50 protein-coding genes (1 of these 50 only partly in view) are annotated in these 57,671 nt (G+C 69.2%); 35 read left to right on the top strand and 15 right to left on the bottom strand.

Annotated elements, in window-relative coordinates; genetic code table 11:
• Positions 1 to 102, bottom strand: partial view of a sensor histidine kinase gene (locus ED92_RS12190; RefSeq protein WP_037337042.1) — the 5' portion only. 1,083 nt of this gene lie to the left of the window's left edge; the window shows 102 of its 1,185 coding nt (coding positions 1–102); the start codon lies at positions 100 to 102; its stop codon lies beyond the left edge, outside the window.
• 181 nt (positions 103 to 283) lie between these two features.
• Between ED92_RS12190 and ED92_RS12185 the strand changes: the two genes are divergently transcribed.
• Together ED92_RS12185 and ED92_RS12180 are read left to right on the top strand one after the other, a co-directional pair.
• Positions 284 to 517 carry a hypothetical protein gene (locus ED92_RS12185; RefSeq protein ID WP_037337039.1) on the top strand — a complete coding sequence of 78 codons (234 nt, stop codon included), beginning with the start codon at positions 284 to 286 and terminating at the stop codon, positions 515 to 517.
• Positions 518 to 606: 89 nt separating this feature from the next.
• Positions 607 to 2,919: a LuxR C-terminal-related transcriptional regulator gene (locus tag ED92_RS12180; RefSeq protein ID WP_037337036.1), complete on the top strand. Its 2,313-nt coding sequence runs from the start codon at positions 607 to 609 to the stop codon at positions 2,917 to 2,919.
• Positions 2,920 to 2,922: 3 nt separating this feature from the next.
• Here the strand turns inward: ED92_RS12180 and ED92_RS12175 are convergent, their stop codons facing one another.
• Positions 2,923 to 4,035, bottom strand: a complete 1,113-nt coding sequence (locus ED92_RS12175) for a helix-turn-helix domain-containing protein (RefSeq protein WP_037337033.1) — start codon at positions 4,033 to 4,035, stop codon at positions 2,923 to 2,925.
• A gap of 263 nt (positions 4,036 to 4,298) precedes the next feature.
• On the opposite strand from ED92_RS12175, the gene ED92_RS12170 reads away from it, so the two are divergent.
• Positions 4,299 to 6,107 carry a DUF262 domain-containing protein gene (locus ED92_RS12170; RefSeq protein WP_037337030.1) on the top strand — a complete coding sequence of 603 codons (1,809 nt, stop codon included), beginning with the start codon at positions 4,299 to 4,301 and terminating at the stop codon, positions 6,105 to 6,107.
• Between the two features lie 83 nt (positions 6,108 to 6,190).
• Here ED92_RS12170 and ilvD read toward each other — a convergent pair whose 3' ends face one another.
• The gene (gene ilvD / locus ED92_RS12165) at positions 6,191 to 7,870 is read right to left on the bottom strand and encodes a dihydroxy-acid dehydratase (RefSeq protein ID WP_037337027.1); all 1,680 of its coding nucleotides are present in this window, start codon (positions 7,868 to 7,870) and stop codon (positions 6,191 to 6,193) included.
• Positions 7,871 to 7,934: 64 nt separating this feature from the next.
• Entirely contained in the window at positions 7,935 to 9,215 is a 1,281-nt protein-coding gene (locus tag ED92_RS12160) for a hemolysin family protein (protein WP_037337025.1), read from the bottom strand.
• A gap of 130 nt (positions 9,216 to 9,345) precedes the next feature.
• Between ED92_RS12160 and ED92_RS12155 the strand changes: the two genes are divergently transcribed.
• Positions 9,346 to 10,680 carry a cytochrome P450 gene (locus ED92_RS12155; RefSeq protein ID WP_052120492.1) on the top strand — a complete coding sequence of 445 codons (1,335 nt, stop codon included), beginning with the start codon at positions 9,346 to 9,348 and terminating at the stop codon, positions 10,678 to 10,680.
• Between the two features lie 54 nt (positions 10,681 to 10,734).
• On the opposite strand, the gene ED92_RS12150 is transcribed toward ED92_RS12155, so the two are convergent.
• Positions 10,735 to 11,004, bottom strand: a complete 270-nt coding sequence (locus tag ED92_RS12150) for a lactococcin 972 family bacteriocin (protein WP_200882696.1) — start codon at positions 11,002 to 11,004, stop codon at positions 10,735 to 10,737.
• 412 nt (positions 11,005 to 11,416) lie between these two features.
• Between ED92_RS12150 and ED92_RS12145 the strand changes: the two genes are divergently transcribed.
• The 9 genes from ED92_RS12145 to ED92_RS12105 all read left to right on the top strand — a co-directional run bounded on the left by ED92_RS12145 (position 11,417) and on the right by ED92_RS12105 (position 19,596).
• Complete coding sequence (locus tag ED92_RS12145; RefSeq protein ID WP_161791103.1) at positions 11,417 to 12,328, top strand: winged helix-turn-helix domain-containing protein; 912 nt, start codon at positions 11,417 to 11,419, stop codon at positions 12,326 to 12,328.
• 83 nt (positions 12,329 to 12,411) lie between these two features.
• Entirely contained in the window at positions 12,412 to 12,894 is a 483-nt protein-coding gene (locus ED92_RS12140) for a hypothetical protein (protein ID WP_037337019.1), read from the top strand.
• Positions 12,895 to 12,975: 81 nt separating this feature from the next.
• The gene (locus ED92_RS12135) at positions 12,976 to 13,956 is read left to right on the top strand and encodes a helix-turn-helix domain-containing protein (protein WP_037337016.1); all 981 of its coding nucleotides are present in this window, start codon (positions 12,976 to 12,978) and stop codon (positions 13,954 to 13,956) included.
• Between the two features lie 40 nt (positions 13,957 to 13,996).
• The gene (locus ED92_RS12130) at positions 13,997 to 14,764 is read left to right on the top strand and encodes a MoaF C-terminal domain-containing protein (protein WP_037337013.1); all 768 of its coding nucleotides are present in this window, start codon (positions 13,997 to 13,999) and stop codon (positions 14,762 to 14,764) included.
• A gap of 9 nt (positions 14,765 to 14,773) precedes the next feature.
• Complete coding sequence (locus tag ED92_RS12125; protein WP_037337010.1) at positions 14,774 to 15,166, top strand: nuclear transport factor 2 family protein; 393 nt, start codon at positions 14,774 to 14,776, stop codon at positions 15,164 to 15,166.
• Entirely contained in the window at positions 15,163 to 16,341 is a 1,179-nt protein-coding gene (locus tag ED92_RS12120) for an ABC transporter substrate-binding protein (protein ID WP_016333941.1), read from the top strand. The genes ED92_RS12125 and ED92_RS12120 overlap by 4 nt, the downstream gene beginning before the upstream one ends.
• Positions 16,342 to 16,353: 12 nt before the next feature.
• Positions 16,354 to 17,214, top strand: coding sequence for an inner-membrane translocator (locus ED92_RS12115; RefSeq protein ID WP_037337007.1), 861 nt, complete (start codon positions 16,354 to 16,356; stop codon positions 17,212 to 17,214).
• Positions 17,201 to 18,904 carry an ATP-binding cassette domain-containing protein gene (locus tag ED92_RS12110; RefSeq protein WP_037337005.1) on the top strand — a complete coding sequence of 568 codons (1,704 nt, stop codon included), beginning with the start codon at positions 17,201 to 17,203 and terminating at the stop codon, positions 18,902 to 18,904. Before ED92_RS12115 ends, ED92_RS12110 begins: the two co-directional genes overlap by 14 nt.
• Positions 18,901 to 19,596: an ABC transporter ATP-binding protein gene (locus ED92_RS12105; protein ID WP_037337002.1), complete on the top strand. Its 696-nt coding sequence runs from the start codon at positions 18,901 to 18,903 to the stop codon at positions 19,594 to 19,596. Before ED92_RS12110 ends, ED92_RS12105 begins: the two co-directional genes overlap by 4 nt.
• Positions 19,597 to 19,762: 166 nt before the next feature.
• On the opposite strand, the gene ED92_RS12100 is transcribed toward ED92_RS12105, so the two are convergent.
• On the bottom strand, positions 19,763 to 20,560 hold the full coding sequence (locus ED92_RS12100; protein ID WP_037337000.1) for an SDR family NAD(P)-dependent oxidoreductase: 798 nt from the start codon (positions 20,558 to 20,560) through the stop codon (positions 19,763 to 19,765).
• A gap of 14 nt (positions 20,561 to 20,574) precedes the next feature.
• Positions 20,575 to 21,294 carry an SDR family NAD(P)-dependent oxidoreductase gene (locus tag ED92_RS12095; RefSeq protein WP_037336998.1) on the bottom strand — a complete coding sequence of 240 codons (720 nt, stop codon included), beginning with the start codon at positions 21,292 to 21,294 and terminating at the stop codon, positions 20,575 to 20,577.
• Positions 21,295 to 21,408: 114 nt separating this feature from the next.
• Here ED92_RS12095 and ED92_RS12090 point away from each other — a divergent pair, with 114 nt between their 5' ends.
• Genes ED92_RS12090 through ED92_RS12075 form a run of 4 tightly spaced genes read left to right on the top strand, consistent with a single transcriptional unit; the run spans position 21,409 to position 26,343 of the window.
• Entirely contained in the window at positions 21,409 to 23,274 is a 1,866-nt protein-coding gene (locus tag ED92_RS12090; RefSeq protein WP_037336996.1) for a primary-amine oxidase, read from the top strand.
• Positions 23,275 to 23,284: 10 nt separating this feature from the next.
• The gene (locus ED92_RS12085; protein WP_037336994.1) at positions 23,285 to 24,076 is read left to right on the top strand and encodes a molybdenum cofactor biosynthesis F family protein; all 792 of its coding nucleotides are present in this window, start codon (positions 23,285 to 23,287) and stop codon (positions 24,074 to 24,076) included.
• Positions 24,077 to 24,079: 3 nt separating this feature from the next.
• On the top strand, positions 24,080 to 25,714 hold the full coding sequence (locus ED92_RS12080) for an amidohydrolase (protein ID WP_037336990.1): 1,635 nt from the start codon (positions 24,080 to 24,082) through the stop codon (positions 25,712 to 25,714).
• Positions 25,715 to 25,755: 41 nt separating this feature from the next.
• Positions 25,756 to 26,343 (top strand): TetR/AcrR family transcriptional regulator, encoded by a 588-nt coding sequence (locus tag ED92_RS12075; RefSeq protein ID WP_016333932.1) that lies wholly within the window; start codon positions 25,756 to 25,758, stop codon positions 26,341 to 26,343.
• A 69-nt stretch (positions 26,344 to 26,412) separates the two neighbouring features.
• Here the strand turns inward: ED92_RS12075 and ED92_RS12070 are convergent, their stop codons facing one another.
• Positions 26,413 to 27,348: an alpha/beta hydrolase gene (locus ED92_RS12070; RefSeq protein WP_037336986.1), complete on the bottom strand. Its 936-nt coding sequence runs from the start codon at positions 27,346 to 27,348 to the stop codon at positions 26,413 to 26,415.
• Positions 27,345 to 28,331 (bottom strand): methyltransferase dimerization domain-containing protein, encoded by a 987-nt coding sequence (locus tag ED92_RS12065; protein WP_037336983.1) that lies wholly within the window; start codon positions 28,329 to 28,331, stop codon positions 27,345 to 27,347. The genes ED92_RS12070 and ED92_RS12065 overlap by 4 nt, the downstream gene beginning before the upstream one ends.
• 234 nt (positions 28,332 to 28,565) lie before the next feature.
• On the opposite strand from ED92_RS12065, the gene ED92_RS12060 reads away from it, so the two are divergent.
• From ED92_RS12060 to ED92_RS12040, 5 genes are all read left to right on the top strand, one after another.
• Positions 28,566 to 30,326, top strand: a complete 1,761-nt coding sequence (locus tag ED92_RS12060) for an ABC transporter ATP-binding protein (RefSeq protein WP_037336981.1) — start codon at positions 28,566 to 28,568, stop codon at positions 30,324 to 30,326.
• Positions 30,323 to 31,903, top strand: a complete 1,581-nt coding sequence (locus ED92_RS12055) for an ABC transporter substrate-binding protein (RefSeq protein WP_037336978.1) — start codon at positions 30,323 to 30,325, stop codon at positions 31,901 to 31,903. Before ED92_RS12060 ends, ED92_RS12055 begins: the two co-directional genes overlap by 4 nt.
• Positions 31,900 to 32,844, top strand: a complete 945-nt coding sequence (locus ED92_RS12050; protein WP_037336975.1) for an ABC transporter permease — start codon at positions 31,900 to 31,902, stop codon at positions 32,842 to 32,844. Before ED92_RS12055 ends, ED92_RS12050 begins: the two co-directional genes overlap by 4 nt.
• On the top strand, positions 32,841 to 33,761 hold the full coding sequence (locus tag ED92_RS12045; RefSeq protein ID WP_037336973.1) for an ABC transporter permease: 921 nt from the start codon (positions 32,841 to 32,843) through the stop codon (positions 33,759 to 33,761). Before ED92_RS12050 ends, ED92_RS12045 begins: the two co-directional genes overlap by 4 nt.
• A 75-nt stretch (positions 33,762 to 33,836) precedes the next feature.
• Positions 33,837 to 34,490 (top strand): alpha/beta fold hydrolase, encoded by a 654-nt coding sequence (locus ED92_RS12040; protein ID WP_052120690.1) that lies wholly within the window; start codon positions 33,837 to 33,839, stop codon positions 34,488 to 34,490.
• A gap of 160 nt (positions 34,491 to 34,650) precedes the next feature.
• Here ED92_RS12040 and ED92_RS12035 read toward each other — a convergent pair whose 3' ends face one another.
• A complete protein-coding gene (locus ED92_RS12035; RefSeq protein ID WP_037336968.1) occupies positions 34,651 to 35,592 on the bottom strand; it encodes an aldo/keto reductase in 942 nt (313 codons plus the stop codon).
• 69 nt (positions 35,593 to 35,661) lie between these two features.
• Here ED92_RS12035 and ED92_RS12030 point away from each other — a divergent pair, with 69 nt between their 5' ends.
• Positions 35,662 to 36,378, top strand: a complete 717-nt coding sequence (locus ED92_RS12030; RefSeq protein ID WP_081975772.1) for an SDR family NAD(P)-dependent oxidoreductase — start codon at positions 35,662 to 35,664, stop codon at positions 36,376 to 36,378.
• On the opposite strand, the gene ED92_RS12025 is transcribed toward ED92_RS12030, so the two are convergent.
• On the bottom strand, positions 36,295 to 37,674 hold the full coding sequence (locus ED92_RS12025; protein ID WP_200882695.1) for an amidohydrolase: 1,380 nt from the start codon (positions 37,672 to 37,674) through the stop codon (positions 36,295 to 36,297). The genes ED92_RS12030 and ED92_RS12025 overlap by 84 nt on opposite strands.
• 50 nt (positions 37,675 to 37,724) lie before the next feature.
• Here ED92_RS12025 and ED92_RS12020 point away from each other — a divergent pair, with 50 nt between their 5' ends.
• Genes ED92_RS12020 through ED92_RS12010 form a run of 3 tightly spaced genes read left to right on the top strand, consistent with a single transcriptional unit; the run spans position 37,725 to position 40,715 of the window.
• The gene (locus ED92_RS12020) at positions 37,725 to 38,828 is read left to right on the top strand and encodes a zinc-binding dehydrogenase (protein ID WP_037336963.1); all 1,104 of its coding nucleotides are present in this window, start codon (positions 37,725 to 37,727) and stop codon (positions 38,826 to 38,828) included.
• A gap of 10 nt (positions 38,829 to 38,838) precedes the next feature.
• Positions 38,839 to 39,795, top strand: coding sequence for an aldo/keto reductase (locus tag ED92_RS12015; RefSeq protein ID WP_037336960.1), 957 nt, complete (start codon positions 38,839 to 38,841; stop codon positions 39,793 to 39,795).
• Complete coding sequence (locus ED92_RS12010; protein ID WP_037336958.1) at positions 39,792 to 40,715, top strand: alpha/beta hydrolase; 924 nt, start codon at positions 39,792 to 39,794, stop codon at positions 40,713 to 40,715. The genes ED92_RS12015 and ED92_RS12010 overlap by 4 nt, the downstream gene beginning before the upstream one ends.
• On the opposite strand, the gene ED92_RS12005 is transcribed toward ED92_RS12010, so the two are convergent.
• Positions 40,699 to 42,144 carry a GMC family oxidoreductase gene (locus ED92_RS12005; protein ID WP_037336955.1) on the bottom strand — a complete coding sequence of 482 codons (1,446 nt, stop codon included), beginning with the start codon at positions 42,142 to 42,144 and terminating at the stop codon, positions 40,699 to 40,701. The genes ED92_RS12010 and ED92_RS12005 overlap by 17 nt on opposite strands.
• A gap of 138 nt (positions 42,145 to 42,282) precedes the next feature.
• Here ED92_RS12005 and ED92_RS12000 point away from each other — a divergent pair, with 138 nt between their 5' ends.
• Together ED92_RS12000 and ED92_RS11995 are read left to right on the top strand one after the other, a co-directional pair.
• On the top strand, positions 42,283 to 43,716 hold the full coding sequence (locus tag ED92_RS12000) for an aldehyde dehydrogenase (RefSeq protein WP_037336952.1): 1,434 nt from the start codon (positions 42,283 to 42,285) through the stop codon (positions 43,714 to 43,716).
• Positions 43,713 to 44,384 (top strand): GntR family transcriptional regulator, encoded by a 672-nt coding sequence (locus ED92_RS11995; protein ID WP_081975771.1) that lies wholly within the window; start codon positions 43,713 to 43,715, stop codon positions 44,382 to 44,384. Before ED92_RS12000 ends, ED92_RS11995 begins: the two co-directional genes overlap by 4 nt.
• On the opposite strand, the gene ED92_RS11990 is transcribed toward ED92_RS11995, so the two are convergent.
• The gene (locus ED92_RS11990; RefSeq protein ID WP_052120688.1) at positions 44,381 to 45,274 is read right to left on the bottom strand and encodes a helix-turn-helix domain-containing protein; all 894 of its coding nucleotides are present in this window, start codon (positions 45,272 to 45,274) and stop codon (positions 44,381 to 44,383) included. The two genes, ED92_RS11995 and ED92_RS11990, sit on opposite strands and share 4 nt — an antisense overlap.
• A 248-nt stretch (positions 45,275 to 45,522) precedes the next feature.
• On the opposite strand from ED92_RS11990, the gene ED92_RS41350 reads away from it, so the two are divergent.
• From ED92_RS41350 to ED92_RS11975, 3 genes are all read left to right on the top strand, one after another.
• Positions 45,523 to 47,745: a hypothetical protein gene (locus ED92_RS41350; RefSeq protein ID WP_052120488.1), complete on the top strand. Its 2,223-nt coding sequence runs from the start codon at positions 45,523 to 45,525 to the stop codon at positions 47,743 to 47,745.
• 111 nt (positions 47,746 to 47,856) lie between these two features.
• Positions 47,857 to 49,245, top strand: coding sequence for an alpha/beta fold hydrolase (locus tag ED92_RS11980; RefSeq protein ID WP_037336949.1), 1,389 nt, complete (start codon positions 47,857 to 47,859; stop codon positions 49,243 to 49,245).
• Between the two features lie 34 nt (positions 49,246 to 49,279).
• Positions 49,280 to 50,182, top strand: coding sequence for a DUF2268 domain-containing protein (locus ED92_RS11975; protein WP_037336947.1), 903 nt, complete (start codon positions 49,280 to 49,282; stop codon positions 50,180 to 50,182).
• Here the strand turns inward: ED92_RS11975 and ED92_RS11970 are convergent.
• Positions 50,151 to 51,815, bottom strand: coding sequence for a choice-of-anchor A family protein (locus tag ED92_RS11970; protein WP_052120487.1), 1,665 nt, complete (start codon positions 51,813 to 51,815; stop codon positions 50,151 to 50,153). The two genes, ED92_RS11975 and ED92_RS11970, sit on opposite strands and share 32 nt — an antisense overlap.
• Positions 51,816 to 51,991: 176 nt before the next feature.
• Between ED92_RS11970 and ED92_RS11965 the strand changes: the two genes are divergently transcribed.
• Positions 51,992 to 52,954 carry a permease gene (locus ED92_RS11965; protein WP_037336946.1) on the top strand — a complete coding sequence of 321 codons (963 nt, stop codon included), beginning with the start codon at positions 51,992 to 51,994 and terminating at the stop codon, positions 52,952 to 52,954.
• Entirely contained in the window at positions 52,951 to 53,598 is a 648-nt protein-coding gene (locus tag ED92_RS11960; protein WP_037336943.1) for a TIGR03943 family protein, read from the top strand. Before ED92_RS11965 ends, ED92_RS11960 begins: the two co-directional genes overlap by 4 nt.
• Here the strand turns inward: ED92_RS11960 and ED92_RS11955 are convergent, their stop codons facing one another.
• Complete coding sequence (locus ED92_RS11955; RefSeq protein WP_037336940.1) at positions 53,599 to 54,507, bottom strand: helix-turn-helix transcriptional regulator; 909 nt, start codon at positions 54,505 to 54,507, stop codon at positions 53,599 to 53,601.
• 194 nt (positions 54,508 to 54,701) lie between these two features.
• Here ED92_RS11955 and ED92_RS11950 point away from each other — a divergent pair, with 194 nt between their 5' ends.
• Both ED92_RS11950 and ED92_RS42760 read left to right on the top strand, forming a co-directional pair.
• The gene (locus ED92_RS11950; RefSeq protein ID WP_037336938.1) at positions 54,702 to 56,825 is read left to right on the top strand and encodes a metallophosphoesterase; all 2,124 of its coding nucleotides are present in this window, start codon (positions 54,702 to 54,704) and stop codon (positions 56,823 to 56,825) included.
• Positions 56,826 to 57,364: 539 nt separating this feature from the next.
• A partial coding sequence (locus ED92_RS42760; protein WP_037336935.1) for an MFS transporter occupies positions 57,365 to 57,671 on the top strand: 307 nt, incomplete at its 3' end.

Below are 57,671 nucleotides of genomic sequence, written 5' to 3'. Positions count from 1 at the left end.
CGTGATGATCCAGAGCAGCACACCCAGCGCCGCCGCGGCGAGCAGACGCCAGGCCTCTCCCCACGGCCGGAGGGGCGGCTGGGCGCCGGCGTCGGTGATCACCGGCCCATCATGGTCGACCGGCCCGCGGCGGCGCAGCCGGACACGGGACGATTCCGGCCCCGACCTCGGTCGCGACGGGGATCGACTTTGGTCGGACACGACGTGCGACGCGCCGCCGATGCGCGCCGGGTTCCGCGCGGGCGATGCTGGGGTCCGACCGTGGAACCAGGAGGTGGGAAGCATGACCAAGGGCGGCTATCTGGGGCTGCAGATCTTCGGGATGGTGGCCGTCGCCGTCTTCGCGCAGGCCGCCATCCGCAGCCTTTTCGATCATTCCGCGACCCAGTTGTGGGGCGCGTTCGACTGGGTACCCGGTGAGTGGGGCGGCAGGTTGATCGTGTTCCTGCTGCTCGCGGCCACCGGAACGGTGCTGGCGGGCTGGGCGCATGATCGCGCCAAGCGAGCGGACCGCTAGGCCGACGCCGTTCCGCTAGTATCCCCAGCCGGGCGTTTTCCGTCTACATCGGACGGAAAACGCGGGGCTGGTCGATCGCGGGAGAGTGCATGGCGGACGGAGTTGGCTCGCTTGCGGGGTGGTCGGCCGATCCCACCGAAGTGACCAGCTACGTGGGCCGGGACGCCGAGACCGGCGAGGCGAGGCGCCTGCTGGAGGCATCGTCGCTGGTCACGCTGACGGGGCCGGGCGGGGTGGGCAAGACCAGGCTGGCCTGGCGCATCGCGGCGGCCCACCGGGAGGCCACCGCCGACGAGGTCGCGTTCGTCTCGCTGGCCGAACTGCGGGAACCCGCGCTGCTGGTGCCGACGGTGGCGAACGTGCTCGGGTTCGGCGACCGCTCGGCGAAACCGGCCATCGACGTCGTCGTCGAAGCCCTGCAGGCGAGCCGTCTGCTGCTCGTGCTCGACAACTGCGAGCATCTGGTCGACAGCTGCGCCTGGTTCGCCGACACCGTGGTCAGGGCCTGTCCCCAGGTGACCGTGCTGGCCACGAGCAGGCAGTCGCTCGGCGTGGCGGGCGAGCGTGTCCTGCCGGTGCCGCCGCTGGCGATCCCGGAACAGGGCGACTCCTTCGAGCGCGTGATGAACGACGATTCCGTGCGCCTGTTCGTCGATCGCGCGACCGCGGTCGCGCCGTCGTTCCGGCTCACCGAGGAGGACATCGAGCCGCTCATCCGGCTGTGCCGCAGGCTCGACGGCCTGCCGCTGGCCATCGAACTGGCGGCCGTCCGCGCGCGGGCGTTGTCCGTGCGCCAGCTGGCCGACCGCCTCGACCGGCAGTTCTCGGTGCTGACGAAGGACCGGCGGGGGCGGCCGGAGCGGCACGAGACCATGCGAGCCCTGATCGACTGGAGCCACGACCTGTGCACCGGGCCCGAACGGCTGCTGTGGGCCCGCGCGTCGGTGTTCTCGGGCAGTTTCGACCTCGACGCCGCCGAGCAGGTCTGCAGCGGTGGCGAACTGCCGCGCGACCACGTCCTCGAAGTCGTCGACGGGCTGCTCGACAAGTCCATCCTGCTGCGCGAGGAATACCCCGGCGGGGTGCGGTACCGCATGCTGGAATCGGTGCGCGAGTACGGCGTCGACCGGCTCAGCGAGACGGGCGGGACGGCGGAGTTCCGGAAACGGCACCGGGACTGGTTCGCCGAACTCGCCGGCCGCTACGCCACCGAATGGCTGGAGACCGATCAGCTCGGCTGGATCGGACGGCTGCGGCGCGAACACGCGAACCTGCGCGTCGCCCTCGACTACTGCACGGGCACCCCCGAGGACGCGGTCGTCGGGCTGCGGATGCTGCGCGACGTCAAGGAGTTCTGGATCGTCCGCGGGCTCAACACCGAAGGCCGGATGTGGGTCCGGCGCCTCGACGAGGCCGCGGCACCGGGCGTTCCGGAGCGGGCGCACGGGCTGTGGCTCTCCGGTTTCCTGGCGGTGGTGCAGGGCGACATGTCCGCCCACCGGTGCATGCTGGAGCGGGCGGCCGCCGAAGCCGAGGCGAGCGGCGACGAACTCGCCGCCGCGTACGTGCTCCACGTCCGCGCCTACGCCGCGCTGATCGGCAACGACATGGCCGAGGCGTCACGCCTGTTCGGCACGGCCATCGACCTGTTCCGCGCGCACGGCGACGAGGGCGGGGACCTCTGGGCGAGTTACAACCACGGACTCGCCGTCTGGCTGAACGGCGACATCGACCGCGGCCGGTCGGTGCTCGCGGAAGCCGTCGAGCGCTGCGAGCGGCGCGGTGAGGTCTTCTGGCGTGGCTGGGCACTGTGGTCGCGTGCCGCCGCCGAATACCTGCAAGGGGACATCGCCGTCGCCGAACGCTGCTGCGAGCAGATCCTGCGCCTGCACGAGCGGGTGGACGACCGCGTCGTCGTCGGGTTCACGCTCACCGTCATGGCGGGCTGCGCGGCCCGGACCAAACGCCCCAACCGGGCGGCGATCCTGCAGGGCGCCTCGATGAACGTCTGGCGCACGGTCGGCGCCTGGCCGACGCGGTACGCGGCGTTCACCGAACCGCTGCTCGCCGACACCGACACCGTGACGACCGCGCTGGGCTGGGAGGTCGCGGTCAAGGAATTCGCCGACGGCGCCGCGATGCCCACCCGCGACGCCATCGCGTACGCCCTCGAAGAACGCACCCCCGGCCCGCGGAAACAGACCGCGCAGGTGCTCACCAAACGGGAGACCGAGATCGCGCACGTGATCGCCGAGGGCCTGACGAACCAGGAGATCGCCGACCGGCTCGGCATCGCCCGGCGCACGGTGGACACCCATATCGACCACATCCTCACCAAACTCGGCTACTCGAACCGCGTCCAGGTCGCCACCTGGGTGACCCGGTCCGCGGATCCCGCCTGACGCTCACGCCACCTTCATCGGGGCGGCCTGCCGGGCCGGTTCAGGCGTGAGCAGGTCCGCGCGCAGGGCGATCCGCAGGTCCAGGCGGGACTGCGGGTCGTCGAGCCGGGCACCGAACAGGACCCGCAGGCGGCGCATGCGATTCCGGACCGTCTGCGGGTGCACGCCGAGGTTGTTCGCGATCTCCGGCGCCCCGCCGCGGGCGGAGAGCATGGCGTCGAGCGTTTCGGCGAGTTTGGTGCGCTCGTTGGCAGGCAGGTCGGCGATCGGCGCCAGGCTGCGGGTCACCAGCGCGGTGGTGAGCACCTCGTCCGCGAACAGCCAGTGCGTGGTGAGGTGATCCGACCAGCGCACGAGCGGGCCGTCCTCGATCACCTCACGGCGGACCAGTTCCAGCGTCCGGCGCGCCCAGCGCAGGGACACCGCGGCGTCGGCGGGGGCCACGGCGGGCCCGACCGCCGCCCGCGTCCCCGCCAGGACGCCGCCGATCTCGACGTCGTCGGGCACGAGCAGAAGCGGGTACTCGCCGGCGAGGTCGGCCAGGACCTCCGGACCGAACGAGGCGCGGACGGCGCCGGGCTCGGCGGCGACGGCCACCACCCGCGCGGGCGGCACCCAGCCCGCCTCGGCCGCGAGTCCCGCCCATTTCGTCGGCGGACGGCCGCTCAGAATCTCTTTCAGCAGGTCACGGCGCAGCTCGGCGACCGAGGGCGTGTGCGCGGCGCGGTAGGCCGCGGTGGACAGCCGGATCAGGACGTCGGAGCAGCGGAGCAGCGCCTCCACCCCGGTGTCCATCAGGCCGGCCCCGGCCCCGGGCTGCCGCGACAACGACGCCAGCGCGGGAAGCGCGCCGCGGCCCGCCGAGTGGTAGGCCCGGGAGAGCCGGTCCAGCTCCTTGCCCGCCGCGTACTCGGCGACGCCGACCTGGCGGAAGGCGTCCGCGCCCGCCGCGATGCCGAGATTCATCCCGTCGCGCTCGAGTACCGAGGCGACGAACTCCGTGGCACGCGCGTCGAACAGCGGCGCGTGTTCGGGCAGCGAATGCCGGATCCCGTCCACGACCACGCGGGCGATCACGAGGGCGGCGGAGCGGGCTGGGGCGTAGGACGCGGTCATCGTCGACCTCCGGAGCAGCGGGAATCGTCGGGTCGCCGAGTCTGCTACTCCGGAGTAGCAGGGCACATCGGGTGAATTACGTACTCGGGCCCGGCGGGCCTACGCATCACCCGTTCGTGAAGGCTTCCTGCGCCGGAGCGCACTTCACCGTTGAACACAGAACGTGATCCATCTGAAGCAGCCAGCTATCCATCTGAACGTAACACCCCGTGGCGATCGAGCGACTGGCAACTAGCTCGAGTCGATGCTTCAGGGGAGATCCAGTGCAGGCCAACACACTGACGCCGCAGAAACTGTTCGAACCGCAGGTTCGCTACGTGATCCCGGTGTTCCAGCGGCCCTATGTGTGGGAAATCGAAAAGCAGTGGGAGCCGCTGTGGGCAGACGTCCGGGCGGTCGCTGAAGAACTTCTTGAGGCCGAGGACCTCGCTCGCCACCCCGAGGTGCCCGCGCATTTCTTGGGAGCGGTCGTCCTCGACCAGCAGCCAAATCCCGCTGGATACATCCAGGTGCGGCACGTTATCGATGGCCAGCAGCGCTTGATCACCCTGCAACTGCTGCTCAACGCAGTACGTCAGGTCGCCGAGAAGTATGGCCGTTCACGCGACGCGGCCTTGCTCAAAGCCCTCGTCCGCAATCCCGAGCACATCATCGAGGAGGACGACGAGCTACTGAAGGTATGGCCGATCTTGGCCGACCGAGCACCGTTCCAGGACGCCATGGATGACGATCCGGCGAACGACTCCGGCGAACATCGGGTGAGCCAAGCGATCGTCTTCTTGCGCGAGCGTATTCGGAACTGGGCCCTCGAACGCGGCGAGGACGAAGCCAGTGATCGACTGAGGTCGCTCACCACCACGCTGGCGCGGCATCTCAAGCTCGTCGTGATCGATCTCGAACCTGGAGACAATGCCCAAGCGATCTTCGAGGCACTCAATGACCGTGGCAGTCCGCTCCTAGCGGCAGACTTGGTGAAGAATGCCGTTTTCCAGGCGGCCGAACGACAGCATTTGGACACGGAGCAACTCGACCGGGACTACTGGGAGGCCGTATCCGGAGACTTTTGGCGTAAGGAGCTCCGTCAAGGCCGCCTGAACAGGCCACGGATCGATGTCTTCCTCAACTACTGGCTCACGATGCGGCGAGCACACCTGGTTCCCTCGGATCGGATCTTCGCGGACTTCCGAGATCACGTCCTCGCACCGGCGGAGGATGTGCGGACAGTTCTCGCGGAACTGAAGAGCGATGCTCAGTGTTACCGGCAACTCGACAACCTTGCACCGTACTCGACACCCGGCACTTTTCATTACCGGGTAATCGAAGTGATGGACATCGCCGCCACGATGCCCTTGCTTCTCTGGCTCCTGCGACCGGCCTCGTCAGTGCCTCCGCCAGCGCGCGACCAGGCACTGAAGGCCGTCGAAAGTTGGCTGGTCAGGCGCATGCTGTGCCGCACGACCCTGGCCGACACCAACAGTGTCGTCGTCGAGCTCATCAAACATCTGGAGCTCCAAGAACCGCACGACATCGGAAACGCGACCGAGAGGTTCCTAGCCGAGCAGACCGGCGACTCGCGGCGATGGCCGCTCGATGTCGAGGTGATCGACAGCCTGCGGAGGATTCGGTTTTACTCCGTGATGATCCCCCGGCGACGTGGGCGCATGATCCTGGAGGCTCTGGAAGACAGCTACCGGTCTCCCAAGAGCGAGGACGCGCACTGTCCACGAGCCAGCCTCACTATCGAACACATCATGCCTGTCAGCTGGGAGAAGCACTGGAGCGCCGGACTGGCCAACGACGCGGACAGCCGACTGCGCCGCGACCATCGCGTACAAAAGCTCGGAAATCTCACTCTGCTCACAAGTCGGTTGAACCCTGCCCTTTCGAACAGCGGTTGGTCGGGCAACGAGCAGCACCAAGGCAAGCGGGAGGGCATCGCCGAGCACAGCGTGCTGATGCTCAACAAGCAACTCCTCGCCGATCAGGTTCATTGGACCGAGGAAGACATCGAGGAACGCTCTCACGCCCTCGCTTCCCGGATCGCGAAACAAGTCTGGACACGCCCCGTGTAGCGCGACTCTGTCCGTCCCATGAAGGAATTGGGACGTTCAGTGTCCCAATTCCTTCATGGACACGTACGAACCCGCTGGTCACCTCACTCGCACACGGCTCCATGCGCCGCGCTCCGCACGACCTTGGCGTACTTGCCGAGCACCCCGCGCGTGTACGCGGGCGCCTTGGGAGTCCAGCCCTCCTTGCGCGCCTCGATGTCGTCGATCTCGACCTCCAGCGTCCGGTTCGCGACGTCGAGCGTGATCGGGTCCCCGTCGCGCACGAAGGCGATCGGCCCGGCATCGACGGCTTCCGGGGCGATGTGGCCGACGCAGAGCCCCGTCGTGCCGCCGCTGAACCGGCCGTCGGTGATGAGCAGGACGTCCTTGCCGAGTCCGGCGCCCTTGATCGCGCCGGTGATGGCGAGCATCTCCCGCATCCCCGGGCCGCCCTTGGGGCCTTCGTAGCGGATGACGACGACGTCCCCGGCGACGATCCGGCCCTCGGCGAGCGCGTCGAGGGCGGCCCGCTCGCCGTCGAAGACCCGCGCGGTACCGGTGAACGTCGATTCGTCGAAGCCCGCCGACTTCACGACCGCGCCTTCGGGTGCCAGCGAGCCCTTGAGGATGGTCAGCCCGCCGGTCTTGTGGATCGGGCGGTCGAGCGGGCGGATGATCTCGCCGTCGACCCCGGCGGGCGCGATGCCTTCGAGGTTCTCGGCCATCGTCTTCCCGGTCACGGTGAGCACGTCGCCGTGCATGAGCCCGGCGTCGAGCAGCGCCTTCATCACCACGGGGATGCCGCCGACCTTGTCGACGTCGTTCATCACGTACTTCCCGAACGGTTTGAGGTCGCCGAGGTGCGGGACCTTGTCGCCGATCCGGTTGAAGTCGTCGATGCGCAGATCGACCTCCGCCTCGCGCGCGATCGCCAGCAGGTGCAGGACGGCGTTGGTCGAACCGCCCAGCGCCATCACGACGGCGATGGCGTTCTCGAACGCTTCCATGGTCATGATCTGCCGCGCGGTGATGCCTTGACGAAGCATGCCGACGACGGCTTCCCCCGAACGGTGCGCGAACCCGTCACGACGACGGTCGACCGCGGGCGGGGCGGCCGATCCGGGCAGCGACATGCCGAGCGCTTCGGCGACCGACGCCATCGTGTTGGCGGTGTACATGCCGCCGCAGGCGCCTTCGCCGGGGCAGATCGCACGCTCGATCTTGTCCACTTCGGCACGGCTGATCTTTCCCGCCAGGCACGCGCCGACGGCTTCGAACGCGTCGATGATCGTGACGTCCTGGCCGTCCACCTGACCGGGCATGATCGAGCCCGCGTAAAGGAAGACGGAAGCGAGGTCGAGCCGGGCCGCGGCCATGAGCATGCCCGGCAAGGACTTGTCACAGCCGGCCAGCAGCACGGAGCCGTCCAGCCGTTCGGCCATCATCACCGTCTCGACGGAGTCGGCGATCACCTCGCGGGACACCAGCGAGAAGTGCATTCCCTCGTGCCCCATGGAAATACCGTCGGACACCGAGATCGTGCCGAACTCCAGCGGGTAGCCGCCCGCCGCGTGCACGCCGTTCTTGACCGCCTTGGCCAGCCGGTCGAGCGACAGGTTGCACGGGGTGATCTCGTTCCACGACGACGCCACCCCGATCTGCGGTTTGGCGAAGTCGTCGTCGCCCATCCCGACCGCGCGGAGCATCCCGCGGGCCGCCGCGCGCTCCAAGCCGTCGGTCACGTCGCGCGAACGAGGTTTCAAATCCGGCTGGTCTTGCGGCATCGGGGGCACCTTCCTTCGTGGCGGGACACCGGGCACGCTGCCAACCCCGCGCGCCCGGCGCAACTCATCGCTCCGTGGCCTGCCCGCGGTGCAGCGCCACCCGCGTGATCGCGTGATGCTCCACGCCGAGCACCTCGGCCGTCCAGCCGGAGACCACCACCCGGTCGCCCGGCTTCTCCGGGATCCGGCCGAGGATCACGAGGATCAGCCCGGCGATGGTCGCGTACTCCCCCGGCGGCGCGTCGCGCAGTTCGACCCCGACGTCGACGAGGTCGTGCACCGGGAAGGTGCCGGGCAGGACCAGGGAACCGTCCTTGCCGTCGCGCACGGCCAGCACGTCGCGGTCGGTCTCGTCGTAGATCTCGCCGACGATCTCCTCCAGCAGATCCTCCAGCGTGACCATGCCCGCGACGGCACCGTGCTCGTCGACCACCAGCGCCATCTGCTCCCGTTCGGCCTTGAAACTCCGGATGGCGTCCGACACCCGCAACGAATCGGGGAACACCACCGCCGGCCGGACGACTTCGGCGAGGTCTTCGTGGTCGCCGAGCAGGTCGCGCAACCGCACGACACCGACGACGTCGTCCAGATGGCCGCCGCGGGCGACCGGCGCCCGGGAGTGGCCGGATTCGGCCAGCTGCCTGCGTGCCGAGAGCAGGTCCTGCTCGGCGGCCAGGGTCAGCACCGCCCGGCGGGGCACGAGCACTTCCCGCAGCCGTCGTTCGTGGATCTCCAAGGCGCCGTTGATGATCATGCGCTGTTCGGCGTTCAGGCCGCGTTGCGCGGACACCAGCTCCCGGAGCTCTTCGGGCGACATCTGGTCCGGATCGGCTTCCGCGCGGCCGCCCAGTGCCCGCACGACGAAGTTCGTCGACACGCTCAGCGCCCACACCACGGGCCGCGAGATCGCCGACAGCAGGTTCAGCGGCCGCGCCACCAGCAACGCCCACCGCAGCGCGTTCTGCATGGCCAGCCGTTTCGGGGCCAGTTCGCCGAGCACCAGGGTCAGGAACGTGAGGACCATCGTCACCAGCGCGACGGCCACCGCGCCGGCGGCGTTGCCGAGGAAACCCAGCAGTGGCACCAGAGGCTGAGCGAGGGACACCGCCGCCGTCGCCGAGGCGAGGAACCCGGCGAGCGTGATGCCGATCTGGATCGTCGCCAGGAAGCGATTCGGGTCGCGCGCCAGCCGCACCAGCGTGCGGGCGGCCGCGCGGCCGTCGCGTTCCAACGCCCGCAGCTGCCCTTCGCGCAACGAGATCAGCGCCATCTCGCTGCCCGCGAACACCGCGTTGAGCACCACCAGCACCGCGACCAGCGCGATGTCGAACCCGTAGCCGCCCACAAGCACTCCCCGGCCCACCCGAAGTGCAGAACATTACCGAGCGGGAAGCGGGTCCGCAGATATCGCGGCCGCTCGCTACTGACACGTCGTTCCGCTACCTTCGAAGGGAACCCGCACGGACGGAGTCCTGATGTTCGCACTCAAGACCGCCCCCGCCCGGACCTTCCGGCACAAGGCGGAGGCGATCGCCAAACCGGTCACCCGCTGGAGCATCGGCCACGCCATCCCCCGGGTCGCCCTGCGGGCCGCGGCGCGGCGAGGCGACCTCCAGGGCAGGCTGTCCGTCGAGGCGAGCGGCGGAGCGGATCTGACCGGTCTGTTCGACGAGATCCGCTCGCACGGCGCCATCGCCACCACCCGGGTCGGGCATGTCACCACCCGGCATTCGGCGTGCAAGGAGATCCTGGGCAGCGACGCGTTCAAGACCGTGCGGTTCGTCCCGGACAACCCGCTGCTCAACCGGCTCGTCGCCTGGTCGTCGTCCGGTCTGATCCATCCGATCGAGCCGCCCTCGCTGCTCGCCAGCGAACCGCCCGACCACACGCGCTACCGGAAGCTCGTCACCCGTGTCTTCACCGCCCGCGCGGTGGAGCAACTGCGCGAGCGCACGCAGGCGATCACCGACGAACTGCTCGACGGCCTCGACCCGACGAGCCCGGTCGATCTCATCGAGCAGTACTGCGGGCTCCTGCCCGTGACCGTGATCAGTCAGATCCTCGGCGTGCCGCCGGAAGAGCGCGACAAGGTGCTCGCGCTGGGCGGAGCCGCGGCGCCGAGCCTCGACCTCGGCCTGCCCTGGCGGACGTTCCGGACGGTGGAAGCGACGCTGGCGGAATTCGACTCGTGGCTCACCGTGCATCTGGAGAAGCTGCGGGCGAATCCCGGCGACAACCTGCTCAGCAAGCTGATCGCCGCGCGCGAGGACGGCGTCGGCCTGACCGAGCGGGAACTCAAGGCCACCGCGGGGCTGGTGCTGGCGGCCGGCTTCGAAACGACCGTCAACCTCCTCGGCAACGGCATCGCGCTGCTCACCCGGCATCCGGACGAACTCGAGAAACTGCGGGCGGATCCGGACCTGTGGAGCAACGCCGTCGACGAGGTCCTCCGCTACGACCCGCCGGTCCTGCTCACCGGCAGGCTGGCCGCGAAGGACACCGAGATCGGCGGGACCCCCATCGCCCGCGGGGCGATCGTCAGCACCGTGCTCGCGGGCGCCAACCGGGACCCGGAGATCTTCGGCGACCCGGCCGTCTTCGACGTCGCCCGGGCGAACGCGCGTGACCACGTGTCGTTCGGCGCCGGGCGGCACTACTGCCTCGGCGCCTCGCTGGCGCGGATGGAAGGCGAGATCGGGCTGCGGTCGATCTTCGAGCGCTTCCCCGACCTGCGGCTGCTGAGTGGCGGCCGGCGGCGGGAGACCCGGATCCTGCGGGGCTTCGAAACGCTTCCGGCCGCGCTCATCTGAACCCGTCTTCGCGGGGTGGCGAACCCGGTGGTCCGGCACCCCGCGAAGGTCGGATCACGCGTCGGAGTTGTAGTACGCGTTGCAGGTGTCCCTACTGGAACCGATCACTTCGGCCTTGGCCCACTGCCCGCGATTCGCGGTTTTCTTGCTTTGCCTGGAGCCCAGAATGGCGGTCGCGCTGTGCCGCTTGGTGGGGTGCAGATAGTGCGAGTAACACTTCTTCTGCCCGCTGCCCGCCGATTCGGTCCCGTAACACCACGTGCCGCCGCTGATGTTCTGGCAGGCGAACGGCACCGAGTCGCTCAGCGCCACGGAAACGCTCACGCTCTCCGTCGGAGCCGCCGAGGCCATCGGCGCCGCCCCGAACAGACCCGCCACCATCAAACCCGATCCCAGTAATGCTCCCGTCACAATTCTCATGATCATCCCTCGCCATCGAATCGAATACATGGGAAGAAGACAGCCAGTAAGGCGATTTACCCCCACTCGCGAATTCGACGCCAATACTATGACGGCTCACCGAGAAGGGGAAAGCGTCTTCATCCTGCTGCAAACACGCTGATCGGCGACCAATTCCCCGCGCGTCACGGCGCGACGACGGTGGCAACGATCATGTTTTCCGCAGTAGCGTCGTAGGCGGGGGGAGGAAAAGGGAATGCTGCGAATCCATTTCACACTCGCGGACCTGGCCCGTATCCGGATAGCGCGACGCCCGGATCCGTTGTGGGAGGTCCTCATGAGTGTGTATTTACTGCGTAAACCCCGGACCGAGGTCGTGCTGGGTGGCTGGAGAAGCCAGACCAAGCGGCGGCTGACGCCGTCCACCCGGCCGTTGCTGGATCTGGTTCCCGCGTCAGGCTCCTCGCCCGACTTCCTGACCCCGCCTGGCGGGGGCACCTTGTGCGAGGGCATCGACACCCTGCTGAGCACGCCACGTTCCCGGCTGGCGGCCGACTTCGCGCACCTGGCGGAGGAGCGGCCGCTCCCTTCCTGGACCGTCGACCTCGCCGAAGGGCGGCCACCCGCGTTGCGCATGGTCGCCAACGCCCTGCGGGAGTACTTCCACACCTGCCTCGCCCCGCACTGGGACGCGGTCGCCACCACCGTGCACCACGATCACACCCGCCGCGCCGAACTCATGGCCGATCAAGGCATCGACGCCGTCCTGAGCACCCTGAGCCCAGCGGCGACATGGCGTTTTCCCGTGCTGAGCATCGATTATCTCTTCGACCACGACGTTCGTCTCGACGGAAGAGGCCTGCTGCTGCAGCCGGTGGTCTTCGGCCGCGGCCCCAACCCCACCACGCTCATCGACCCGGCACTTCCGCCCGTGCTGGTCTATTCGGTGCCGCTCGCCCCCGACGTCATCACCCCGGTGGAACCGGGTCGCCGACGCGCCGGCGATCCGATCGTCGCCCTGCTCGGCACCACCCGCACCCGTATCCTGCGCGCTCTCGACAGCACCGGCGCCACCACCACCGAACTCGCCCGCCGGGCCGCCACACCACTGCCCACCGCCAGCCGCCACGCCACCGCGCTCCGCGACGCCAACCTGATCACCAGTCGCCGCCACAAGAACATGGTGATCCACGCGATCACCCCGCTCGGCACCGCGTTACTCCACGGACGGCAACCGCACTTGAACTGACGAGCGCCGAGCCCGGCCTGATCACGAGATCGCGGGCATTTTTACCGAACCGGCACGGAAAACCGGCCAGTAACCTCACGCCGGTGAAGACGAACCGTGAAGGCAAGGAAGCCCCGGAGCTCCCCACCTTCACGGTCATCGGCTGCCTCCTGGGCTTCTTCATGACGGTACTGGTCCTGATCGGCCCGGCCCTGCTCTGGATCAGCACCCGCTTCGATCCCGGCGACGACGACGGCCTGGTCGTCGTCGCCATGGGCGCCGTGTTCACCCTCGGCGGGGCGGGCACCGTCGGCTCGCACCTATGGCAGAACGCCAAGGCCAGGGAGGCCCATCGCGGACTGGACCGGAAAGGTGTCCGCGCGACCGCCGAAGTCGTTTCCAGCAAGCGGATCTGGGTCGGCGAGGTGAGCACGCCCGCGGACGACGTCGACCTCGTCGTGACCGGTCCGGGCGTGGCTCCGTTCAGTGCGCGTGTGCTCACCGAGGACGTCGGCCGCTACGAAACGGGCACGGTGGTACCCGTCGACGTGGACCCGGGAACCCTCCTGTTCCGCCTCGCCGACTGACCTCGCCGCGATCATTGCCCGGCAGCATCGTATCGCTTATCGTATATGAAATTCACCCCCCGATGCTGCGAGGTGACCCCCGTGACCACCGCCACCGCCGACCCGACCACCACCACGGTCGCGCGAGATTTCACCGATTTCCGCACGGTGGTGTCACAATCCTTCGTGCCGCTGCACGTGACGAGCGAGCACCGCGACCACTTCCGCGGCCGCATCCGTTCGTGCGGAGCCGACGACGTGCAGCTGACCGAGGTGACCGCGTCGGCGCACGTGGTCGAGCGGACCCCCGAGCTCATCGCGAGGGCGGACAGGCACTACTACAAACTGAGCCTGATCCTGTCCGGCACCGGCCTGCTCGTGCAGGACAACCGCGAGGCGATGCTGCGTCCCGGCGACGTGGCGTTGTACGACACGCACCGGCCGTACACCCTCGCGTTCGAAGAGGATTTCCGCACGCTCGTGGTGATGTTCCCGCAGCGGCTCATCGATCTCCCCCGCGACCTGGTCGGCCAGCTGACCGCGGTGCCGATGTCGGGCAAGCGGGGCATGGGCAACGTGGTGGTGCCCTTCCTCGCGCAGCTCGGCAGCAATCTCGACCAGCTCGGCGGGCCGGCGGGCGTCCGGCTCGCGCATACCGCGGTCGATCTGCTCGCCACCCTGTTCGCCAGCGAGCTCGACCTCGCCCGCACGAGCGCCGGGCCGCATCACGAACTGATGCGCCGGGTCCTCGCCTACATCGACGCGAACCTCTCCTCCACCGACCTGGGTCCGGCGCAGATCGCCGCCGAGCACTACATCTCCACCCGGCATCTGCACGGCCTCTTCCACGAGCAGGGCACCACCGTCTCGGGCTGGATCCGCACCCGCCGCCTCGAACACTGCCGCCGTGAATTGCTCGACCCCGTGCACACTTCGCGGCCCGTCGCGGCCATCGCGGCGAAGTGGGGTTTCGTCGACGCGCCGCATTTCAGCCGGGTGTTCAAGACGGAATTCGGCTGCTCGCCGAGCGAACTGCGACGCGGCTTGACCGTGAGCGATCGGTTGTTGCCGCCCAGCGCGTGACAGCTGGCCCTTCCCGGGCGGTCGCCTCGACGATGACCGCATGCCCGAAGCACCCGAGGAACAGTGGCGTACCTATGACGAGTTCGCCGCCGGAATAGCCACCTACCGCCTGCCGAACGCGGACCTGTCGGGACGCGAGCTCACCGTCACGCTCGACGACGGGAAGACGCTCGCGCTGCGGTTCGAAGACGCTGAAACCGTCACCTGCAACGGCATCAAGGATCCGTACGACGCGGTCGCCGTCCGGGAAGACGTCTTCTTCGTCAATCTCCCACACACCAGCGTCGAAGGGGAAGCGCTCACCGTCGTCTTCTCCACCACGACGCACCGCGCGCTCGCCGTGCGCTCGGTCATCGGTGCCGAGGATGTCGAAGGCGTTCCCCGTGTCTCCCAGACGTTCTGGTCCGGCACGACCGACGCGGGCACGCCGTCCGGCGAGGTCCCCGGCCCGTCGCGCGACCTGATCGGCAAGCGCAACGTCTACCGCTACAGCCCGGAACACCTCTACGAGCACGTGTACGTGTCCTCGCAACGCTATGCCTGGCAATGCCTCGAAGGCGTGCAGCGCGGCCACGGGGACATGGACCTGTCGACGGTGTGGAAGTTCCAGGACGGGCTCTACCTGTTCTGCTTCCGCGAATTCCGCATCGCCGTGGCCAGCGTGTGGTTGCACGACCTCGGCTACGCGCTGAAGACCACCGGCGTCTTCCTCGGCCTGACCGGCGACGGCCGGTCGGAACACTCCCGCGCGGGCGGGCACATCTACCCACTCGGCGCCGTCGCCTATCCCGACGCGCAACCGGTTTAAGGAGTCTCAGTGTCCAATCTAGACATCATCGCCGCGCACTACGCCGCGAGCGACCGGGGCGATCTGGCGGGCATGCTGGCCCCGCTCGGCCCGGAGACCACCTGGACGGAGGCGGCCGGTTTCCCTTACGCCGGCACGTACACCGGCCCGGAAGAGGTGCGGGACAACGTCTTCGGCGCCATCGCGAAGGACTGGGACGGCTACACCTTCACCCTCGGCGACCTTCTCGACGCCGGTGACACGGTGATCGGTCTCGGGACCTACCAGGCCAAGCACCGCGAGACCGGCCGCTCGTTCACCGCCCGTGTCGCGCACGTGTGGCGGTTCGACGGCGGCAAGGTCACCTCGTTCGAGCAGATCGTCGACTCGGTGCCCGTGGTCGAAGCCATGGAGAACCGGTGAAACCCGCGCGGCGCCTCGTCGCCCTCGCCTCGGCCGTCCTGCTCGCGACGGCCGGGTGCGCCGGATCCGACAGCGGTGCGAGCGGGCCGATCGTGGTCGGTTCGGTCAACGCGCTGAGCGGCGCGGCGACGTTCCCCGAGGCCTCGCAAGCGGCCAAGGCGGTTTTCGACGCGGCCAACGCGAGCGGCGGCGTGAACGGCAGGCAGATCCAGTACAAGGCCCTCGACGACAAGGGTGACCCGGCGGCCGCGGCGGCCGCGGCCCGCGAGGTCGTCGGACGCGACGAGGCGGTGGCGCTCGTCGGCTCGTCCAGCCTCATCGAGTGCGAGATCAACAACAAGTACTACGAACAGCAGAAGATCCTGTCCATGCAGGGCATCGGCGTGGACCCGGCGTGTTTCTCCAGCCCGAACATCGCCCCGGTCAACGTCGGCCCGTACCACGACATGACGCTGACCCTGCTCTACGGCTCGGAAACGCTGAAGCTGAACGACATCTGCGCGCTGCTGGAGATCGCGGGCAACACGCTGCCGTCCTACCAGGCGGCGATCGACGAATGGTCGGCCATCACCGGCAAGAAGCTCAAGTACCTCGACGCGACCGTGCCCTACGGCGGTTCCGACTACACCTCCTACATCGTCAAGGCGCGCAACGCGGGCTGCAAGGCGATCACGGTGAACCCGGTCGAACCGGATTCCATCGGGCAGCTGAAGGCCGCCGCGGCGCAGGGCTGGAACGACGTCACGTGGCTGCTGCTCACCAGCGTCTACAGCGAGAACTACGCCAAGGCCATCACCAACGCCGGTGCCGGGGTGTACGTACCGGCCGAGTTCTACCCGTTCACCGACGCGACCAGCCCGCAGAACAAGGACTGGCGCGAGCTGATGACCAAGAACAACATCCCGCTGACCTCGTTCAGCCAGGGCGGTTATCTGGCGGCGAAGTACTTCCTCGACGTCGTCCGCGGCATCCAGGGCGACATCACCCGTGAATCGGTGACCAAGGCCCTGCGCGAGATGAAACCGATCACCGATCCGATGGTCGGCACGCCGTACGTCTTCGGCCCCGGCCAGACGCATCACGACAACACCGCGGGCTGGCCGATCAAACTCGCGTCCGGCACCAACAAATGGGAGCTCGTCGCGAACGACTGGCTGCGGATTCCGAAGAAGTAACGGGAGGATTCGATGCTGCAGGGAGCGCTGGCAGGCCTGGCCGCCGGCGGACTGTACGCGGTGTTGGCGGTGTGCCTGACGCTGATGTCGCGCCTGGTGCGGGTGGTGAACTTCGCCCAGTCGGCCACCGGGATGTTCGGTTGCTACGTGGCGGTGTTCCTGTCCGTCGATCTCGGCCTGCCGATATGGCTCGCCACCGGCGCGGGGATCCTGCTCGGCGGGCTGCTCAGCGCGCTGCTGGGCTGGATCGTGTCCACCTGGCTCGCCGAGGCGGACACCGGCACCCGCTCGGCGGTCACCGTGGCGGTGCTGCTCCTGCTGATCTCGTTGTCGTTCATCCTGTTCGGCAACAAACCGCAGCCGTTCCACCCGATCCTGGACGGTCCGGCGGTCACCGTCGGCGGCGTGGTGATCAGCCAGGTCACCGTGGTCACCGTCGCGCTGGCGGTGCTGGTGGCGGTGGCCAGCCGAATCGTGCTGAGCCGGACGCCCGCCGGTGTCCAGCTCAGGGCGCTGTCGGAACGCCCGACGACGGCGGAACTGCTGGGCATCCCGGCGAAACGGCTCAGCGTCGCGGTCTGGGCGGTCACCGGGGTGGTCAGCACGCTGGTCATCTCGATCGTGGCGCCGTCGCAGTCCAACGACGCGACGTCGCTGGCGATGCTGGTGGTCCCCGCGGCCGCGGCGGCCCTGCTCGGCGGATTCCGCCGTCTCGACCTCGCCGTCGCGGGCGGCCTCGGCCTCGGCCTGATCCAGGGCGCGGCCGCGCAGGTCGACGGCCTTTCGGTGGTGCGGTACTTCCTGCCGTTCGCAGTGATCGTCGCGCTGCTGCTGTGGTCGCAGCGCAAGGAGGTGTGGGATGCGGCTCGCTGAACGCGGGATCCCGTTCGTGGTCGCCATCGTGGCGATCGCGGTCGGGTACGGCCTGAGCGTCGGGCTCGACGGGTATTTCGTCTACCTCGGCATGAGCGCCGTCGTCGCCGGGATCTCGTTGCTCGGGCTGGGCGTGGTCACCGGCAGCGCGGGCATGATCTCCCTGTGCCAGCTGACCTTCGGCGCCGTCGGTGCCTGGACGGTGTCGGCGTTGAACGAGGCGCAGGCACCCGGCGGATTCCTCACCTGGCTGGTGCTGGGCGGTCTCGCCGCCGGGGCGGTCGGGGTGCTCGTCGGGCTCCCGGCGTTGCGGCTGCGTGGGATCAACCTCGCCGTCGTCACGCTGGGGCTCGCCGCGGCGGCGGACCTCGCGCTCGTCCAGTTGCAGTTCCCCGGTGTGTCCGCCGGGATCTCGGTCGAACGACCGGAAGCCTTCTCCGACGACCGGTCGTACTTCCAGCTCGCCGTCGTGGTCCTGGTGCTGTGCTGCCTCGCCGTGTACTTCCTGCGCCGCGGGCGCTGGGGCAGCGCCTGGCAGGCGGTTGCGTTCTCCGAACGCGGCACGGCGGCCGCCGGGACGAGCGTGCGGACGTCGAAGCTGACCGCGTTCGCCGTGAGCGCCACCCTCGGCGGGATCAGCGGCGGCCTGCTCACCGGACAGGTCGGCATCGCCTTCCCGGCCAGTTTCACCGCGATCCAGTCACTGGCGCTGTACGTGCTGGCGATCATGTCGGGCGCGCATCTGATCGACATGGCCGTGTTCGGCGCGATCCTGTGGGTCGGGGTGCCGGAACTGCTCAAACGCTGGGGAATCCCGCAGGACTGGGGTTTCGTGGTGTTCGGCGTGCTCGGGGTCCAGGCGCTGGCCAGTGGCGGGAACCTGGGCACCACGGTGCGGCAGGTCTGGTACCGAAGGTCCAAAAAGGAACCGGCGAAACTCGATCTCGCCGCCGGCGCGGGCGACGTCGAACCGGTCTCCCCCGGCCCGCCGGTGCTGACCGTCCGCGGCCTGAGCGTGAACTTCGGGCACGTCGCCGCACTGTCCTCAGTGGACATCTCGGTGCCGGAGCACGGCGTGCTCGGCGTCATCGGGCCGAACGGCGCGGGCAAGTCGACGCTGGTCGACGCGATCAGCGGATTCCTGCCGAACGCCGAGGGCGCCGTCGAACTCGGTGGCCGTCCGCTGACCGGATCGCCGTCGAACCGGGCCCGCGCCGGGCTGCGCCGGACGTTCCAGCAGGACCGCGTCCCGCCGGGACTGACGGTCGGGGCGTACCTGAAGTTCCTCGCCAGGCGGCGGCTCACCGCCGACGAGATCGGTGACGCGCTGGATTTCTTCGGCTGCCCCACCGCCCGCACCCCACTGTCTCAAGTGGACGTCGGCGCGCGCAGGCTGGTCGAGGTCGTCGGGCATCTGCTGGCCCGGCCGCGTGTCCTGCTGCTCGACGAGCCCGCCGCGGGCCTTCCGCACGAGGAGCACGTCGCGTTCGGGGAACGGCTGCGGCAGGTTCCCGCGCGGTTCGGGGTTTCGGTCCTGCTCATCGAGCACGATCTGGACCTGGTGCGCTCGGTCTGCGACACGATCACCGTCCTCGATTTCGGCCGGGTGCTCGCCTCCGGCCCGCAGGCCGAAGTGCTCGCCGATCCCGCCGTGCTCAAGGCGTACATGGGTGAAACGGAGATGCTGTGAACGCTTTGCGGATAGCGGGGCTGACGGTCACCCGCGGTGCGGGGCCGGTGATCCGCGACGTCGACCTGACCCTGGAGCCGGGCCGGATCACCGCGCTCGTCGGCCCCAACGGTGCCGGGAAGACCAGCCTGCTGGAGGCCGTCTCCGGCGTGGTGCCCGCCGCGTCGGGGACCGTCCACATCGGATCCGACGAGATCACGAAACAGTCCCGGGTGGCCCGCGCGCGGCGGGGTCTGGCGCATATCGAGCAAGGTCGTGCGGTGTTCGGCGGCCTGACGGTGCTGGAGAACCTGATGCTGACCGCGCGCACCCGCGCGCGGGCGGACGAACTGATCGAGGCGTTCCCCGAACTGGAGAAACGCCGCGACTCGCCGGCCGCGCTGCTCAGCGGCGGCGAACAGCAGATGGTGGTGCTGGCCCGCGCGTTCGCCGCTCGGCCGTCGTTCCTGCTGATCGACGAGATGTCGCTGGGCCTCGCGCCCGTGGTGTTCACCCGGCTGCTGCCGATGGTGACCCGGTTCGCCGAGGAGGGCGCGGCGATCCTGCTGGTCGAGCAGTTCACGCATCTGGCCCTCGGCGTGGCGAGCGACGCCTTGGTGGTGTCTTCGGGGCGGGTCACTTATGCGGGTCCGGCGCAGGGGCTGCTGGACTCGCCCGGCACCCTGCATTCGGCCTACCTCGGGGAATCCTGACCGTTCGCGGCTGCCCGGATGTCATGAAAGGGCCGTTCAGGACACATTTCGTCCTGAACGGCCCTTTCATGACATCCGGTACCGGGCGTTCACCCACCCCACGCGCGTGAAGGCCTCCTTCCCTCGGCTGAGCCGAGGGAAGGAGGCCTTCACGCGCAAAACCCCGCTAAGAACCCATCCCCGCCCGTTCGAAAGCCAGCGTCGGCAGATCCACCGCATGCGCACCGCCGTCCGCCACGATCACCGCACCGGTGATGTACGACGACTCCGAAGACCCCAGGAACCGCACGATCGACGCGATCTCCTCCGGTTCGGCGGGACGGCGCAGCGGGACCTCGGCGGTGACGCGCCGGTAGCCCTCGGCGTGCCCGCCGTCGAAGCCCGCGGCCTCCGCGAACTGGTCCATCTCGCCGTCCGCCATCGGCGTGCGCACCCAGCCGGGGCAGACCGCGTTCGCACGGACGCCCTTCGGCCCGTAGTCGCGCGCGATCGAGCGCGTCAGCCCGATCAGCGCGTGCTTCGCGACGGTGTAGCCGGCGACGTTCGGCCCGGCGAACAGGCCGGCCAGCGACGACACGACGACGACCTGGCCGCCGGTTTCGATCAGCGACGGCAGCGTGGCCCGGCAGAACACGAAGGCACTCGACAGGTTCGAGCGCAGCGCCAGTTCCCATTCCTCGTCACCGGTGTCGACCACCGAGGACAGCCCGTGCCCGCCGGCGTTGGCCACCACGACGTCCAGCCTGCCGAACTTGCCGACGATCTCCGCCACGGCGTTCTCGGCGGCTTCGCGATCGCTGGCGTCGCACGAGATGACGTGCGCGCCGGTTTCCGCCGCCACCTTCTCCAACGGTTCGAGCCGCCGTCCGAGCACCACCACCTGGGCGCCCTCGTCGGCGTACCGGCGGGCGACAGCGGCGCCGATTCCGGTACCGCCACCCGTGATCGCGACAACCTTCTTCACTTGCGGAGTCCTTTCTAAGCGGGAAAACCGGAGCGGGCCGAGACGCCGAAGTCGGCGAGCACGGCCTGGCCGTTGACCGCCCGCGAACGCGCGGACGCGAGATGGAGCACCTGCCAGGCGACTTCTTCCGGAGCCTGCACCGGGAACGCGGGATCGTCGAGCACCTCGCCGAGATCGCCGCGCGCCATCGGGGTGTCGACCACCGACGGGCACACGCAGTTCACCCGGACGCCGGGGAGATCGACCGCGAGAGCCCTGGTCATCGCGACCACGGCCCCTTTCGACGCGCAGTACGGGACCATGCCGGGCGCGCTGGTGAACGCCGAGTCGCTGGCCAGCAGCACGACCGAGCCACCCGACGCGGTGAGCCAGGGCGCGGCGTGCTTGACCAGCAGGAACTGGCCGGTGACGTTGACGGCCAAGAGCGCGGCGAAGTCCGCGGCGGAGGTCTCCGTGACCGGCGTCCCGACCGGACCGGAGATCCCGGCGCAGCCGACGACGACGTCGAGCCCACCGAAGCGGCTCGCCACGGTGTCGATCGCGGCGGCCACCGACGGCTCGTCGGTCACGTCGGCCTCGAGCCCCAGGAGACCGTCGGCCAGGGTGGGCACGGGTGCCCGGTCGAGGGCGCCGACCCGCGCGCCCTCGGCGAGGAATGCCTGGACGCAGGCAAGGCCGATACCGGATGCCGCGCCGGTCACCAGCACGGCCTTGCCCGCGAGATCCAGTCCCATGCCGTCATCCTCCGGTCCGGACCTTTCACGGAGCTTGGCCGTCAGTGCATCCTTCTTGTCGGCAGCCGCATGACGGTCTTTCCAGCCGGGGACGGACCGGCAAGACTGCGAAGCATGACCAGGCCGCATCCACTCGACCCGCTGACCGCCGACGAACTCTCCGCAGGCCGAGCGATCCTGACCGCCGAAGGCCTGCTCACCGCCACCACGCGGTTCCCGGCCGTGCTGCCGGTGGAGCCGGAGAAGGGCGACGCCGCCCCCGATCGCCGCGTCCGGTACACGCTGCTGGACACCGCGACCGGTGAGGCCCGCGACGTGGTCGTCTCGCTGGCGAAACGCGAAGTGGTCTCCACCGAGGACTGCGGTCCCGGCCAGCCCGCGTACCTGTTCGAGGAGTACGACCTCGCCGCGTCGATCACCAAGGCGTCGCCGGAATGGCAGGCCGCCATGGAACGACGCGGGCTCGCCGACCGGATCGAACACGCCTTCTGCGCCCCACTGGCGCCCGGGTTCTTCGGCAGGCCGGACGAGACCGGCCGGGTCATCCGCTCGCTGACCTTCCTGCGTGACGACGCGTCCGACAGCCCGTGGGCGCATCCGGTGGAAGGCCTGATCGTCCACATCAACCTGACCGAGCAGCGGGTCATCCGCGTCGAGGACGAGGGCGACGTGCCCGTGCCGCCGGAGCACGGCCGCTACGGCGACGTCCCGGCCAGGACCACGCTCAAGCCGATCGAGATCACCCAGCCGGAGGGTCCGAGCTTCACCGTCGACGGCAACGAGGTCACCTGGGAGGGCTGGAAACTCCGCGTCGGCTTCAACGCCCGCGAAGGCTTGACACTGCACGAAATCGGCTTCCAGGGCCGGTCGGTGCTGCACCGCGCGTCGGTACCGGAGATGGTGGTGCCCTACGGCGACACCGCGCCCGGCCGGTTCTGGATCAGCTACTTCGACGCGGGCGAGTACCTGCTCGGCAAGAACGGCAACGACCTGCGGCTGGGCTGCGACTGCCTCGGCGTCATCCACTACTTCCCCGCGTTCGTCGCCGACGACCACGGCCACCCGGTCGAGATCCCGCGCGCGATCTGCATGCACGAGGAGGACTACGGGATCCTGTGGAAGCACACGGATCTCGACGGCCGCGCCGAGGTCCGCCGCTCGCGGCGGCTGGTGATCTCGTCGATCTCCACCATCGGCAACTACGACTACGGCTTCTTCTGGTACCTCTACCTCGACGGCACCGTGGAACTGGAGGCGAAGGCCACCGGCATCGTGTTCGCCGGCGCCGCGCATCCCGGCACGGATCACCCGCACGCCAACGAAATCGCGCCCGGCCTGTTCGCGCCGGTGCACCAGCACCTGTTCTGCGCGCGGCTCGACGTGGCGATCGACGGCGAACGCAACTCGCTCGTCGAGGTCGACGTCGAACGCGTCCCCATGGGCGAGCAGAACCCGTACGGGAACGCGTTCACCTGGAAGGAAACCCCGCTGCGGACCGAACAGGAGGCGCAGCGGTTCGCGGATCCGGCCAAGGCACGCGTGTGGGAGATCCGCAGCTCGGAGCGGACCAACCGCCTCGGCTCCCCCACGGCGTACCAGCTCGTGCCGCGGCCGTCCGCGACCTTGATGGCGCAGCCGGAATCGACCGTCCACCAGCGGGCGACGTTCGCCACCCGTCACCTGTGGGCGACGCCGTACCGCGCCGACGAACGCTTCCCGGCGGGCGACCGCCCGAACGCGCATCCGGGCGGCGCGGGGCTGCCCGCCTGGACCGCCGCCGACCGCGACCTCACCGACACCGATCTCGTGCTGTGGCACGTGTTCGGCCCGACCCACATCCCGCGTCCGGAGGACTGGCCGGTCATGCCGGTCGACTACTCCGGTTTCTCCTTGCGCCCCTACGGCTTCCTGGACCGAAACCCGGCCCTCGACCTGCCTTCCGGCGCCTCCGCTGATCACTGTTCCGCCCACGAGCACTAGGACTTCTTCGATGCCCGAACTGACCCTGTCCGACACGTCCACCTGGCTGCCGCTGGACGGACTCGCCCCCGGCTTCGACGCGAACAAGGCGCCCACGGTCGGCGACCTGCACGGCCGCTCGTTCGAACTCGCCTGCGAAGACGGCACCACGTTCACCGCCGCCTTCTCCGGCACCCGGATCGACTGGGCCTACCACGGCAAGGGCACCGACCGCTGCGAGACGTTCCTGGTCGACGACGACCTGTACTACGTCCAGTTCCACCCGCAGGCACGGCAGGAGGAGGCCTTCACCCTGCTGCTCGACCTGCGCCGCGGCCGGGCGCTGCTGGTGCTGAGCAAGATCGGCGACACCTCGCCCCGCGTCACGCAGTCCTTCGTGGCCGCCACGATCGGCGGCATCGAGCCCGCCGGGGAGCCGCTCGCCCCGACCACGTCGCTGGTCGGGCGCCGGGTGCTGTGGGTGTACAGCACCGAGCACGCGTACGAGCACGTGTACCTCAGCCCGCACTGGTACACGTGGCAGTGTCTGGCCGGACCGGAGCGCGGGCTCGCGGACACCGACGAGAACTCGGTCTACGAGCTGCGTCCGGGCATCTACGTCTTCGCCTGGCGGGAGAAGGTGATCCCGTGCGCGTCGGTGACCGTCGCCGACCACCGGGACGCGAAGCGGCTGCGCTCGCACGGTGTCCTTTTCGGACTGGACGCCAGCGGGAGCACTCCGACCCACTTCACCTTCGGCGCGCACGGCAAGCTGCTCAGCACGACCGTGCACCCCGAGGCGTACGACCCGGCCGGGAGCTGAGCCTTGACCGCCGACATCGTCCTCACCAACGCCACGGTGTACACAGTGGACGGTCATCGCCCCTGGGCGTCGTCACTGGCGATCAAGGACGGCAAGGTGCTGTCGCTGGAGGACATCGAACGCGGGCCGAGCACCGAGGTCGTCGACCTCGGCGGCGCGTTCGTGATGCCCGGCCTGGTCGACGTGCACAACCATCACGCCCTTGCCGGGCGCGCGGCGCTGTTCGAGCTGAACTTCGGCCTCGACGCGGGCCTGGACGACATCCTCGCCGCGGTCCGGTGGCGGGCCGCGGGGCTCGGGCCGGACGAGTGGGTGGTCGGCGGCGCTTGGGCGTCCACCCTGGTCGGCACGCTGTCGCGGACTTCGGCCCGCCACGCGCTCGACGAGGCCGCCGGCGGGCGTCCGGTCATGCTTTCGGACGACAGCAGGCACAACCGCTGGGTGAGCAGCCGGGCCTTGGAACTCGCAGGGGTCACCGCGTCGACACCCGACCCGGCGGGTGGGGAGATCGTCCGTGATCCCGCCACGGGCGAACCCGTCGGTGTCCTGCTCGAAGCGGCGGGCGTCGCCGTCGAGCGGGCGCTCAGCGAGACCCGGACGCTCACCGCCGAGCAGCATGTGGCGGCGTCGCGGCACGGGATCGGCACCCTGCATTCGTACGGGGTCACCGCGTTCCAGGACGCCGGCGTCTCCGCGGACATCCTGCGGGCGCTGAAGTCGCTCGACGACGCGGGCGAACTGCACGCGTGGGTCGTCTCGTCGCTGCTGATCAACGACCCGATCTTCGGTTTCGACCCGATCGGGGCACCGCTGCTGGAGGTCGCCGGGCAGTACCGGAGCGAACACCACCGGCCGGACTTCGTGAAGATCTTCCTCGACGGGGTCCCGCCGACGCGGACCGCGGCCTTCCTGGAGCCGTACCTGCCGGACGCCGCGCACGGAGCCTGCCACCACGGCGCCACCACCATGCCGGGTGACGAACTCGTGGGCTGGCTGCGCACGGCGGCCGCGGCGGGGCTGTCGGCGAAGGTGCACTGCACCGGGGACGCGTCGGTGCGCGCGACGCTCGACGCCGTCGAGAAGGTGCGTGCCGAGGGCTTCGCCGACGCGCGGTTCCAGGTCGCGCACGGCCAGTTCGTCCACCCCGACGATCTCCCCCGCTTCGCCGCGTTGGGGGTCGCCGCCGACATCTCGCCGTTCCTGTGGGTTCCCGGCGTCATCCCGGCGGCGATCGCCGAGGTGCTGCCCGGCGAGCGGGCCGGGCGGATGCAGCCGAACCGGTCGTTGCTGGACGAGGGCGCGCTGGTGGCCGGCGGTTCGGACTGGCCGGTCAGCGAGTCGCCGAACGCGTGGGAAGGCATCCACGGCCTGGTCACGCGCCAGGATCCGACCGGCACGTTCCCCGGCGCGCTGTGGCCCGAGCAGGCGATCACCCTCGCCGAGGCGATCGAGGTCTTCACCCTGGCCGCCGCCCGGGCGATGGGGCTGGGCGACGTCACCGGCTCGCTGGTCCCCGGGAAGTCGGCGGATTTCGTCGTACTGGACCGCGATCCGTTCAAGACCGATCCGTCTGCGCTCGTCAAGACAAAGGTGACGCAAACGTGGTTCGCCGGGCACCGCGTGTATCACGAGGCCTGATCTCCTACACTGGTAGAAGAACCAGTGCGGGAGGTCTGCCGATGCCGAAGATCATCGACCACGACGAGCGGCGCAGCCATATCGTCGACGTCACCTGGGATTTGATCACCCAGGGCGGGATCGAGGCCGCCACCATGCGCGAGATCGCGGCGGCCGCCGGCTTCGCCAACGGCGCGCTCAAGCTCTACTTCCCAAGCAAGGAAGACATCATCCAGGCCACCTACGAACGCGCGCTCGGCATGATGCGCGAGTACGTGGAGCTGGACGAGTTGCGCGGGCTGACCGCGCTCCGCGAGCTGTGCGTCTCGTCGATGCCCATCGACGAGGACCGCATCGCCGCGGGGCGCGTCCTGCTCACCTTCTGGCAGCTGTCGCTGACCAACCCGAAACTGCAGGACAAGTACCTCGAGCACATCCGCTCGTGGCGGGGCCTGCTGCACCGGTATCTCACCGAGGGCCGGGAGGACGGCGACATCGTCACCGAAACGCCCGACGAGCAGCTCGTCGACGAGGTCGTGCTGATCAACGCCGGGGCGAACGTGATGAGCCTGGTCGCCGGGGAGTTCTCGACGATCGCCCTGCAGCGGCAACACCTGGAGTCGTTCTTCGCGCGCCTGACCCGCCCCTGACCCTACGTACTACCGCATTTAGTCCTCTGAATGCGGTAGTACGTAGGGCGAACAGGCGCATTCAGAGGACTAAACGCGGCGGTCGAAGGTCCGGGTCAGGAAGCTCGCCACGTGCCGGTGCGAGCGCGGCGACGCGGGAAGATCCGTGTAGAGACCGTAGAAGCCGTGGATCTGGCCCGAATAGCGCGTCATCTCCACCTGGGTGCCGGCATCGGTCAGGCGCCGCGCGAACTCCTCCCCTTCGTCCCGCAGGACGTCGTACTCCGCCGTGAGCACCAACGCCGGCGGGAGCCCGGTCAGGTCGTCGGCGCGCAACGGCAGCAGGTACGGATCGTTCAGCTGCGCCGGATCCGACACGTACTGCTCGAAGAAGAACCGCATCGCCCCCGCGGTCATGCCGAAACCCTCGGCGAAGTCCACATAGGACCGGAACCCGTCGTCCGGATGCCCGAAGACCGGGCAGATCAGCACCTGCGCGGCCAACGCCGGCCCGCCCCGGTCGCGGGACATCATCGACACCACCGTCGACAGGTTGCCGCCCGCGCTTTCGCCGCCGACGGCGATCCGCGCCCCGTCCACCGAAGGACCGGCGCCGCCCGCGGCGAGCCACTCGACGACGGCGTAGCAGTCGTCCGGGGCCGCCGGGTACGGATGCTCGGGCGCGAGCCGATAGTCGACCGCGACGACGGCGACCCCGGCCGCGTTGCACACCGCCCGCGACGCGACCTCGTTCTCGTCGATCGACCCGATCGTCCACCCGCCGCCGTGGATCCAGACGAACGCGGGCACCGGCGCCGTGGCCTCCGGCAGATAGATCCGCACCCGCACACCGGAAGGCAGGACGTGGTCGCTCACCGAAGCGACCTCTTCGACCGAATCGGGACGTCGCCACGAAGCGGCGAACGCGGCGCGCAACTCGGGAGCCGTGAGCGGCCCCGCCGGAGCCTCCGAGGGAGCGCTACGGGCCAGCAGTTCCTTGACCGCGGGATCGAGGGTCACGGTCACACCGCTTCCGCGACGAGCACCCGCGGGCTGCCCGGCAGCGCGAGCCGGTCGGTGACCCGCCAGCCCGCCTCGTCCAGCCAGCCACGGACCTCGGCCTCCGGGTAGACGACCGTCCCGTCGATCACCAGGTACTCCCCCGCGTGCAACGCGTCGATCGGCCGCTGGACGGCGTCGTCGTCGAGGAAGAAGTCGAGCAGCAGCAACGTCGCCCCGGGCGCGGCGGCGGCGCGGGCGTTGCGCAGGATCCCGGCGTTCTGCTCGGCGTCGAAACGGTGGACGACGTGGTTGACCATCACCAGGTCGAATTCGCCCTCGGGACGCGCGGTGGGTGTCTCCGCCCCGATGACGGTCGCGCGATCCGCGAGACCCGCCTCGGCCGCCGCGGTGGTGACCGACTCGGTGAAGCCCGGATCGAAGACGAACGTCGTGTGGAGTTCGTCGTTGGTCTTCATGGCTTCGACGGCGAACGCGCTCGACAGACCACCGAGGTCCAGCGCCGTGCGATGGGAGCCGAAATCGTACGCGCCGGCCAGCATCTTGGCGTGCAGGGCGTTGTACGTCATGACGCCCGCCATGAACGTGCCCCAGCGCGCGTCGTCCATCTCCAGCTTGCCCGGCTCGCCGCTGTCGGCCGTGTGGCCGAACTGCAGCCAATGCGGATAGCTGATCGAGTCCAGGAACGTGAGGAACGGCGCCAGATCGAGATCCCCACCACCGAGGTACGCCGCGGCGTCGGCGGCCAGTGCGTAGCGTCCGTCCACACGGGACAGCAGACCGAGTGATGACATGGCGTCACCGAGGATGCGGGTGATCTTCTCCGGTTTGCCGGTCTTCTCCGCCAGTTCCGCGGCCGACAGCGGCCCGCCGGCGAGCGCGGTGAACAGGCCGATCCGGCTCGCCGCGAAGAGTTGCTTGGCCGCCATGTAGCCCACGGCGATGTCCACGATCCGCTCGGGACCGGCAGTCTTGGTCGACCCGCTCACGGGTGCCCTCCTTAGCTCGTTTCCGCCGAGAGTCTACAGACGTAGACAAAAGAATCCAGTGCAAGTTTTCGCCCACCACCAGGAAAAACCTGCCGGATATCAACTTCCTACATTCGTAGAATATACCCATTGACAGCGCACTCCCCCAGTGTCAACATGCGTAGAACTACCCCCGCCGGAGGTCCGTTCCCCGGCAGTGCGGTCCGCTCCGGGCGGGCTCGGGAAAGGGGATTCATGACCCTGCTCGAATTACGAGAACTCACCGTCGGTGTGATCGCCGACGAAACCGAACGCGAACTGGTCCGCGAACTTTCGTTCGATCTCGACCAAGGCCGGACACTCTGCGTGGTCGGCGAATCCGGCAGCGGTAAAACGGTGACGGCCTTGTCGATCATCCGGTTGCTGGAGTTCGTCGCGCCGGTGTTCACCCGCGGCGAGATCAGCGTCGACGGCGTCGATCTCACGCGGCTGTCCGCCGACGAGATGCGCGCGTACCGCGGCCCGCGGATCGGCATGATCTTCCAGGAGGCGCTGGATTCGCTCAATCCCAGTCAACGGGTCGGCAAGCAGCTGATCGAGGCCTACCGGAAGCCCGGCTCCCTGCCGCGTCAAGCCGCGCGCAAGGGAACGCCGTTGCACCGCGAGGCCGAGGCGAAGGCCCGAGGCCTCTTGAAGGAGGTCGGCCTCACCGACACCGACCGCGTGCTTTCCCTGTACCCGCACCAGATGTCGGGCGGGATGCAACAGCGCGTGATGATCGCGCTCGCCCTGATGGCCGACCCGAGCCTGCTGATCGCCGACGAGCCGACCACGGCGCTCGACGTGACCACGCAGGCGGAGATCCTCACCCTGTTCGACCGCGTCCGCCGCGACCACGGCACCGCGTGCGTCTTCATCACGCACGACATGGGCGTGGCCGCGCAGGTCGCGGACCGGATCGCGGTGATGTACCGGGGCGAACTGGTCGAACTCGGGTCCACAGAGGACATTCTGCACTCGCCGAAGCATCCCTACACCAAGGCGTTGCTCGACTGCGTCCCGCAGCTCGGCGTGAGCAGACGCGACGGCTTCCCCACCATCTCCGAGGCACTGCTCGAAGCCGCGATGAACGGCGAGTCGGCGGTCGCGACCGAGACCAGGTCCTTGAGCCGCCCGCAGGCCAGGGAGACGGACGAGGGCACCGCGCTCGTCATCGACTCGGTGTCCAAAGTGTACGGACGGCGCGGCCGGTTCTCGCTGAGCCGCGAGCCCGAGGTGCACGCGGTCAAGGACGTCTCGCTGGAGATCGCGCCGGGGGAGTTCTTCGGCCTGGTCGGGGAATCCGGTTCGGGCAAGACCACGCTCGGCCGTCTGGTGAGCGCGCTGGAAACCCCGACCGCGGGCACCATCGCCTTCGGTGAGCACCGGTGCACGCCGACCGGTCTCGAAGGCGACGAGCGCGCGTTCCGTCGTCGCGCGCAACTCATCTTCCAGGATCCGCAGAGCTCGCTCGATCCCCGGCACACCGCCGCCAGGATCATCGCCGAGCCGCTGCGGGAGCTCACCGGTCTCCGCGGCGCGGAACTCGACCGCCGCGTCACCGAATTGATCGACGAGGTCGGGCTTCCCTCCGACACCGCGAAGAAGCTGCCATCGCAGCTCTCCGGCGGACAACGGCAGCGCGTCTCGATCGCCCGCGCGATCGCGGCCGAACCCGACCTCATCGTCGCCGACGAGCCGACCTCCGCGCTCGACGTCTCGGTGCAGGGACAGGTGATGAACCTGTTGCTGGACCTGCGTCGCACCCGCGCGCTCAGCTTCCTGTTCATCACGCACAACCTCAGCCTGGTGCTGTCGGTCGCCGACCGGGTCGGCGTGATGTACCGGGGCGAACTGATCGAAATCGGCGAACCGGACGAGATCCGGCTCCACGCCCGGCACGAGTACACCCGCCGTCTCCTCGCGGCGAATCCCGAACTGCCCGCCCACCCCCACACTGGAGTGCGGAACCCATGAGACGAACCCTGACCTCGGCCGCCCTCGGCCTGGCGACCGCCCTGCTGATCGGCTCGTGTATGGGAGGGCAGGCGGGCGGTGGCGCCGCCGACGGGCCCCCGAAACCCGGCGGCAACCTCAACGTGGCCGTGCCCACCGATCCGCAGTCGCTCGACATGGTCGCGAACCCCGGCCAGGTGACCGCGCATATCGGCAACATGATGTACGAGAAGCTGTTCGAGGTGGACCGGAATTTCACCTCGCGGCCCATGCTGGTCGAGGACTACACCACCAGCCCGGACAGGCTCACCTACACCTTCAAACTCCGCCAGGGCGTCACCTTCCACGACGGCAACCCGCTGACGTCCGAGGACGTCGTGGCGAGCCTGAAGCGGTGGCAGCAGGTGCACCGCACCGGTCAGCTGGTCACGCCGGACATCGAGGCGATCACGCCGACCGACCCGGCGACGGTGACCATCAAGCTCAAGCAACCGCGATACCCGCTGATCAACGAACTCGCCGGCGCGGGCACGGAGATCTACGAGGCGAAGAACCTCACCGGTGTCGCACCGACCGGGTTCGCCCAGGACAAGGCGATCGGGACCGGCCCGTACAAGCTGAAGAGCTGGGACATCGGGCGTGAACTGGTGCTGGAGCGGTACACCGGCTACAAGTCGCGGTCCGAAGAGGACTGGGGCGGGCAGGCGGGCGCCAAGCACGCGTACCTCGACACCGTGACCTACAAGGTGGTTTCCGACCAGGACGCGCTGATCAACGGCCTGCAGACCGGCCAGTGGGACCACATCATGCCCACGAACGACCAGTACGAGCCGCTGCGCAACAACCCGGCCGTGGTCGTGCACAACCTGCCCGGCGGCAACGACAACGTGGTGATCCCGAACTTCAACACCGGTTCGAAGTTCGCCGACCCCCGTGCCCGCGAGGCGCTGAACCTGCTGCTGGACAAGCCCGCGATCAACGCGGCCACCGGCGGCAGCAAGGACCTCACCGTCGAAACCGGCGCCTTCGCCTCGCCGGACAACAAGCAGTTCTATTCCACCGCGGGCGAAGAGGTCTACAAGGCGCACGACCCGGAGAAGGCCAAGCAGCTGCTGGCCTCGGCGGGGATCACCGCCGGCGCGACCATCCGCATCGTCACCACGAACTCGTACCCGGAGTTCGGCAAGTGGGCCGTGCTGATCCAGGACAGCCTGTCGAAGATCGGCATCAACACCAAGATCGACACCTTCGACTTCGCCACCATGCTCGGCACGCTGACCAAGGAGCCGGGTGGCTGGGACATCACCACGCTGTTTTTCGACTCGGCGCTGACCTCGCCCGCCCAGATGCCAGCGCTGACCCTGGGCACGCTGAACGGTTCGACCTCGCCCGAGCTGGACGGGCTCATGGCGGAGTTCAACGCCTCGACCACGCCTGAGCAGGCGAAGGCGGTGGTGGACAAGCTGCAGGCGTTCACCTGGAAGCAGCTTTCGGTGATCACCCTGAGCCAGTCCAGGCTGTACGCGGCCTACTCCCCCAAGCTCAAGGGCTACGGCGACTTCTACCGCGTCTTCTGGAACACCTGGCTGGCGTCATGACCGGTCTGCTGCTGCGCAGGCTGCGCGATCTGGTGATCATCCTGGTGATCGTCGGGACGATGATGTTCTTCGTCATCCGGCTGATCCCCGGCGATCCGGCCCAGGCCATCCTCGGCCCGACCGCACGACCGTCCGATGTGGACGCCCTGCGGGAGAGCATGGGACTGAACGGGCCCTTGTGGGAGCAGTACCTCACGTGGGCCGGGAACGTGCTGCACGGCGACTTCAGCACGTCGATCACCTATCACGCCCCGGTGCTCGGCGTGGTCGCCGACCACATCCTGCCGACGCTCACGCTGGCCGTGCTCTCGACGGTGATCAGCTTCTTCCTCTCGGTCGCGATCACCTCGTGGCAGGCGGTGTCGCCGCGCAACCCGGTGGCGCGGGCGCTGGACCGGCTGTCCGCGCTCGGCATGGCGATGCCGGACTTCTGGATCTCGCTGATGCTCGTGCTCGTCTTCTCGGTGACCCTGCGCTGGTTCCCCTCCAGCGGCTACGAGAACCTGTTCACCGATCCGGCGACGGCGGTGCCCGCGCTGGTGCTGCCGCTGACCGTGCTGGTCATCGGGCAGACCGCGTTGTTCGTGCTCACCCTGCGGGAAAGCCTGCTCGGCGAGCTGCCGCTGGCGTATCTGCGCACCGCGCGGGTCAAGGGGCTGTCGGAGCGGCAGGTGATGACCAAACACGTCCTGCCGAACGCGCTGATGCCGCTGATCACCCAGCTGGGTAGCAACTTCGCCATGCTGGTCGGCGGCATCGTGATCATCGAGTCCATCTTCGTCGTGCCGGGGCTCGGCCATCTGCTGATGGGCGCGGTGTCCACCCGCGACTTCCCGCTGATCCAGGGTGTGACGCTGTTCGTCGCGGTGCTGTTCGTACTGGTCAACCTGCTGGTGGACCTGTCGTACGCACTGCTCGACCCGAAGGTGCGTGTCTCGTGAGCGTCGCTCTAGCGGAAAAGACGTCGCCGGTGCGCGAGAAGCCCTCGTCCGGCCGCGCGGCCAAGGTGTTCCGGCGCAACCGGATGCTGGTGATCACCACCGCGTTGCTGGCGGTGATCGTCCTGGCCGTGATCGTGCTGCCGTTCTTCCTGCCGAGCGTCAGCGCGACCGACCCGGTGAACCGGCTGCTGCCACCGTCGGCCGCACACCCCCTCGGCACGGACTCGTTCGGCCGCGACGTGCTCGCCCGCTTGGTCTCCGGCGGGCGGGCGTCGCTCGGGCTGTCCGCCCTGATCACCCTGTGCGCGGCCTTCACCGGCCTGGTGATCGGGCTGATCAGCGGGTTCTTCCGGGCGGCCGACGCGGTGCTGATGCGGGTGATGGACGCCTGGATGTCGTTCCCGGCGATCATCCTCGCGATGGCGCTGGCGATCTCGCTCGGTGCGAGCATCTGGACCGAATTGATCGCGCTGACGGTGATCTTCACGCCGTTCACCGCCCGCGTGATCCGCAGCCGCGTGCTCGGCATCGCCGGCCGCGCCTACATCGGCGCGGCGCGGGTTTCGGGGATGAGCCGGTGGAAGATCCTCGTCGTGCACGTGTTCCCGAACGTGCTGCCGCTCGCGCTGGTGCAGGTGGTGATCCTGTCCGCCGCGGCGATGCTGGTCGACGGGGCGATGAGCTTCCTCGGCCTCGGCATCGCTCCCCCGACCCCGACCTGGGGCAACATGATCGCCGAAGGCCGGTCGTACCTGGTGCAGGCGCCGTGGCTGGTGATCGTGCCCGGCGTGACGATCATGGTGTGCGTCTTCCTGCTGAACCTCATCGGATCGTCGCTGCGGATCGCCGTCGACGCCCGCGCGCGGACGCTGAGCGAGATGCAGCGCCTGCGCACCCGACGCCCCTCCGGCAGCTGAGAAAGGATCCCGTTGTCTGCCACTACTTCCCTGGCCGTGCGCCGATTCGCCCCCGAAACCGTCTCGGGACCGCCGGTGCTCCTGGTGCACGGATTCGCCTCCGACGGGCACACCGACTGGATCACCACCGGATGGCCCGCCGCGCTCACCGCCGCGGGCCGCGAGGTGGTGATACCGGACCTTCCCGCGCACGGCTCCAGCCCGGCCCCCGCGGGTTCGCTCGGTGCCGTCGCGATCACCGCGGAACTGTCGCGGCTCGTCGCCGATCTGTCCGAAGTGGACGTCGTCGGGTACTCGCTGGGCGCGCGGCTGGCCTGGGAGCTGCCCACCCAGGCTCCGGTGCGGCGGCTCGTGCTCGCGGGAGTGAGCCCGTTCGAACCGTTCGGCGCCGTCGATGTGGCTGCCGCGCTGGCCTTCGCCGGTGGCGGCAAGGCTCCGTCGGATCCGCTGACCGGGATGATCGCGCATATGATCACCGCGCCAGGACGGAATCCCGCGGCGCTCGCGCGGTGCATCGAGGATCTGCGCGCCGAGCCTTTCGCGCCGGTTCTCGGTGCGGTGGCCGTGCCCACCCGGTTCGTGGCGGGGGTGGAGGATCCGGTGAGTCAGGGTATCGAGACGCTGGTGGAGCTGGTGCCGGGCGCGGATCTCGTGCGGGTGCCCGGGGATCACGGCGGGGCCTTGCGTAGCGGGGAGTTCAAGGCGGCCGTGCTCGATTTCCTCGGCTGAGGATTGCGCTTGTGTCATGAAAGGGTCGTTCAGGACATCTTTCGTCCTGAACGGCCCTTTCATGACATCTGGAGCGTGGTGCGGGCCGCCCCGTCGGTTACGAAAGCCACTTTCGGGACGTTGAAGGTTGCGAAAGTGGCTTTCGCAACATCTCCCGACGTCAGAACGTCCCATCCGCGGCGACCGAGCGGTCCAACCAAAGATCCTCCAGAGCCGCCCGCACCTCCGCACCACGAGAAGCGGCCAACGCGACAGCGCCCAGATTGTCCTCCAGCTGAGCCATCCGGCTCACCCCGAACAACACGTTCACCACCGGCTCGTACGCGAGACAGAACGCGACAGCCAGCTGCGACGAACTCACCCCGAAGTCCCCGGCGACAGCGGCGACACGCGCGGCGTCGGCGCGGATCGACTCTCGGATCTCACCGGGATCCGCCCCGATCTTCCGTGACGGGGTCTTCCCGAGCAGCACCCCGCCCTCGAACACGTCCGACGCCTGCAAGGTCAACCGGCCGGCCTCGAAATGCTTGCCGTAGAAGGAACCTTCTGCCATCGACCGCCGTGCGATGCTGTACTTCAGCTGGGCGAAACGAGGCGCCGGAAGCCCTTCACTCGCGGCGAATTCCAGCGCCAGGTCGAGATCCGCGGCGCGCCAGTTGTTCACGCCCCAGACGTCGAAACGGCCGAGGCGGATCTGTTCGGCCACCTCGGTGACGATGCGCGGGATGTCCGGCCGCTCGAAGTAGTCGCCGACCACGACGGCTTCCGCACGCTCGACACCGACGCGGTCGAATGACGTCTCGAGTTGCTTGGCGAATCCGGTATTCGGGTAGTCCCACAGCCAGAGTTTTCCGCACAGCTGGTACTCGTCACGCTTGATCCCGGCGGCGCGGACCGCCTCGCCGAACAGGAGATCCGTGCGCGACTGTTCGGCATGCGGCCCCATGTCGTAGTGGGCCACGTCGAACAGTGTGACCCCGGAATCGACGGCGTGCCGGATCAGGCGTACCGCGTCGTCGAAGTCCATGCGGTCCCACGTGTTCCAGGATCCCAGGCTCAGCGCCGAAGTGGCGAAGCCCAGTCCGTTCCGCTTCTCGTCCACGAGTTTTCCTTTCGCTGGCAACGGAAACAAGTTTTAGTCTACGATCGTAGAATGAACAAGAGACTCGTTGTGGTGACCGGCGGTGCCAGTGGCATCGGCCGCGGAGTCGCCGAAGCCTTCCAGTCCGCGGGCGACCGCGTGGTCATCGCCGACGTCGACACCCGGGCGGCCCACGACCTCGCCGCCGAACTCGGCGCGGAGCACGTCGAACTCGACATCTCCGACCCCGGATCGGTCGACGCGGCGCTGGCGCTCGTCACCGATCGCTTCGGCCCGGTCGAGGTCCTGGTCAACAACGCCGGTCTCGCCGGTGGCGGCGGACCGTTGGTGGGACTGGACATCGGCGTCTTCGATCTGTGCATGCGGGTGAACTTCCGCGGCACCTTCCTGATGACCCGCGCGGTCGGCGCGCAAATGGTCGAGACGGGCACCCGCGGCACCATCGTCAACATCACCTCCATCGGCGCCCGGCAGCCGACCCCGGGGCTCGGCCACTACGAGGCCACCAAGGCCGCCGTCGAGGCGCTCACCCGCTCGGCCGCGCTCGAACTGGCGCCGCACGGCATCCGGGTCAACGCCGTCGCCCCCGGACCGGTGCTCACGCCGATGACCGCCGGATTCGCCGCCGACACCGCCGCCCGCGCGGCGTGGGAAGCGAGGATTCCTTTGGGAACCATCGCTTCCGTCGCCGACGTGGTGCCGTCAGTCCTGTTCCTCGCCTCCGCCGACGCCGGCCATCTCACCGGGGTGAGCCTCCAGGTCGACGGCGGCCAACTGCTCACCTGAGTACACGACGCGGCCGCCGGACACGGTGAGTTCCACACCGACGTCCGGCAGGTCCGCGAACGCGATCTCGAGCGGATTCGCCGCCAGCACGCAGAAGTCCGCGACACGGCCGACCGTCAGCGATCCCTTCCAGTCCGCCGCGCCGTCCTGCTCGGCGGCCGCGACCGTGTAGCAGCGCAGCAGCCGGGTCATCAGCCCGGCGTCCACTTCGGACGCGGCCAGCATCCCGGCCGCCGCCGCGATGTGCACCCGCCAGTCGGGGGTCACCACGGGCGCGTCGCTGCTCAGCGTCAGCGGAACACCCGACGCGAGCATTTCCGCCAGCGGCCAGGCGCGGGCGCCGACCTCGGCACCGAGCGCGTCCGTCAGCATTCCCCGCATCGCCACCGCGATCGCGGGCTGCGTGGTGAGGCCCACCCCCGCCGAAGCCATCCGCGCCAGCTGATCCGGCGTCACCAGATCGCCGTGCACCAGATGATCGCCGCGGCGAAGCGATCCGAGCGCGACCTCGATGCTGCGATCCCCCGTGGCGTGCACGGCGACCGTCATCCCGGCGTCATGGGCGAGCCGGATCATCGCGGCCAGATTGCCCGCACGGCCCGGATCGTCGTCGCCGTCGACGAGGAGCGCGCCGTGCGAACCGTCGGCGTAGCAATGATGTGTCCACGCGGAGCGCATCGGCGGGATGCCGTCGGCGAAGATCTTCACCCCGGGCACGGTGAGCCACAACGGATCCGCGGCCGGCGACGGGGTCGCCAGCCCCCGCTCGAAGTCGTCCAGCGAGCTGGCGCCGTCGAGCAGGCCGAACAAGCGCAGCGCCGTCACCCTCGCGCGCAGCAGGCCCTCCTCGGCCAGCGCCGCGTACTCCTCCAGCACTTCGGCACCGAAACAGCCCGTCTCGCCCGGGCCCAGACCGGGTTCGGTGTAGCTCGTGATGCCCAGCGACGCGCACAGCTCGCCCGCCCGCAGGATGGCGGCCCGCCGTTCGGCCGCGGTCCGCACCGCTTTCTCTTCTCCCCCAGTGAATCCGGCGCCGCCGATCAGGGTGTCCGGCCAGCGCGCGCCGAGCCAGGTCGCGTGCAGGTGCGAGTCGTTGATCCCGGGCAGAACGGTTCTCCCCGCGAGGTCGATCACCTCGGTGTCCGGGCCGATGTGATCGAGCGCGACGTCACCGAGGGCGACGATCCGGTCTCCTCGCACGGCCATCGCCCGTACGACAGTGCCCGCTGGGTCGAAGGTGAGCACAGGACCGCCGCGAACCACGAGCGAAGCGGGACGAATACGTTGCGACGGCATGGTTTCCTCCAGGATCTGGACTTTTTCTCCTACGACTGTAGACTAAAAAGATGGTCAACAGAACCGAAGCGGCGGTGCTCACCGAACACGGCTCCGCGCTCACCTTGCGGGAACTACCGCTGCCCGAGGAGCCGGAACCGGGCGCCGCGCTGGTCCGGATCACCTGCACCACGCTGTGCGGCACCGACGTGCACCTCTGGTCCGGCCAGATGACCTTCCCCGGCATGCTCCCGATGGTGCTGGGACACGAAATGGTCGGCGAGGTGGTGGCCGTCGGACCGGGTACCACCGACACCCTCGGCCGCGAGATCGCCGAGGGCGACCGCATCGGCTGGTCCGAGTCGACCTGCGGAAAGTGTTACGGCTGCACGATCTTGCGCGAACCGGTCGCCTGCGAGAAGCGCGGGTACGGATTCCTCCAGCGTTCCGACGTCTTCCCGTACGCCACCGGCGGACTCGTGCGGCACTGCTACGTGACGCCCGGTGCGGCCAAACTCCTGCTTCCCGGCGACGTCAAGGACACCTGGGCGTCGATGTCGGGCTGCGCGGGCAAAACCGTGCTGCGCGCCGTCTCCCGCGCCGGCGGGATCCGTCCCGGTGCGACGGTCGTGGTCCAGGGAGCGGGCGCGCTGGGCGTGTTCGCCACCGCGGTCGCGAAGATCTCCGGCGCGGGTGACGTGATCACCATCGGCGGCCCCGGCGACCGACTGAAGACCGCCGAGCGTTTCGGGGCGACGGCGACGATCCCGGTCGACGGTACCGTCGAAGACCGCATCGAACGGGTCAAGGAACTCACCGATGGCCGGGGCGCCGATCACGTCTTCGACTTCGCGGGCGGGCCGACCATCGGCGAGGAGGCCGTCGCCTTCGCCGCCCAGCGCGGCACGATCGCGATCGTCGGCTCCACCGGCCCCGTGCCCTCCCCCGTGGCGCTCGGCACGGTGATGGGCAAGGAACTCACGGTCGTCGGTTCGCTCAACGGCGACATCGCCGACTACCACCGCTCGGTGGACTTCTTCCGCACCTTCGCCGATCGGCTGCCGTGGGACGAACTGTTCAGCGAACCGGTCGGTCTTTCCGAAGCCTCCCAACGTGTCGAGTCGATGTCGCGGCTCGGCGAGCTCAAAGCCGTCATCGATCCCCGCCTCCCCTAGGAGACCACGAATGACCATCCCCCAGCGTCGCATCGGCCGCGACGGCCCGCTCACCGGCGTCCTCTCGCTCGGCTCCTGGCACACCTACGACCGGATGGATTTCCGCGAGGCGGTCGACCTCGTCCGCACGGCGGTCGATTCCGGCATCACGCTCTTCGACGTCGGCGTCTACGGATTCCCCGGCGCCACACCGGTCTTCACCGACGTGCTGTTCTCCGCGATGGTCCGCGCCGCGGGCCTCCGCCGCGAGGACTACCTGCTTTCCGCCAAGCTCTGGCTGGAGGGCTATCCCGAGCACAACCTCCGCGACCAGCTGGACAACGCGTTGTTCCGCGCGGGTGTCGAGCACGCGGATCTCGTGGTACTGGGCGATCTCCGGCGCGACGACACGGACCTGCACCGGCTCGTGCTGGATTTGAACGAGCTCCGCGAGGCCGGGCTCATCCGGCACTGGGGCGTCAACAACTGGTCCGCCACCACGATCCGCGCCTTGCACGATTTCGCCGCGGCCGAGAACGTACCCGGCCCCGCCATCGCGCAGCTGAAGTACAGCGTCGCGCGACGGTCCATTCCGGACGGTGAACCGTTCGCGAAGGTTTTCCGCGAACTCGGCGTCACACTCCAGTCTTCGGACATCTTCGAGGGCGGCGTCCTGCTGGGCAAGAACAGCGGGGCGCGTCAGGTCGGCCGCGACCCCGGCGACATCCGCGAACGCATCGCCGCCTCCGCCCCGGCGCTGGCGAAGATCGCGGCCGACCTGGACGCGACTCCGGCACAGCTGTGTCTCGCCTTCACCCTCACCCATCCGGCCAACACGACCACCCTCTTCGGCGCGACGAGCACCGAGCAGCTCAAGGACAACCTCGGCGCCGTCGACCTCGTCGAGCGTGTCGGTGCGGAGCAGCTCCGTGAACTGGTCGAGCCGTACTGGGCCGACCGCGGCGTCGTCGATCCGGAGGGACCGTGACGGCCTTCGATCCCGAGCTCGCCGGAGCCCTCGAAGGTCTGCCCACCGGGCCGCCGCTGAGCGCCGATTCGCTGGCGGACATCCGCCAGGCGATGGCCGAGGGCAACCTGACCTGCGCCGAGGCGATCGGCGACCGGGATCTCGTCTGGGAAGACCACCGGGTACCCGGCACCGACGTCGTCGTCACCGTCGTCAAACCGCGCGATGCCCGGAACGCGCCAGGGTTCTACAACATCCACGGCGGCGGCATGGTGCTGGACGACCGGTTCGCCGATCTGCCCCGGATGGTCGCGCTGGTCGAGGAATTCGGCTTCGTCGCGGTGACCGTGGACTACCGGCTCGCCCCCGAGCATCCGCATCCGGCGCCGATCGAAGACTGCTACGCGGGCCTGACCTGGATGGTCGAGCACGCGGCCGAACTCGGTTTCGACCCCGGACGGCTGATCGTCGGCGGTGGCAGCGCGGGAGGCGGACTCAGCGCCGGGATCGCCCTGCTGGCCAGGGATCGCGGCGGACCAGCGCTGGCCGGGCAGCTCCTGCTGTGCCCGATGATCGACAGCCGCAACGACTCGGCGTCCACAGTGGAATTCGCGGAACGTGGCGTGTGGGGACGCGAGGCCAACGAGTTCGGCTGGCGGTCACTCCTCAAAGGACAGACGTCGCCGTACGCGGTCCCCGCGACCGCGGAAGACCTGACCGGACTTCCGCCCGCCTTCATCGAGGTCGGCGCGGCCGAAATCTTCCGTGACGAGGACGTCGACTACGCGCGGCGGCTCTGGCGGGCCGGTGTGCCCACCGAACTGCACGTCTGGGCGGGCGCGTACCACGGTTTCGACCGGATCGCCCCGGACAGCGAGGTGACCCGGGCCGCGCTCGCCGCCCGGGCCTCCTGGCTGCGCCGCACTATCGGCCGAGCATGAACCTGGCGGCCTGTTCGCCGACCAGTACCGCCGGCGCGTTGGTGTTGCCCGTGGTCACCCGCGGCAGCACCGACGCGTCGGCGATCCGGAGCCCGCTCAGCCCGTGCACGGCGAGTTCCGGATCGACCACCGAGTCCGCGTCGGTGCCCATCCGGCAGGTCCCGACCTGGTGGTGGTAGGTGATCGCGGTCCGGCGGACGTACTCGCGGACATCGGCCTCCGGCCCCGGATACAGCTCGCGGGCGCCCCACTCCTCCGCCAGCGCGGACGCGCGGCCGATCTCCCGGCACTGCTCGACCGACGCGACCAGGCTCTCGAAGTCGGCCGGATCCTCCAGCGCGGCGAGGTCGATCAGTGGCATGTCGTCCGGGTCCGGTCCCGAAAGTCGCAGACTGCCCCGGCTGCGCGGCGTGACCATGCCCGCCATCAGCGAGAACCCGGTCTCCGGACCGGTCATCCACTCCTCGTACATCGGCACGCTGAAGTGGATCGGCTGGGTGTCGGGCACCGGCAGGCCGGGACGGCTGCGCCAGAACAGATGCGTCTGCGTGACCGAACGGCCGGGCGCGGGTGGGTCGACCTGACGGCGATCGGTCGCGAAGATGACCGGCGAGAGCAAGTGGTCGTGCAGGTTCTTCCCGACGCCCGGCAGCTCGGCGACGACGTCGATACCGTGCACCTCCAGTTCGTCGACCGGGCCGACGCCGCTGCGCAGCAGGATCGCCGGTGACGCCAGCGCGCCGGCGGCGAGCACGACCTCGTCGGCGAAGACCTTGCGCAGTTCGCCGTCGACCTCGGCGAGCACGCCGGTCACCTTGTCGCCCTCGAAGAGCAACCGGTGGACGAGCGCTCCCGTGTGGACGGTCATCCGTTCGGCGGCGGGCTGCCCGTAGGCGAGCCAGGTGTTGAGGCGCTTGCTGTCGCGAGTGGTGACCCGCTGCACGGACACGCCGTCGAGCTCGTCGCCGTTGTAGTCCGGGTTGAACGGCAGCCCGATCTCCATCGCCGCGTCCACAATGGACTGCTGGATCGGATGCAATGGCTCGTTCGGCACGACGTCGAGCAGATCCTTCTCGATCCGTTCGAACACCGGGCGTACGTCGTCCCAGCGCCAGCCGGGCAGGTCCCAGCCGTCGTAGTCGGCCGGGGCGCCGCGCACCCAGATCATCGCGTTGAGCGAATGCGACCCGCCGAGCACCTTGCCGCGCGGCAGATGCAGCCGCCGGTTCGCCGCGTGCGGCTGCGGCACCGTGTAGTAGTCCCAATCCTCCGGGCCGTGCCACAGCTCACCGGCCCGCGAAGGGTCGTGAATGGCCGGATTCGTGTCCGGCCCGCCCGCTTCGAGCAGGGTGACCCACACCCCGGAGTCGGCCAGTCTCCTGGCGACCACCGAACCGGCCGAACCCGCTCCCACCACGATGACGTCCATGTCCCCCACCCTCGCAAGGCACGCGGACGTCCGGCGGATTCGGTTCGCTGGCCGACAATCGGCGTGCCCTGGCGGGCAAGACCGGAGACGTCGCGGCGCCCGATACTCGATCACACACCGGTCGAGGAGGAGCTAGCCATGGCCACACGCCTGTTCATCGACGGACAGTGGACCGCCGCGGGAGGCGGGTCCCTGCCGACGTACGATCCGGCCACCGGCCAGGTGATCGAGGAGGTCGGCACCGCGTCGGCCGCCGACGTCGACGCCGCCGTCGGTGCCGCACGGAAGGCACTGAACGACCCCGCCTGGGCGGGATTGCTGCCGGTCCAGCGGGCCGCGCTGCTGTTCAAGCTGGCGTCGCTGGTCGACGAGCACCACGAGGAGCTGGCCGCGCTCGAAACCCGCGACCAGGGCCAGCCGATCGGGATCTCCCGCCAGGTCAGCGTCACCGGCGCGGCCGAGCACCTGCGGTACTTCGCGGGCTGGGTCACCAAGATCCAGGGCACCACGAACCCGGTGTCCTTCCCGGACACGCTGCACTACACCCGCCGCGAGCCGGTCGGGGTGAACGCGCTGATCACGCCGTGGAACTTCCCGCTGATGATCCTCGTGTGGAAGCTCGCGCCCGCACTGGCCACCGGCAACACCGTGGTGATCAAGCCCAGCGAGGTCACGCCGCTGACCAGCATCCGGCTGGTCGAGCTCGTGCACGAGGCCGGGTTCCCGCCGGGCGTGGTCAACCTGGTCACCGGCGACGGCGCGGTGGGCGCACTCCTGAGCAGGCACGACGACGTCGACCACCTGTCCTACACCGGGTCGACCGCGGTCGGGAAGCTCATCACGGCGGCCAGCGCGGAGTCGAACCTCAAGCGGCTCACCCTCGAACTCGGAGGGAAGGCGCCCAGCATCATCTCGGGCGACGCCGACATCGACGCCGCCGTCGCCGGCAATCTGGCGGGTGCGACGTTGAACAGCGGCCAGGTGTGTGCCGCGTACACCCGGTTCTTCGTGGACCGCAAGCGTGAACAGGAGTTCGTCGCGAAGCTGGCCGCCGGGCTCGAAGGCCTCAAGCTCGGTCCGGGGCTGGACGAGACGACGCAGCTCGGGCCCCTCGTGTCCGCCAAGCATCGCGAGCACGTCGACTTCCTCGTCTCCACCGGCAGCGAGCAGGGCGCGGAGCTGGTCACCGGCGGCAAGCCCGTCGATCGCGACGGCTACTTCTACACCCCGACACTGTTCGCCGGCGTGGCGGACGACATGACGATCATGCGCGAGGAGATCTTCGGCCCGGTCCTCGCCGTGACCGCCTACGACGATCCGGACGAGTTGCTGGCGCGGGCGAACGACACCGAATACGGGCTCGCGGCCACCGTGTGGACTCGCGACCTGGGCGTCGCGCAGCGGTTCGCGAACGGCATCCGCGCGGGCGCGGTGTTCGTCAACATGCCGCCGATCCCGGACATGGCCGCGCCGTGGGGCGGGTACAAGGCGTCGGGCTGGGGCCGCGAGATGGGCCCGTGGGCGATCGACGCGTACACCGAGATCAAATCAGTCTGGCTGCACTACTCGTGACCGCGGGCGACGCGGTGAACTCGACCGCGATGAGCAAGTCGCAGATCGCCTATCACTGGATCAAGGCGAGGATCGACGACGGCACCTTCTCCCCCGGCTACCGCCTCGTGTTCGGGCAGATCGCGCAGGAGCTCGGCGTCAGCACCGTGCCCGTGCGCGAGGCGGTGCGGCGGCTCGAGGCCGAGGGGCTGGTGACCTACGAGCACAACATCGGCGCGCAGGTCGCGATGGCCGACGAGAGCGACTACCAGCACACCATGCAGACGCTCGCGCTGGTCGAGGGGTACGCCGCCGCGCTGGCGGCGCCGTCCCTTCCCGATGAGGCACTCGACCAGGCCAAGGGACTCAACGCGGAGCTGACGGCGTGTCTCGACAACTTCGAGCCGTCGCGGTTCACCGCGCTGAACCGCGACTTCCACCGCGTCCTGTTCGGCACCTGCCCCAATCCGCAGGTGCTCGATCTGGTCAACCGCGGCTGGAACCGGCTGGCCGGGCTGCGCACCTCGACGTTCAGCTTCGTCCCCGGTCGCGCGCACGAATCCGTGCAGGAGCACCAGAAGATCCTCGACCTGTTCGACCGGAACGCGCCGGCCGGGGAGATCGAACTGGCCGTGCGCGAGCACCGGCTGACCACTTTGGAGACCTTCCTGGCCTGGCGGCATCCCTAGACCGAGACCGTCTCCGGTGGCGGGAAGGCGTAGAACCGCACGGAAAGCTCCTTCTCACCCTCCGCCGGACGCCGTCGGCGATGGCAGTACCGCGTGATCAGCTCGCGGTACTCCGCGTCCAGTTGCCGGAATTCCGCCTCGGTGAGCCGTGCCGAAGTCCGCTGCGCCGTCGCCCACGGGCCGAACTCGTCGCGGTGCTCCGCCGCCCAGGACAGCAAAGCGACCTCGTTCGCGTACTTGGCGGCGAGGAACGCGGTGACCCGCTCGCGATCCTCACCGTCGTAGTCGTCCGGCTTCGGCTCTCGCAGGTCCTGCGGGATCGAGAGCCAGTTCCCTTTCCGGTCGCGGCGCACGAAACCGTTGTCCTGCAAGGTTTTCAGACACTCGCCGACTTCGGCGCGGGCCAGCCCCGTCCGGCGCGCGACGTCTTCCTCGGCGGCGGGAAGCGCGCGCGTCACCAGGTGGTAGCGCGGGTCCTCGCGCATCGCGATATCGTTCAGGTTCACCGATCGCTTCGGCAGCGCGTCACCCAACAGCCGTCGCGCGGCAAAAGCCAGGACGACGGCGACCGGGATCTCGACGAAGACGGCGAGCGCGACACTGGTCCATCGCTCGGACGACGTCCAGCCGAGCATGACGTCGAACCACGCGTCACAGCACAACATCGCGGCCGTCGCCGACAGCAGCGGCACGGCAGCCCGCCGCCGGCGCATCCCCAGCCACGCTCCCGCCGCGAAGCAGAGCAGGAGCGCGACGTCGAACCCGACCCAGGCCGCACGCCACTGCCCGGTGTCGTACCGGTCGGGCAGAGTGTGCGCGAGGTAGACGGTCCAGGGCACGAGCAGGACCGCCGCACCGGCGAGCACCGTCAGGAGCATCCGTCGGATCATGATCACGACGTTAGAAGCGGGCGGCGGTGGGGACATCCGGGCTTTCCCCTGGTCCGGCCTCAGGGTCGCGGTACTCGCCCGAACGGCCGCTACCGGCGCTCAGCCGGGTGAAGGTAGATTCCCAGAGCCCGTTTTGGGCTTTCTCTGGGGGAAACATGAGTACTGCACTGGACGCTTCACGTCCACTGTCGACTTTCAGATCCCGAGTGGCGGCTTTGGCCGCAGGGATCCTCACGCTTTCATCGGTCGTGACGGGCTTCGCCGCCGAGGCCGCACCCGCCGCGGCCCTCACCTCGCCGGCGTCGAGCTTCACGGCCGTTCAGCCGACCCGGTTCCTGGACACCGTCCGAGGCGTCGGGATCCCGGTCGGACCGGTCGGCGCCCGCACCACGGTCACCGGCAGCGCGGCGGGCCTGGCGCCCGAAGGCTCCACCGCGGTCGTGGTGAACGTCTGGGCGGAAGGCCCGACCGCGGACACCGCGGTGACCGTCTTCCCGCACGGCACCGCGCGGCCGAACCTGCCGAACCTGGTGGTGCAGAACGGTAAACGAGGGTCCAATCAGGTCACCGTGCAGGTCGGCGCCGACCGGGCACTCGACTTCCACAACGAGTCCGGGTCGACCCACCTGGTCGTGAGCATCATGGGGTACTACACGACCGCGCCGGGTTCGCGGTACACCCCGGTCAGCGCCGCGCGACTGCCGATCGCCTCGATCGGCCCCAACGCCACGACCCGGCTGGCCCTCACCGGCGAAGTCCCGGCGACGGCCACCGCGGTCACTTTCAGCTTGACGCTGAGCCAGCCCACCGTCGCCACCTACGTCACCGCTTCTCCCGCTGCCACGCCACGTCCGACCATGGCGAGCGTCGCCGCGTACCCGGGCGGTCAGGGCTCGAATCTGATCACGGTCAAGATCGGCGCCAACCGCTCGATCGACCTGTACAACCTGGCCGGCACGGTACAGGTGGAAGCCAACGTGATCGGGTTCTACGCCACCGACTACGGAGCGCTCTTCACCCCGGTGGCCCCGGAACGAGTCCTCGACAGCCGCACCGGTCTCGGCGTCTTGGACGGTCAGGCCCGGAAGATCGGCCCGAAGAGCGACCTGTCCTACCGGCTGCAACGGTCGATTCCGTCCAACGCTCTCGCGTTGGCGCTCAACCTGACCGGGTACTCGGCGACGGCGAACACCGCCATCACCGCCTGGGAGAATCGATCGAGCAGTGAACCGCCGCCCAGTGTGCACGTGGTTCCGGGGCAGACCATCTCGGTGGCGGTCGCCCCGCTCGTCGGATCCATCTTCGGCTCTCCCGCCACCGCCGGTGACGTCGTCCGCACGACCTACGTCCACAACCGCGCCGGTTCCATCGACGTGACGGCCGATCTGTCGGGCTACTTCACGCTGCCACCCGCCGACTGCCTGGTGAATTGTGTGACGACGTGGGGGCCCTACTCCTGGGAGCAGGGCGACGTGCTCCCGATGGCGATGAAACCGTTCAGCGGCCTGAGTGACGTCGTCGGACTCGCCGGCTGGTCCGACAGCGGATACGCGTTGCGCGCCGACGGTACCGTCAAAGCCTGGGGCGCCACCTCGGCCGGACGGCTCGGCAACGGCTGGTGGGCGGGCGGCGCCACCACCTCGGAGTCCCCGGTCCCCGTCGTGGGGCTCACCTCCGTCAAAGCCATCGCGAGCGGTGACACCAAGGGCTACGCGCTGAAGTCCGACGGCACCGTGTGGCAGTGGGGCCAGAACGTCGTCACGCCGGTGCAGGTCTCCGGGCTGACCGGGGTCACCGCCATCTCGGCGTCCAGGGAAGCGGGATACGCACTCAAAGCCGACGGCACGGTGTGGTCGTGGGGCGGCAACACCCGCGGTGAGCTGGGGAACGGCTCCACGGTCTCGAGCTCCTCGACTCCGGTGCGCGTCTCCGGGCTCACCGGGATCAAGACCCTCGGTGCCGCGAGCGGCGACAACGGCTACGCGATCAGAACGGACGGCACGGTCGCGGCTTGGGGTGACAACTCCCAGGGCCAGTTGGGCAACGGAGTCACGTGCACGACACCGTCGGCTTGCTTTTCCCGGGTCCCGGTCCAGGTTTCCGGCTTGACCGGGGTCACCTCGGTGACCGGTGGCTGGGCGCGCGCCTTCGCCCTGAAATCCGACGGCACGGTCTTCTCGTGGGGTGACAACAGGAGCGGCGGACTGGGCAACGGCTCGGACTGTGGGCCGGGCTGCCTGTCCACGGTCCCCGTGCAGGTCCGTGGCGTGACCGATGCCAAGGCGATCGGGCGGTTCGGCGGAGGCGGTTACGCGGTCCGCGCGGACGGGACCGTCCTGGGCTGGGGCAGCAACGACAGCTTCGGGCTTGGCGGCGCTGTCATGAGCTATCCGTACTACACGACGGTACCGGTGGAGGTCCCCGGTTTGAGCGGTGTCAAAGCCATCACGGACGGCCTCGCTCTGCGATAGACACCGCGGGTGACCGCCGGTTCGGCTCCGTACCGGGCCGGCGGTCCGCCGAACGGGGCGATTTGGACGGAACCCGGGCGCCGCCCTGTCACCCCTGGCCAGAATCGGTCCATGCGATCGAAAACGCTCGTCCTCGCCGCGATCGTCACTTTGACCGCGGGACTCGCCGGACCCGCCGCCGTCTCGGCTGCCGGACCGCGGCTGGAAGACGCGCGGCCTTGCGCACACGACGCACGGTTCACCTGTTCGACGTTGACCGTGCCGCTCGACCATCACGGCCGGACACCGGGCACGCTCAAGCTCCAGGTCGCCACCGCGAACAACGCGAACGCGGCCAAGGGGGTGCTGCTGTTCCTCACCGGCGGGCCTGGGCAGCCGGGAGTTCCGCTGAGCACCCAGCTCTTCGACCGGATGCCGGAGGTGTTCGCCGACCACCGGCTGGTGATGATCGACCAGCGCGGTACCGGCGCGAACGCCCTCGACTGCCCGGATCTGCAGGCCGAGGTGGGCGGTTCCGACATCGAACCGCCGACGCGCGAGGCGGTGACCCGGTGTGCCGCGGCGCTCGGCGACAAGGCCCGGTTCCATGGCAGTGACGCGACCGTCGCCGATCTCGATCTGCTCCGTCGCGCCCTGGGCGTGCCGACGATGGTGGTGGACGGGGTCTCCTACGGCTCGTTCACCGCGTCGCGATACGCCGTCGCGCATCCCGGCAACGTCTCGAAACTGGTCCTGGATTCGGTGCTCCCCCACCACGCGACCGCCGACCAGTCGCTGTATCTCCAGGCGCTGAAGGCGACCGCGCGCGTCCTGCGGGATGCCTGCGCCGAGCCGTCCGTATGCGGCTCCGATCCGGCGGAGGATCTCGCGTGGCTGGTCCGGAACCGGGGCCCGGCGGCGGGCGTCGCGCTGTTCGACATGATCGTCACCTACGAGTTCGTAGACCCGAGCTATCGGGACCCGTCGGCGATGGGGACCGACCTGATCACCGCGCTGCGGACCGCGCGCGGTGGCGACACCACGAAGCTCGACTCGCTCCTGCGGGATCTCGCGGCCGGCGGCGACCCGCTCACGTCGTTCAGCGCGGGCCTGCACGCCGCGACACTGTGCGCGGACATGCGTTTCCCTTGGGGTGACGCGGAAACACCCGGCCTCGCCCGCGAGCCGCTGCTCGCACTGGCCGAGAAGCGGTTGAGCGCCCGAGATACCTGGCCGTTCAGCCCCGCCGTCGCGACCGGGGTGGGGTTCGTCCGGACCTGCCTGCCGTGGCCGGTCGTCCCGGCGAGCTCGAACCCGGGCGGGAAGCTGCCGGACATCCCGGTGCTGCTTCTCAACGGCGACCGCGACCTGTCGACGCCGATGGAATGGGCGTATACAGAGGCCGAAGCGGCGCCCCGGGGCAAGGTGGTGATCGTCGATGGAGCGGCGCATTCCATCCAGAACCGGGAGCCGGGGGTGGCCGGACGGAAGGCGGTGGCGGAATTCCTGGCCGAGGCTTGAGTCTCCACCCACTGGAGCCTTTACCGTCGCTCCCATGACGATCACCGTTCTCGACACCTACCCCGCCATGCGCGAGATCCTGCGCGCGCCACGGGCGGACCGCGCGGCACTGCTCAAGGCGATGGTCGAGCCCGCCGCCGGGATGTACCGCTACTTCCCCGGCGACGTCGACCTCGTGGCGATGCACGCGATGAGCTTCGGGTTCCCGCTCGACCGCGACGAGGATCGCTGTCTGGAGGCTCTCGAAGCCCTGCACGAAGCGGACGCCTGGAACCGCATCCAGCGAGCCCTCGACGACGCCGTCACCGCGCAGCTCGCCGCGACGCCCGGACTGGCGATCCCGGACATCACCGTGCTCACCGTGCTGGGTGATCCGGGCGACCGGCACTTCATGGGCCCGAACCTGGGGATGTCGGCCAACGGCAGCGTGTCCGGCTACATCTACCTCAATTTCTGGCCGTATCCGGAGAATCTGGCGAGGCTGGAGGCCACCGCCGTCCACGAGCTCAACCACAACCTGCGCTACAGCCCCGGTGGGGTGATCTGGGATCCGGCGACCGTCACGGTCGGCGAGCAGATCGTGTCCGAGGGCCTGGCCGACGCGTTCGCCCGCCAGCTGTACGGCGACGAACTCGGCTACGCCCGCATCGGCGTGCCGCATCTGCGGGACGACGCGGTGTTCGAGAAGGTCGTCTCCGGCCTGGAGATCACCGGTATGCAGAACTTCGCGGCCTGGGTGCACGGCGACGAGACGGCCGCCCGCTACGGCGGCACTCCCGTCGGCCTGCCGACCGGCGCCGGGTACGCGGTCGGCAACCGGCTCGTCGACGCCTACCTCGCCGCGACCGGCCGGACCGCCGCGGAGGCCCTGCTGGTGGACCGCCGCGACGTCATCGACACCGCCCTCAGGACTCGCGGCGCCTCGACCGGATCGTGAGCGCCACCAGCGCGCCACCGACCAGAAGCAGGAACAGGCCGGACACCAGCAAACCCCGGACCTCGCTGCCGGTCGAGGCCAACGGCCCACTGTCGGACGGTCCGCCGCCCGGCGTGGTCGCTCCCGGCTGCCCCGGTGTCCCCGAGGTGGTCACCCCGGGAGCCGGGGTCGTGCTCGAGGAACTGCTGCTGGTGGTCGGTGAGGTGCTGCCAGACGAGGTGGTGGCGCTGCTCGAAGTAGCGCTCGACGAGCTGGTACTCGACGACGTGGCACTTGATGACGTCGGGCTCGACGAAGTCGCACTGGACGAAGAGCTGCTCGACGTCGGACTGGTCGGCGTGCTGCTCGTCTGACTCGACGAGGTGGTCGACGTCGGCGTGGTCGAAGTGGACGTGGCCGACGTCGAGGAGCTGGACGTCGAGGTGGACGTGGCCGAGGTCGGCGAGCTGGACGTCGAGGTCGGACTGGTCGTGGTCGTCGAGGTCGGGCTCGTCGACGTGGAGCTGCTGCTCGTCGTGGCCGAGCTCGACGAAGACGACGACGAAGAGGACGGAGACGAGCTGCTGGGCGTAGTGGTCGGCGTGCTGCCGCATTCAGGCAGATCACCGTCGAACGGGTAGGCGTGGAACTCCTGCCCGCCACCACCGGTCGCTTCGGAGCTGTGCACCAGGGAGCCCGTGGTGAAGAACCGGCCGTTCATCCCGGACGCGGTGACGGTCGCGGTGCTCCCGGGTTCGCCGATCAGCACACTTCCCTGGAACTGGGCGCCACCGGCGATCTTCACCTGGGTGGCGTCCGGGAAGTTCCACAGCAGCCGTTCGCGCAGTTTGTTGAGCGGGTCCTGATCGTTCAGGTCACCGGTGTAGGTGTTGATCGTGCGGGCCGCTCCCACCATGTTGACCAGGATCGTCGCCCCCGCCGGGATGCCCTCGAACTCGATTCCCTGCATGCCGCCGGTGGCGCCGGTCAGGTCGAAGTCCACGTTGAACACTTGCAGCGCGGACTTACCGTCCCCGGTGAACAGGGTGCGATAACCCTGGTTGACCGCCGTGCCGGTCGCAGGCCGCGGCGTAGTGCCTTCGCGTGCGTAGCACTTGCTCGCCACTCGCAGATCCTCGCGCAGGCTCAAATAAGGCTTCGCCGCGTCGGGGTCCTTCTCGAGTTTCCCGGTCACCGTCCCGGTGACGGTTCCCGCGTGCCGGACGACCCCGCCGTCGGCGAGCAGCCGCTGGTCGGCCGCGACGCTGACGTTTCCACCGGTGGTCAGGAAGTCCGCGCCGTCGGGCGGCGGAACCCGTGATCCGACACCGGCGATGCCGACGTTGTAGACGGACGACGCGCCCGCTCGTTTCGCCATGTCGAAATCGCCGAGGACGACGACCCGGCCCTCGGCTTCGGCCGCCGCTTCCCGTACCTGGAATTCGCCACCGACATAGACGTTGATGCCGTTGTCCCGGCCCGCGTAGTCCTTGTTGTTCACCGGCGGGTATTTGCCCGGGCAGGCCGGACCGACACACGGACCCAGTCCGCCCGGCAAAGGGGCGGCGGCCGCGCCGCCGGTGACCACGAGAGCCGCCACGCACACCGCTGCGGCGGCACCGGCGGAAAGAGAGGCGAATCGCCTTGCACGCATGCGGCGATTCTTGTGCCCACCGGCCGGGTGAACACAATCGGAATCCGGAAATACCCCCGACCGGGCGAGGCGGGTGACCCGGCCCATTCGTGGCCGTCCAGCGTTATCCAGAGAACGAAATTCCAGGTAGACCGCGAAATCCCTAAAGTTCTGAGCGACGATGGGAGGTTCGCCACATGACGGACACCGGAGTGCGCTCGCGTATCGGTTCGGTGGAAGTGCTCGCGGGCTTTCTCGTGCTGATTCTGCTCGCGCGGGGTCTGCTCGGCGACGTCCACGGGACGCCGATCGTGCAGACCTGGACGACGGTCTTCGTTTCGATCGTGCTCCAGGCCGTTCCCTTCCTCGTCTTCGGCGTGACCCTTTCCGCCGCCATCGCGGTCTTCGTGCCGCGGGAATTCTTCGCGAAAGCCCTGCCGAAACATCCGGCCCTCGCGGTTCCGGCCGCCGCGGCGACCGGAATGGTGCTGCCGGGCTGCGAATGCGGTTCGGTCCCGGTCGCCGGCGCCCTGGTGCGCAAAGGGGTCACCCCGGCCGCGGCGCTCGCGTTCCTGCTCGCCGCCCCCGCCCTCAACCCGGTCGTGCTGGCCGCGACGGCGATCGCGTTCCCGGATCGGCCGTCGATGGTCTTCGCCAGGGCGGCGGCCGGGCTCGCCGCTTCGGTCGTGATGGGCTGGCTGTGGCTCGGCCTCGGCCGGACGGAGTGGATCAAACTGCCCGAACACGCCCACGGTGACACGCGCTGGCGGGCGTTCGCCGGCGCCGCCGGCCACGACCTGGTGCACGCGGGCGGCTTCCTGGTCGTCGGGGCCATGGCGGCCGCGACGCTCAACGTCCTGATCCCGGGCCGCTGGCTCCAGGCCCTCGCGGACGATCCAGTGCTCGGTGTCCTCGCGCTGTCGCTGCTGGCGGTCCTGTTGTCGATCTGCAGCGAGGCGGACGCCTTCGTCGCCGCCTCGCTGACCCAGTTCTCCCTCACCGCCCGCCTGGCGTTCCTGGTGGTCGGGCCGATGGTCGACCTGAAACTGTTCGCCATGCAGGCCGGCACCTTCGGCAGGCGGTTCGCCGCGCGGTTCGCGCCAGCCACGTTCGTGGTCGCGCTCGCCTGCGCGGCCGTGACCGGGACGGTGCTCTGGTGAACCGGACCGCCGCGACCATCGTGCTGCTCCTGCTGGGCGCGGCGGTGCTCAAGGTCTGCCTGACCGGCCAGTACCTCCGCTATGTCAAGGAAGGGCTCTGGCCGTTCCTGCTCGCGTCGGGCCTCCTGGTCCTGGTGCTCGCGGCCACGAACCGCCATCGTCACCCGAAAGTGGGGTGGCTGCTCCCGCTTCCGGTGCTCGCCCTGCTGCTGGTCGCCCCGCAGCCGCTCGGCAGTTACGCGGCGGGCAACGCGGGCATGGCGCTGACGCGCTCCGACGAATACCCGCCACTCCCCGACGGCGACCCGGTGAAGGTGACCGTCCTGGACTACGCCTCGCGCGCGGTGTTCGACGAGGGTCGTTCCCTCGGCACGAGACGGGTCGTGCTCACCGGCTTCACCGCCACCGGCGCGGACGGCGCGTCACTGCTCGTCCGGATGATCCTGACCTGCTGTGCCGCCGACGGGCGGCCGGTCAAGGTCGTGCTGGACGGTCGCGTCCCGAGCGAACCCGACACCTGGATCGAGGTCACCGGCACGTTCCGGCCGGGGTCCGTGGTGGACGAGGTCAACGGCGAACGCATCCCGTTCCTGAAGGTCGAAAGCGCCACGCCGGTCCCCGCGCCCGAGCGGCCTTACGAATAGTCAGGTCCAGCTCCACTGGATGCCGTACTGGCCGGGCTGCGGATCGAGGGTGATGAACTGGAAGGTGCTGGTGTCCCGGTCGAACGTCGCCTCGGACCGCTCCTCGGGTGGCAGGACGCCGCGCGGCCGGAAGAAACCGGCGCAGCGCCGCGGCAACCGGCCGGGATCGAAGCTGACCTGCACCGCGACGTCCCGCGCCGGCCGGTAGAGCGCGACCTGCACGTGCCGTTTGCCCTGGCCCGGCGGATAGCGCACGCCGAACTCGACGACGGCGAGCTCGCCTGCCGCCAAGGTGCGGTCGAGGGCGAACTCGAACACACAGGTGGACGACGGGACGTCCGCGCGGAACCGCGCCGGGCGGCAGCCGTCGGTGAAGAGCACGGTTGGCGGCTGGGTGATGCTGGTACACCGGTTCACGAAGACGAACCGCGACGTGCCGTCCCGATCGGCTCGGATCAGCCGCCGGACCCGGACCGATTCCTGGTTGCCGTCGCCGTCGACGCGGTAGGTGAGGTACTGGGAAAGCCGGTGCGGGGTGTCGAGCTCGTCCGGTGTCACATCCATTTTGGACAGTGCGCGCACCACCTCCTCCGGCCGCCGCCAAACCTGGTCGTAGCTCAGGGCGTGTCCGGTGCGGACGGTCCAGCGCCCACGAGGACGACGCGGGCCGAGCAATCCGGTCAGCGTTTCCGGCGACTGACCGAGAATGACCTCCAGTGCGGTCACCGCGGCGAGGGAACTCGCCCGTTCCGGCCGATTCTCGCCATTCTGCCAATAGCTCAGCGCGCTGACGCTGACCGGCGTCTCGTGATCGCGCAACCGGCGGCTGATCTCACTGAGACTCAGCCCGCTGCGTTCGATCGCGGCGCGCAGTGCGGCACCGAATTCCGCCGGAGCGAGACTCGTCATGAAGGCGCAGCGTACCGTCCGAAACGCCCGACTTTCGTCGGGTGAACGGGCGCCGTTCAGAGTTATCCAGCCTCGCCACGACTTTTCGTTGACGCTCCCCCGGCCGCGATTAGGGTCGGAATCGTCGGAAGAATCCCCCGAATCCCCGACGACTCGCACGTCCTCCCGCCGATGACCGAAGAGGATGATCTCGCATGCGCTCAACCACGAAACGATGGCGCCGTCGCACGCTCGCCGTCGCCACCTCCACGCTGGCAGCCGGGGCCTTCCTGGTCGCCGCGCATCCCCAGGCAGGCGGGGCCGCTCCGCCCGCCGTGCCCGAAGTGGCCGATCAGGTTCCACAACTGACCGAAGCGGGCGTGACCGGCGGCCCCGCGTCGGTGTCCGGCGGCGGCACGTCCACTTCGGCCGACCGGTCCGTCTGCGCGCCCGGAGCGCACTGGCTACGGGTCCGGTTCACGGAGCTTTCGTTGCGCGGCAACGACTCCGTGACACTGACCGGCAGTAGTGCGGGCTCGTACACGCTCACTTCGCGACACTGGCCGGGCAAGGCGTTCCACACCCGCGCGTTCGAAGGCGACTGCGTGCGGGTGTCGGCGGCACTGTCCGATCCCGCCAGCCGCTTCGCCATCGACGCCTATCAGGCGGGCGACCGGCCGCTCGCCGCGGCGACGACCACGGTGGCCGCGGTCGGCGACGTCTGCGGGTCTTCGTGCAACCAGACCGCGCCGCTGATCAAGAACATGAACCCGCAGGCGCTGATCCTGGCCGGGGACAACGCCTACAGTTCGGGCACGCTGTCGGAATACAAGAACAACTACGACCCCTACTACGGGCAGTTCAAAGCGATCACCTATCCGACGCCGGGCAACCACGAATACAACACGTCCGGCGCCTCCGGATACTTCGATTACTTCGGTGCGCGAGCCGGTGAACGCGGCAAGGGCTACTACAGCTTCGACGTCGGCGACTGGCATTTCGTGGCGCTCAACTCCAACATCACCCGAAGCACCGGTTCCGCGCAGGAGACCTGGCTGAAGAACGACCTGGCGGCGAGCACCAAACCCTGCACGGCGGCGTTCTTCCACCACCCGCGCTTCAGCCGCGGCACACACGGCGACGACTCGTCGGTCACGCCGTTCTTCCAGGCGCTCTACAACGCGAAGGCGGATCTCATCGTCGTCGGGCACGACCACAATTACCAGCGCTACGCACCGTCCCGGCCGGACGGCACCCGCGACGACGCGAACGGCGTCCGCGAACTGCTGATCGGAACCGGTGGCCGGGGTTACTACAACTTCGACCAGTCCTCGGCCGCCGTGCAGGAGGCGGGTAACACCAACACCTTCGGCGTCGGGAAGCTGACGCTGACCGCGACCGACTACCGCAGCGACTTCGTGCCGGTGTCGGGCCGCACCTTCACCGACACCGCGACCGGCAAATGCAAGAAGGCCGTCTCGTCCCCCGCCTTCTCCGTGGGCACCACGCCGTCGTCGGTGTCGGTGAAACCGGGCGGGACGGCGTCGGTGACGGTGAACGTCGGCAGCACCGGCGGCTTCACGGCGGCGACCGCGCTTTCGGTCTCCGGCCTGCCCTCGGGCGTGACCGGGACGATCTCCCCGTCGTCGGTCACCCCGCCCGCGAACGGCACGGCGACCGCGACGCTGACCTTGACCGCTTCGGACACGGCGTCCGGATCCGCGGCCGCCACGGTCACCGGGACCTCGGGCTCCACGACGCAGACTGCGAAGGTCACGGTGAGCGTCGGCGCGGCGGGCGGTGAGGTGTTCGCCGACGACTTCGAGACGGACAAGGGCTGGCGGCTCAACGCGGCCGGATCCGACACCGCGACGGCGGGCAAATGGGAACGAGGCGACCCCGAACAGACCACCTCGACCTACAGCAACCAGATCAAGCAGCGCGGCGACACCCCCAGCGGCGTGAACTGCCTGGTCACCGGGCGGCTGGCCGGGTCGGAGTACGGGGTCAACGACCTCGACGGCGGGGCGTCGTCGATGGCCTCACCGGCGTTCACGGTGCCCACGGGCGGGAAACTGACCTTCTCCTACACCTTCGCGCACGGCGACAACGCGACGTCGGCGGACTACCTGCGGATCCGCGTCCTCGACGGCACCACGCCGACGACGGTGTTCGAGAAGACCGGGTCCGCGACCGAGGTGGCCGGGGTCTGGCAGAACGCGACGGCGGACCTGTCGTCGTTCGCCGGCCGTAGCGTGCGCCTGCTGGTCGAAGCCGCCGACGCGAGCACCGCGTCGCTGTGGGAGTCCGCGGTCGACGACGTCCGCGTCACCGCGTAGCGCCATGCGGCTGCAACTCGCGCCGTAAGGCCGTGCCGAAGGCGGGTCGTGCGTGTTCGTGAGCGAGGCCTCAGCCGGGGTGAAAGCTCCCTTCGCCGCGTTCGACGCGGCCAAGGGAGCCTTCGGCCCGGGGTCGTGACGTTCTATTGAGGCATAAGGCAAATGTGGCGCGTTGTGCCGCCCAAGACTCTTGGTGTCCACAGTGGTCACTTCCCGATGCTCTACGCCTGCTTTGTGTCTGTATATCCGGTTTTGCGGGGAGTCGTGAGTGCTAAAGAGGGCTAGAACGACAATCGCCACTCACGACCCCCGGCCAACACTGCGCAAAGTGCTCGAATCGGACGCTTTGATCTCGAAATGCGTCCTTTTTGGACAGTTCAAGGGTGTGCTAGGTCGCGGTGGCGAGCCGACTCGCACGGCCGACTCCATCACGCCCCTTGACTTACCTCTCAACAATCCTCTTTGTCGCTCACGACCCCCGATCTCCTGCGGTGAAAGTCCCTTCAGCCACTCACGACAGCAGCGCCGGGAAGGCCGCCATGTACGTCTCCTCCATCCGCTCGGCCGACCCCGCCCGGCCCGCGAGCCGTTCGAAGCACGCGGTCCCGGGCACGGTCATCGGGCTGGGCGTGGTCAGCCTGATCACCGACCTGTCCGCCGAGATGGTCACCGCCGTCCTCCCGCTCTACCTCGTGTACGGCCTCGGCGTCGGATTCCTGCAGCTGGGCGCGATCGACGGGCTGTACACGGGGGCGACGGCGTTGCTGCGGCTGGCGGGCGGCTATCTCGCCGACCGTCTCGGCCGTCCGAAGGCCGTGGCCCTGGTGGGTTACGGCCTCTCGGCGG

Origin of the sequence: Amycolatopsis sp. MJM2582, assembly GCF_000754115.1 — a bacterium.
GTDB lineage: Bacteria > Actinomycetota > Actinomycetes > Mycobacteriales > Pseudonocardiaceae > Amycolatopsis > Amycolatopsis japonica.
Note: the sequence above shows the minus strand (reverse complement) of the source record. Positions and strands in the feature narration are given on the sequence as shown.

Bases quoted from the DNA above. Each gene is read 5' to 3' on its own strand.
- ED92_RS12185 (WP_037337039.1), top strand. From the start codon at position 284: ATGACCAAGGGCGGCTATCTGGGGCTGCAGATCTTCGGGATGGTGGCC.
- ED92_RS12180 (WP_037337036.1), top strand. From the start codon at position 607: ATGGCGGACGGAGTTGGCTCGCTTGCGGGGTGGTCGGCCGATCCCACC.
- ED92_RS12175 (WP_037337033.1), bottom strand. From the start codon at position 4,035: ATGACCGCGTCCTACGCCCCAGCCCGCTCCGCCGCCCTCGTGATCGCC.
- ilvD (WP_037337027.1), bottom strand. From the start codon at position 7,870: ATGCCGCAAGACCAGCCGGATTTGAAACCTCGTTCGCGCGACGTGACC.
- ED92_RS12155 (WP_052120492.1), top strand. From the start codon at position 9,346: ATGTTCGCACTCAAGACCGCCCCCGCCCGGACCTTCCGGCACAAGGCG.
- ED92_RS12145 (WP_161791103.1), top strand. From the start codon at position 11,417: ATGAGTGTGTATTTACTGCGTAAACCCCGGACCGAGGTCGTGCTGGGT.
- ED92_RS12130 (WP_037337013.1), top strand. From the start codon at position 13,997: ATGCCCGAAGCACCCGAGGAACAGTGGCGTACCTATGACGAGTTCGCC.
- ED92_RS12115 (WP_037337007.1), top strand. From the start codon at position 16,354: ATGCTGCAGGGAGCGCTGGCAGGCCTGGCCGCCGGCGGACTGTACGCG.
- ED92_RS12110 (WP_037337005.1), top strand. From the start codon at position 17,201: ATGCGGCTCGCTGAACGCGGGATCCCGTTCGTGGTCGCCATCGTGGCG.
- ED92_RS12095 (WP_037336998.1), bottom strand. From the start codon at position 21,294: ATGGGACTGGATCTCGCGGGCAAGGCCGTGCTGGTGACCGGCGCGGCA.
- ED92_RS12090 (WP_037336996.1), top strand. From the start codon at position 21,409: ATGACCAGGCCGCATCCACTCGACCCGCTGACCGCCGACGAACTCTCC.
- ED92_RS12085 (WP_037336994.1), top strand. From the start codon at position 23,285: ATGCCCGAACTGACCCTGTCCGACACGTCCACCTGGCTGCCGCTGGAC.
- ED92_RS12075 (WP_016333932.1), top strand. From the start codon at position 25,756: ATGCCGAAGATCATCGACCACGACGAGCGGCGCAGCCATATCGTCGAC.
- ED92_RS12060 (WP_037336981.1), top strand. From the start codon at position 28,566: ATGACCCTGCTCGAATTACGAGAACTCACCGTCGGTGTGATCGCCGAC.
- ED92_RS12055 (WP_037336978.1), top strand. From the start codon at position 30,323: ATGAGACGAACCCTGACCTCGGCCGCCCTCGGCCTGGCGACCGCCCTG.
- ED92_RS12050 (WP_037336975.1), top strand. From the start codon at position 31,900: ATGACCGGTCTGCTGCTGCGCAGGCTGCGCGATCTGGTGATCATCCTG.
- ED92_RS12025 (WP_200882695.1), bottom strand. From the start codon at position 37,674: ATGCCGTCGCAACGTATTCGTCCCGCTTCGCTCGTGGTTCGCGGCGGT.
- ED92_RS12020 (WP_037336963.1), top strand. From the start codon at position 37,725: ATGGTCAACAGAACCGAAGCGGCGGTGCTCACCGAACACGGCTCCGCG.
- ED92_RS12015 (WP_037336960.1), top strand. From the start codon at position 38,839: ATGACCATCCCCCAGCGTCGCATCGGCCGCGACGGCCCGCTCACCGGC.
- ED92_RS12005 (WP_037336955.1), bottom strand. From the start codon at position 42,144: ATGGACGTCATCGTGGTGGGAGCGGGTTCGGCCGGTTCGGTGGTCGCC.
- ED92_RS12000 (WP_037336952.1), top strand. From the start codon at position 42,283: ATGGCCACACGCCTGTTCATCGACGGACAGTGGACCGCCGCGGGAGGC.
- ED92_RS11990 (WP_052120688.1), bottom strand. From the start codon at position 45,274: ATGATCCGACGGATGCTCCTGACGGTGCTCGCCGGTGCGGCGGTCCTG.
- ED92_RS11980 (WP_037336949.1), top strand. From the start codon at position 47,857: ATGCGATCGAAAACGCTCGTCCTCGCCGCGATCGTCACTTTGACCGCG.
- ED92_RS11975 (WP_037336947.1), top strand. From the start codon at position 49,280: ATGACGATCACCGTTCTCGACACCTACCCCGCCATGCGCGAGATCCTG.
- ED92_RS11970 (WP_052120487.1), bottom strand. From the start codon at position 51,815: ATGCGTGCAAGGCGATTCGCCTCTCTTTCCGCCGGTGCCGCCGCAGCG.
- ED92_RS11965 (WP_037336946.1), top strand. From the start codon at position 51,992: ATGACGGACACCGGAGTGCGCTCGCGTATCGGTTCGGTGGAAGTGCTC.
- ED92_RS11955 (WP_037336940.1), bottom strand. From the start codon at position 54,507: ATGACGAGTCTCGCTCCGGCGGAATTCGGTGCCGCACTGCGCGCCGCG.
- ED92_RS11950 (WP_037336938.1), top strand. From the start codon at position 54,702: ATGCGCTCAACCACGAAACGATGGCGCCGTCGCACGCTCGCCGTCGCC.